Below are 55771 nucleotides of genomic sequence, written 5' to 3'. Positions count from 1 at the left end.
CAATGATTTGCCAAGCCGATGATAGGGGCGCAATGCGCTGTACTTGATACTAGTAGAGTGCGACGAGGGCTGGGGGCATGCACCTCAGTGGGGCGTGACTTAATCGGGAGATGTGGATTGTTCTAGCTGTGTTAACCAGGTAAATGCCTGGGTATTGCTGGTGCCACACATCTCAGCACTGGGTTTCAGGGAAGCGCATACGGCAGGGCGCTCAGCTTGACCGAAGATCAGGCAGCGGTTTTGCGCATCCAGTTGTATGCAGCGTTCTCCCGCTTTTTTGCCGTGAGGCATTCCGGGGATGGCGCTGCTGATAGAGGGGGCGATGCAGCATGCGCCGCAGCTTGGACGGCATTCCATTAGGCTTGATCTACAGTCTGCCAAGGGTAGCCAGCTGTCTCCAGCGCAGCCTGGAGATGTTGCATGGCGGTATGTACCTGTTCAGGCTTGCCTTTGACCCCAAGCTCAATGGTGCGGCGTGTATCCAGGCGCGGCAGGCTGAACAGTTTGATTGATGGGTATGTGCGTGTGATATCACCCATGAGGTCAAGCAACTGGCTTTCGCCCGCATCAAACACCAGGATGGAGGATTCAGTGATGTTTTGCTGGTGATGCAAATGGGCGTAATGCGTATCCAGTATCCATGCGGTCATTGGCCATGCCATTTCCGGGAAGCCGGGCATGAAATAATGCTGGGCGAGGGAAAAGCCCGGGACACGATTCACTGGGTTAGGAATGAGTGCGGCACCGGCAGGGAAGTCTGCCATCAATACTCTTTTCGGGTAAGCAGATTCGCCGAAACGGGCTTCAATTTCTGCGACCGCTCCAGGGTGGCGAGCGATGGCTAATCCCGCAGCCTCGGCGGCAGCTTGTCGCGTTTGGTCATCTGGTGTTGCCCCTATGCCGCCAAAGCAGAGCACAATATCGCTGCTTGCCATGGTGCGCTGCAGTGTGGCCACGATTTGTGCGCGCTCGTCACCGAGGTATTCAGCCCAGGACAAAGCCAGGCCTCTCTCAGCAAGCAGCGAGATCACCTTGGATAAATGCCCATCCTGGCGTTTGCCTGAGAGGATTTCATCGCCAATGATGATGGCGCCGAAGCGGGGAATATGATGGTTCATGCTGTGGTATGTCGCTTTGAGTGGCTGTTAATTTGCCTGAGATACATCATGTTCTGCAAGTTTTTGCCGTTGAATGAGTAAAATAGGCCGCTGTTATTGAAAAAACGAATCTATGACTACGCCAAAAGACAACCCCGATGATGAAGTCCTCTGTTTTTGTAGTGGCGTGAAGCGTGGAAAAATCCGCGCCTTGCACCAACAGGGCTTTGATCTCCAGGGCATTGCCGACATGACTGGTGCCATGACCGGTTGTGGTGGCTGCGAATGGGAAATCGAGTATTACCTGAAAGAGCTGGATCAGGCACAACAAGACAAGTAGCTTGTTGTGCTATCTAGCAGGCATTGCTTGGTTAATGCGCTGCTTCCCAGTTAGTGCCCACGCCCACTTCCGCCAGTAACGGTACATCCAGCTTGGCAACTCCTTGCATGAGTTGTGGCAGGGTGTGCTTCACCAGCTCCAGCTCTGCATCTGGCACTTCCAGTACCAATTCATCGTGTACTTGCATAATGAGCTTGCTTTGCAGCTTTTCCCGGTCCAGCCAACCTTGTACGGCAATCATCGCCAGCTTGATCAGATCTGCCGCTGTGCCTTGCATTGGCGCATTGATGGCAGCACGTTCTGCACCCGCACGGCGCATGCCATTGGGACTGTTGATTTCTGGTACCCATAGCCTGCGGCCAAAGAAAGTTTCCACGTAGCCCCTATCCTTGGCGGCTTCGCGCGTGGTTTGCATATAGTCACGTACACCGGGGTAGCGTGCGAAGTAACGGTCTATATAACTTTGCGCAGCGCTACGTTCTATATTCAGGTTTTGCGCCAGGCCAAATGCACTCATGCCATAGATCAGACCGAAGTTGATCACCTTGGCATAGCGGCGTTGCTCGCTAGTGACGGCATCGCGTTCCACGCCGAAAATTTCCGCTGCAGTGGCGCGGTGAATATCTTCACCCTTGGCAAACGCGCTCAACAGGCCTTCATCTTGTGAAAGGTGCGCCATGATGCGCAACTCGATTTGCGAGTAATCGGCAGAGATAATGCTGTGGCCCGGGTTGGCGATAAAGGCTTCGCGAATGCGCCGACCTTCGGCAGTGCGCACCGGGATATTCTGCAAATTGGGGTCCGAACTGGCCAAGCGGCCTGTGATGGCGACGGCCTGGCTGTAGCTGGTATGCACGCGACCCGTGTCAGGGTTGATCATGCGCGGCAGCTTGTCTGTGTAAGTGGATTTTAATTTTGCCAGGCCACGATATTCCAGCAATACCTTGGGCAGGGGGTAATCCAGTGCTAATTCCTGCAATACATCTTCATCTGTGGAAGGTGCGCCGCTCGGCGTTTTCTTCAGAGGCTTGATGCCGAGTTTGCCGAAGAGGATTTCCTGCAATTGCTTGGGTGAGCCGAGGTTGAATGGCTGCCCAGCCAATTCATAGGCCTGTTGTTCCAGCCCGATCAGTTTTTGGCCGATCTCATGGCTTTGCGCTTGCAGCATGGCTTGGTCGATCAACACACCGTTGCGTTCTATGGTGTAGAGAATATCCAGTACCGGCATTTCGATCTGGCTGTATACGTATTGCAACTTGGCGTCGTCTGCCACCTGCGGGTAAAGGTTCTGGTGCAATTGCAGCGTAATGTCGGCATCTTCGGCTGCATATTCCGCGGCTTGCTCCACGGCGACTTGGCTGAAAGGCACTTGCTTGGCGCCTTTACCAGCGATTTCTTCATAGGTAATGGTCTTCACGCCCAGGTGGCGCATGGCAAGGTCATCCATGCCGTGGGTGCGATGGCTTTCCAGCACATAGGATTGCAGCAGCGTGTCGTGGGCAATGCCATTGAGCTGAATGTCGTGATTAGCCAGCACATGCTTATCGTACTTGAGGTTTTGCCCAACCTTCTTGATGTCCGGGTTTTCCAACAATGGCTTGATGCGCGCTAACGTCGCTTCAAATGGCAATTGGTCAGGTGCGCCGGGGTAGTCATGGCGTAGCGGCAGGTAAGCGGCTTCACCAGGCGTGACGGAAAATGACATGCCGACCAGTTTTGCCGTGAGCGGGTCTAATGAGGTGGTTTCCGTGTCAAAGCACACCAGTGTGGCCTGGCTGAGTTTATCCAGCCAGCTTTGCAAGGCGGCTTCAGTGAATATGGTCTCGAAGTGTCTCGTGGTGGCGGCAGATGCTGCAAACAAATCAGTCGGCATATTGCTGATCGCTGCGGTGGCGTTAGATGCCACAGGGGTAGTATCCAGCTCGCGGCGAAGTGTCTTGAATTCAAAACGGTCAAACAATTCAATCAGGGTATCCCTGTCCTGCGGGCGAGGGGCGAGGTCAGAGAGGTTTTCCTGTATGCCAACATCGCAGCGTATGGTGATCAGTTCGCGGGCCGTGGGCAGCCAGGGCAGGGCTTTGCGCAGGTTTTCACCTACGACGCCCGTGATCTTGTCGGCATTGGCAATGATGTTGTCCAGCGAGCCATATTGGGTCAGCCATTTGACCGCAGTCTTGGGGCCAACTTTTTCCACGCCTGGCACATTGTCCGAGCTATCACCGATCAGGATCAGGTAATCCACCATCAAGCTGGGCGGTACGCCAAATTTGGCGGCTACGCCAGCTTCATCCAGCACTTCATCGGTTTTCCTGAAGGCGTCGCGCATGGTGTTGACCACGGTTACATGACTGTTCACTAACTGTGAAATGTCTTTGTCGCCTGTGGAAATGATCACCCGCATGCCTTCGCGCTCTGCCTGTTTCGCCAGGGCGCCGATCACATCGTCAGCCTCTACCCCGTCTTCTACTATCAATGGCCAGCCCATGGCTTGGATGGCGCGATGCAAAGGCTCGATTTGCAGGCGTAGGTCATCCGGCATGGAAGCACGATTGGCCTTGTATTCGGGGTAGATATCGTCGCGGAAAGTTTTGCCTTTGGCATCAAATACACAAGCGCTATAATCGGCCGGGTAGTCTTTATGCAGGCGGCGCAGCATGTTGAGTACGCCCTGAATGGCGCCGGTGGGCTCGCCAGCCTTGTTACGCAAGTCTGGCATGGCATGGAAGGCGCGATAGAGGTAGGACGAACCGTCCACTAATAACAATGTTTTCATTTTTGAGTGTGGAACCTTATGTCAGCTGCAAAAAAACTTCCCAAGATTCTTGATCCCGATTTACCCAACAAAAAGTACTCGGCGCGCGAATCATGGCGAGCTTTCGAGATTATGGCAGAATTCGTCGAGGCGACCGAGCGCATGAAGGAAATCACGCCCGCGGTTTCCATCTTCGGCAGCGCACGCACCCCGCCTGATCATCCCTATTACAAACTGACGGAAGAGATCGCCCGGCTGTTGTCAGATGCCGGATTCAGTGTCATTTCCGGCGGTGGCCCCGGCATCATGGAAGCTGCCAACAAAGGCGCATACAAGGGAAAATCGCCCAGCATTGGCCTCAATATCGAGTTGCCGCACGAGCAAAAAGGCAACCCTTACCAGGACATCAGCCAGAACTTTCAGCATTTCTTTATGCGTAAAGTCATGTTCGTGAAATATGCCTCGGCTTACGTCGTGATGCCGGGTGGTTTTGGTACGCTGGATGAGTTGATGGAGGCGCTTACTCTCATCCAGACCGCCAAGACACGCAGGATTCCACTGATTCTGGTGCACGAGCCATTCTGGCGCGGCATGTTGTCCTGGATCAAGGAAACCCTGGCTCCCGAGGGCATGATTTCGCCGGAAGACCTCGATTTGCTACAGGTGATCGACAAGCCTCATGAGATCGTGGAAGCCATCTTCAAGCATTATGAAACCAGAGGTTTTGAGCCATCACCCACAGAGCAGCAAATCATGCAGTTCTACTTGTAAGCAGGGGATGTGTTGGCAGCGGTGCTTGGTCGCGCCAATATCTTGTTGTTAATAAGCAACACCGCCCTTTTGGCAGAGGGGGGTATTTGATAGAATTGCTGCATTATTCTGAGCTGAGATTGTCATGCGTACCCATAAAATTTTGCTGATGTTGGCGTTTCTTTTGCCGCTGATGGCCTCTGCTGCTGAGATTCCAGATAACCTGGAGCCTTTGCCCGAGCCTCCGCCACCTCCTGCTGGTATGGAGGGTGAGAACCCTGAGCCAGAAGTGACGATCACCAAGAAGGGTGAAGATACCGTCGAGGAATACCGCATCAACGGTAACTTGTACATGATCAAGGTCACGCCAAAAGTCGGCGCGCCATATTACATGACCAAGGAAGACTCCAATGCAGGCTGGGCGCGTAGCGAAGGCGATATTGCCCCTACAGTCAGTATCCCCAAGTGGGTCTTGTTCCGGTTCTAACCATCGAGTTGCTGATGCCTGAGGAGGGCGTGGTTTAGCCCTCGTTTCCACTTTCCCCGGTTTTCAAAAGTTTTCTATGTCCGTATTTACCACCGTTTCATTCGAGCAGATGCAGCAATGGCTCAAGGGCTATGCCTTGGGCGAGTTGCTTGATTTGCAGGGGATTGCATCGGGTATCACCAATACCAATTACTTCGTCACTACAACAAGCGGGCGCTATGTGCTCACGTTGTTTGAAGAGCATAGTGCGGAGGAGTTGCCCAATTTTCTCAACCTGATGACGCATCTGGCTGAGCGGGGGATTCCTTGTCCGCATCCGGTCAAGGATAAGACAGGGGCTGCACTGGGTGAGCTCAATGGCAAGCCTGCCGCCCTGGTGAGTTGCCTGGCGGGCAAGTCGCTGGAGACAGCAACGCCGCAGCATTGTGCCGAAATTGGCACTGTACTGGCACGCATGCATGTGGCTGGCGCCAGTTTCAAGGCCGATATGAGTAACCTGCGCTGTCAACGCTGGCGTGTGGCAACGGCAGCCAAGGTGGCGCCATTCCTGCAAGCAGAAAACCGCCAGATGCTCGATGCCCAGCTCGCCTTTGAGCAAGCGTTTGATACCAGTGCCTTGCCGCGTGGCGTGATCCACGCTGACCTTTTCCGTGACAATGTGTTGATGGATGGCGACAAGGTCGGTGGCGTGATTGATTTCTACTATGCTTGCCAAGATGTCTTGCTATATGACATTGCGATTGCCGTGAATGACTGGTGCGTCAACCCGGATGGTAGTTTGGATGCCGTGCGGGTGCAGGCACTACTAAACGCCTATCACGCCGAACGCCCTCTGGGCGCTGATGAGCATCAGGCCTGGCCTGGCATGTTGCGGGTGGCGGCGATGCGCTTCTGGTTGTCGCGCCTTAATGACCTGCATTTCCCTCAGGCGGGTGAGTTGACGCACGCTAAAGATCCAGCGTATTTCGAGCATATCCTGCGCAACAGCATCGAAAAGCGTGAACAGTTATTGGGAAACTGGGTCAATTAACGCGCTCAGCAAGGGGCGCAGACTGATAAGGCTGGCGCAAGACGACCAGCCATTTAGGGGACAAGATGCAAGTTAAACCAACCGTTTTCGGCCAAGTGAATGCCTGGGTGCGTGATATTTTGGCCCTGTTTCGCCAGAAGCCAGGCAAGTGGATGCTACTGGGCCTTGCCCATGTGTTTTTCTTTGCGATGTTGCCAGGCCTGATTGGCCTGAAATTCATTTCATTCCTCTTGTTGCCTGCTTTCCTAGCGCTTGCCGTAGGGTTTTATCGTGATGCGGATCTTGGTCGCGAGAGTGACCTGGGTGACCTGCTGAATGAAATCAAGCCTAGCTTCAGGAAGCTGCTGGCCCTGGGGGCGATTTGTGTGGTGTATGTGCTGTTGATCAACCTGTTGACGGCGGACGATGCCATGAAGCTGGATGCACTAGCCAAGAGTGAATCCAACCCTGAGCAAGTATTGGAGCAATCCATTCCCATCCTGACCAAGCTGATGTTGTTATTGGTGCCGCTGGTCTTGGTGATCTGGTTTGCGCCAGCGTTGGTGGCTTTTCAGCAATATTCCGTGGTCCAGGCCATCAAATCCAGCCTTGCTGCGTTTATCCAGTATTTGTTGCCATTGTTGCTGACCTGGGTATCGGTGACCTTGATCATCATGTTGAGCATGACGCTGGCCGGAGTGCTGGTGGGAATGATATCTGCTGCTTCTTCATCCATGGGCGGCCTGTTGATGCTGGTGCTGGTGTTCGCCTGCATGTTGTTTGCCAGCGCCCTTATGCTGGCATTCCAGTATGTCAGCAACCGCGACATTTTCAAGATGCCGCGGCCTGACAGCGTAGAGTTGCTATAGCGTTTCCAGCTTGGCGTATTCCAGCGCCAACCATTTCAATCCCTCTTTGCCAAAGTTGACCTGAACACGCAGGTCGTTGGCGTTGCCTTCATAGTTCACCACCACACCCTGCCCAAACTTGCTGTGGGCAACGGCCTGACCGATCTTCCATGGCATATTGGCCTGAGGGCGCGCTGCAGGCGTCGGTGACGTATATTGGCTGCTGTTGCCATAGGATTTGTTCGAGACAGTGTTCAGGCGCTTGACCAAGTCTTCCGGGATTTCATCCAGGAAACGGGATGGAATGCCGTAACGCACCTGCCCATGCAGCATGCGATTCTGCGCAAAGCTGATATAAAGCCGCTGGCGTGCGCGGGTCACGGCGACATACATCAGGCGGCGTTCTTCTTCCAGGCCGTTGGATTCATAGCTGCTTTGTTCATGCGGGAACAGGCCTTCTTCCAGCCCGCTGATAAACACGGTATTAAACTCCAGTCCCTTTGCGGCATGCACGGTCATGAGTTGCAGGGCATCACGACCAACATCGGCCTGGTGCTCACCTGCCTCCAGGCTGGCATGGGCGAGAAATTGTGCGAGGATGGGCATGGCAACCTCGCCGTTTTCGTCCACCTGCATGCCGATGTCCTGATTCATGAAGGCAATGGCGGCATTGACCAGTTCATCCAGGTTGGCAAGGCGGTCTTCACCTTCCTTGTCTGCGGCATAGTGATTGCGCAGGCCTGAAAGCTCTATGGCAATTTTTACCTGCTCAGCCAGCGTCAAGCCGATGGATTCTTCCTGCATTTGCTTGATCAATGCAACAAAGCCATCCAGGCCCCGGCCTGGCTTGCCATCACCTGCCTTGGCACAGGCTGCCTGCCACAAGCTGCTGTCCTGCCGGCGTGCCAATTCCTGCAATTGTTCCAGGCTACGTGCACCGATGCCGCGAGTAGGGAAGTTGATGACGCGCAACAAAGCGGTATCATCATCGCCGCTGGCGATCAGGCGTAAATAGGCGAGCGCATGTTTGATTTCAGCGCGCTCGAAGAAGCGCAGGCCACCATAGACGCGATAAGGCAGGTTGGCTGAAAACAGTTCGTGCTCTAGGATGCGTGATTGTGCATTGGAGCGGTAGAGCAGGGCGATCTGGCTGAGCTCTGTGCCTTCCTTGTGCAAGGCCTTGATCTCATCAACGATGAAAGTGGCTTCATCCTTGTCGTTGTAGCCTTCATAGATGCGAATCGGCTCGCCCTTGCCCGCGGAGGTCCAGAGGTTCTTACCCAGCCGATTGCGGTTATGCATGATGATCGCGTTTGCTGCATCGAGGATATTGCTATGGGAGCGGTAGTTCTGCTCCAGCTTGACGATATTTTGCACGTTAAAGTCATGCTCAAAATCGCGCATATTGCCCACGCGAGCGCCGCGGAAGGCATAGATGGATTGGTCGTCGTCGCCGACGGCAAAGATACAGTTATCCGCGCCTGCGAGTAATTTCAGCCACAGGTATTGCAGACGGTTGGTATCCTGGAACTCATCGACCAGGATGTACTTGAAGCGATGCTGGTAATGCTCGCGGATACTGTTGTTGCGACTGAGCAGTTCATAGCAGCGCAGCAGTAATTCGGCAAAATCGACGACTCCTTCACGTTGGCATTGCTTGTCGTATTCCTCGAAAATCTCGCGCATGCGTTGTGAGTGGCTGTCATAAGCCTCTACCGCATAAGCACGCAGGCCTTCTTCCTTGCAGCTATTGATGTAACCCAGCACCTGCTTGGGTGGGAATTTCTCGTCATCAACATTCATTACTTTCATCACGCGCTTGATGGAAGAAAGCTGATCAGCAGTGTCCAAAATCTGGAATGTCGCTGGTAATTCGGCCTCGCGATGGTGCGCTCTCAGCAAGCGATTACACAAGCCATGGAAAGTGCCTGCCCACATGCCGCGCATATTAATCGGCAGCATCGCTCCCAATCGCGTCAACATTTCCTTGGCGGCCTTGTTGGTAAACGTCACGGACAAAATACCATGAGGAGAGACTTGCCCAGTCTGGATCAGCCAGGCAATCCGCGTTGTCAGGACGCGGGTTTTACCACTGCCAGCACCTGCAAGAATCAATGCGGATTGGTGTGGGAGGGTCACAGCTTCTAGCTGTTTATCATTGAGGCCGTCAAGCAGGGAGGTGGGGGAGGTCGAATTCATCATAGCCTGCATTATCGCAGGTGAGCGCAAGCAAGAGAACCATTAGCGCAGGTTCGCTATTGCTTCTGTTCATGGAATGGCTGGATCGGCTGGACCGTGCCATTGTATGTTGAGCAATAATTGAGATTGAAGATCGAGAACCATGCAGCACCTGGGTAGCAGGGCAAGCGCGATGAGAATTTACGATGGGTGCGGAGACTACGGGTAGGGAATGCAGTCGTTGCGCCTTTTTAGTGCGCAATTGTAAGCAGATGTAAAAGCCGCACTTTTAGTGAACTATCCGTATAAGGCCCGGTCTTATTTTCCAGACGACGCACTCGTCTCCCGCTTTCCTCCCTGAGCGGGAAGCCTTATCCCAATGAGGCTTAAATGCTTAACCCCGATTTTACTCCCCTTTAATCGGGGTTTTTTTTGTCTGTCGTTTGTAGCGAGCTTGCTGCATCTAATGCAACATTCTCGTTTAATGAATGCTACTCGTTAGCGAGTATATGCCCAAATCATTGTTTGTTGCTAATAAATATTTTGCACCTTGAGTATGACGAATTGACGGCGGCGGGTATCAATCAAATAAGCTGAATGTGATGACGAATAACAATAAAAAAGCCCTGGTACCCCAGGGCTTTTGATAGGCAAGGTTGCTGGAAAGCAACCTTTTGTGCGATAGGCTAGATTAGAAGCCCATACCGCCCATGCCACCTGCGTCAGGCATCGCTGGAGCTGCATCTTCCTTAGGCAGTTCTGCAACCAGTGCATCAGTTGTCAGAATCAAGGATGCAACAGAAGCGGCGTTTTGCAGTGCGGAACGTGTTACCTTGGCTGGATCAAGAACACCGAGTTCAACCAGGTCGCCGTAAGTGCCGTTGGAAGCGTTGTAACCATAGTTGCCAGTACCTTCCAGTACCTTGTTTACAACAACAGATGGCTCGTCACCAGCGTTGGCTACGATCTGGCGCAATGGCTCTTCAATCGCGCGCAGCACGATCTTGATACCTGCGTCTTGATCTGGGTTTTCACCCTTCAGTTCCTTGATGGAGGAACGGGCACGCAGCAGGGCAACACCACCGCCAGGCACAATGCCTTCTTCAACAGCAGCGCGAGTAGCGTGCAATGCATCTTCAACGCGCGCCTTCTTTTCCTTCATTTCGGTTTCAGTCGCAGCACCAACCTTGATCACGGCAACACCGCCAGCCAGCTTGGCTACGCGTTCTTGCAGCTTTTCACGATCGTAGTCGCTGGTGGCTTCTTCGATCTGCTTCTTGATCTGTTCGATACGCACCTTGATGTTGTTTTCGGAACCAGCGCCATCAATGATGGTGGTGTTTTCCTTGCCTACTTCGATACGCTTGGCTTGACCCAGGTTTTCCAGGGTTACCTTTTCCAGGCTCAGGCCAACTTCTTCAGCGATCACGGTACCGCCTGTCAAGATAGCGATATCTTCCAGCATGGCCTTGCGACGGTCACCAAAGCCAGGTGCCTTAACAGCAACAGTCTTCAGGATGCCACGGATGTTGTTCACTACCAGGGTAGCCAATGCTTCGCCTTCTACATCTTCAGCGATGATCAGCAGAGGACGACCAGCCTTTGCTACTTGCTCCAGTGTTGGCAACAGGTCACGGATGTTGGAAATCTTCTTGTCGAACAGCAGAACGAAAGGATTATCCAGCAGGGCGATTTGACGCTCTGGGTTGTTGATGAAGTAAGGGGACAGGTAGCCACGGTCAAATTGCATACCTTCAACAACGTCGAGTTCGTTTTCCAGGCCGGAACCGTCTTCAACAGTGATCACGCCTTCCTTGCCTACCTTGTCCATCGCGTCGGCGATGATCTGGCCGATGTCGGAGTCGGAGTTAGCGGAGATAGAACCAACCTGTGCAATTTCCTTGCTGGTGGTGGTGGGCTTGGAGATCGCCTTGATCTCGTTAACGATTTCGGCCACAGCCTTGTCGATACCACGCTTGAGGTCAGTTGGGTTGAAGCCGGCAGCAACGTATTTGAAACCTTCGCGTACGATCGCTTGTGCCAGTACGGTAGCGGTTGTTGTACCGTCACCAGCGTTGTCATTGGTCTTGGAAGCGACTTCCTTAACCAGTTGAGCACCCATGTTTTCCAGCTTGTCGCTCAGTTCGATTTCCTTGGCAACGGAAACACCGTCCTTGGTCACTGTTGGGGAGCCGAAAGAACGCTCCAGCACAACGTTACGGCCCTTAGGACCCAGGGTTACCTTAACGGCATTTGCCAGAATGTTTACGCCGTTGACGATTTTGGCACGTGCCTCATCACCGAAAATCACTTGTTTTGCAGCCATTTATATCTCCTATCGAAACTTGTTTGAGCTATGTTGTGCGAACAATTAGGCTTCAACCACACCCAGAATGTCATCTTCACGCAGTACCAGCACTTCATCACCGTTTACCTTAACGGCTTGACCTGCATACTTGCCAAACAACACTTTGTCACCCACTTTAACGTCCAGAGCGATTGCCTTGCCGTTGTCATCTTTCTTGCCAGGGCCAACAGCAATCACTTCACCTTGATCTGGCTTCTCAGTTGCAGAGTCAGGGATAACGATGCCGGATGCGGTCTTGCGCTCTTCTTCCAGGCGTTTCACGATAACGCGGTCTTGCAATGGGCGAATTGCCATGAGTTTCTCTCCTAAAATCTTGAATTGAACATAAAGGTTATTGCACGTTCGATTACTAGGGTGGTTTAGCACTCAACCCTACTGAGTGCTAATAATAGGGACGATATAAGTGTTTTTCAAGTGGAGGATTTTGTCGTTTGCAATTTATTTTCAGTTTTTGAAATGAAATCCTGAAGGTTCGTTTGTCACTCAACTCCAGAGTTTGGTAACTGCATCGTCCCTGCTATCCCTGCATTGAACTATCACTGCTGCTACTCACGACAGCTGCCAACTCTTCAGCCAGAATGTCTAGGGCCCTGGCTTCCAGTTTCAGTATGTTTTGCGTGAGTTCCGGGTTATCCAGCGGTAAAAAAGAGGCGCCGCCCAAGTCGCTTAACACCACTTTTTCATCACTCCTCAAAATATTATGCGCGTATAAATCGCCGTGCATGAGGCCATTGGCATGCAGGTGTTCGGCGGCTTGCGTGATGCCTTTTAAAATAAATTGGACTTGTTGTGGCGTGAGCCTGCAATCATCTGCATACACATCTCGCGAGCAGCTTTCATAGCTGGGTGGCCTTGCCAGCACTTTTAAATCGGCATCCAGCAGGGGCATGACCAAGCCTGAAACGCCTTGCGGGTGATTGTGTATCACTCCTTTGACCCCGACTAAATTGGGGTGCTCACCCGCCAGCACATTGGCGTGCATTTCGCAACGTGGCAGGCCGTCGCTGGTGAGGCCGCTCTTAAATAGTTTTACTGCTACAAGCTCCTGCGCATTGTTTTGTTGCATCAACGCCTGGTAGGTGACACCAGAGGCGCCTTCACCGAGTATTTGCTGCAGGGTGAGGGTGTGCCAATCGATGTGTTGCATATGATGCTGGCTGATGAGAGCTTGCTCAATGGCATTACAAAATGGGTTGCCAGCGTAGGCTAGCCAAGTGAGTTTAGGTAAATCGAATAAAAAATCGGGCAAGGTCTCAAACTGGTTGGCAGAAATCCGCAATAACTCCAAGGCGTGGCAATTGGCCATGCTGGCGGGTAAGCTCCTGAGCTGGTTACCTGCCAGCATGAGTTTTTGCAGCTTGCTGCACTCGCCCAAGGCATGGGGTACCGCACCCAGTGCGTTATCGGTGACGATAAACCAGCGCAAGGTGCGGGTGGGGATGGCGCCTTCCGGGATATGTGTGATCTGGTTGGCTTTAAACCCAATCATGCTTAAGTTTTCGCATTGCCCAAGCACTTCTGGCAGGTGCGTAAACTGGTTGTTTGAGCAAAACAGAATGCGCAGTTTCTTGAGGCGATGTAAATCACTGGGTAAATCAGTCAGCGCATTACCGGACAAATCTAGAATTTCCAGGGTATCGGCTAATTCGAAAATTTGCTGCGGAAACTGTGTTAACTGATGACTTAATTTGAGCTGTGTGGCCCCTTGAAGCTTACCCGCCTTGAGTTGGGCGAGCGTGTCATCTGGCGCTGGGGTGAGTGTCATAACAATCAATGCGGTTGATGGATGCGCTATGTTACTGCAATCCGTTTGCTACTCTGCAGATTCTCTTTGTGGCAGGTGGTGATGAGACCAAGCACCACTCCATAGGGTAGATGCTTGATCTGCATTCATGCTGAGCCTGTGCTGACGCGCTTTAGCGTTGTTTAGGGTCGTGGTAGCGTGCCAGCCAATGTGCGTAAGGCGGAGGTAGTACCCAGGCAGGGTTCTCCTGATGTAGCTCTTTGGCTGCCTGATAAGTCCAGTTTGGGTTCTCGAGATGTGCGCGGCCTATCATGGCGAGGTCGAGTTGCTCATGACGAATGGCTTGATCTGCGAGATCAGGAGCGCCAAATCCCCAGGCAGATGACACCGGGAGCTGGGTTTCGTTGCGCACTCTTTGTGCAATCGGGGCAAGGAATGCCGGGCCCCAGGGAATCTGTGCTGCGGGTGTGCTAAAGCCAATGCTCACACTGAGCATATCTAGGCCTAGCTGTTTCCAATCATTCACCAGCTGGATGGATTCACTTAATGTCTGTTCGTCTTGCCCATCATATTCCAATACACCGAATCGTGCAGTCAGTGGCAGGTGTTCTGGCCAGACATTGCGTACAGCGGCCAGGGTTTCGCGTGTGAAGCGGCCCCTGTTCTCAAGATTGCCACCATATTCATCCGTGCGCAGGTTGGAGTGGACTGAGGTGAAGCTTTGTGCCAGATAGCCATGAGCGAAGTGCAATTCCAGCCATTCGAAGCCTGCATCCAAGGCGCGGCGTGCAGCGGCGACAAAATCCTGTTGTACGCGTTGAATGTCGGCAATGGTCATGGCAGTGGGAGTGCGAGGCAGCAAGCCGCCAAATGCTAGGGCTGAAGGCGCGATAGGTTGCCAGCCGCGTGTATCGCCCTCTGGGATATGGTCATCGCCTTCCCATGGGATATTCGCACTGGCCTTGCGACCAGCATGGGCAATCTGGATGCCTGGTACCGCTCCTGATGCCTTGATGGCGGCGGCAATCGCCCGGAGTTGTTCTGCCTGCGTATCGTTCCAAATGCCAAGGCAGTGCGGGGTGATGCGGCCTTCGGGGGCAACGGCTGTGGCCTCGACGATGATCAGCCCGCTTCCACCCCGTGCTAGCGAGGTGTAATGCACTTGGTGCCAGTCATTGGCAGCGCCATCAATGGCCATGTATTGGCACATTGGTGGTATGGCGATGCGGTTCTTTAATGCAACATCTTTTAGTTGAAATGGAGAAAATAAGTTTGCCATTGTGATTCCCTCGCTACTGACGATTGGTGGATATGGTGCAAGCATTTCCCTGATCTTATTAGGGATGTTTCCATAGTTCTAATATATTCGAACTATGGAAACATATTAATGGCTATGATAAATTTTGTCCATGAGGCAAATTAAACATCCACCGATTGAACAGATAGAGCTGACCGAACTTATGTATGCGCTATCTGATCCCGCTCGTCTGGAGATCGTTGCATGTCTGGCGCAGGCTGGGCGGCAGATGACTTGTGGTGAGTTGGATATGAACCGGCCAAAATCCAGTATGTCCCATCATTTTAAAATATTGCGTGCTGCGGGTTTGGTAGAAACCATGATCGATGGCAAGGAGCATTTGAATTCGCTGCGACTTGCCGAGATCGAGCAGAAGTTTCCTGGTGTCCTGAGTGCAGTGTTGCAGTCTATCCAGCGTTAGGAAAGTCGCGAATTGAGGTGCCGCGAGTGGTGGCTGACGGCTTTATTGATACCACATCACTACAAAAAAATAGCCCGACCTGATAACAAGCCGGGCCAAGTGTGCAGAGTTTTCGAGCTTTTTTACAGTCGCCCTTGAATCATTTGCTTAGCCTACGTAGCGCTTGACCTGGAAGCCATTCTTGGGGTGTGTGACGTAAACGAAGTGCTTGCCCAGATTGCGATCTGCACGCTCAGCGGAGGTGTTGATGCGATTCATGTTGAAGCCGTACTTTGGATGAGGGCGGTTGTTGGTGATGACCGCAACATCCTTGGTGCTGGCAACAGCCTTGGTTTCGGCAATGCGCGCATCAAATGTGCTATTGAGCGGGCTGATATTGGCAGCGGCCAGTACTTGGCCATTGAGTACGGCGTTGCCATCTTGTGCTTGTGCGAACATAGCGGAAGAAGCCAACAATGCGAAGGTCAGAATTGAAATTGCCTGTTTCATGGTAAATCTCCTAAAAATCATATAATTAAAATTGATTATTGCTTTGCAGTACGGTTGATAGTTTCTATTGCCAGCCACCTCCCAACGCCCTGTATAAGTTGATCATTGCGGAAATCTGCTTCTGCTTGGTCTCGATCAGGTCCATCTTGGCTTCCAGCGCATCGCGCTGCGTGAGCAGCACTTCCATGTAGTCAGCACGTGCAGATTTAAAGAGCTGATTGGAGATTTCGATAGAGCTGGTCAGGGTGTCGACCTGGTTGTTTTTCAACTGGTAGTTCTTGTCTAGGTTGTCCAGATTCGATAACTGCGTGGCTACTTCGCCATAAGCATTGATGATGGTTTGCTCATACTCGAACGCTGCCTTGATTTGCTCGGCACTGGCGTTCTTGTAAGTGGCGATAATGGCGTTGCGGTTGATCAGTGGAGCAATCAGATCGCTACCAAACGACCCGGCAATCGACTCCGGCATATTCAGCAGGTAGCGCGGATTGAATGCCTGGAATCCTAGCCCAGCCTTGAGGGAGAAGGATGGGTAGAAATTCGCCTTGGCTACCTCGATATTGAGTTTGGCGGCCTCTAGCTCCAACTGCGCTTGACGGATGTCAGGACGGTTTTCCAGCAATTGCGAAGGTATACCTGCATCGAGCATCTTGGGCTTGATATTCATGAAGCCTGCTGAAGATCGTGCGATCGGTTGCGGTGTGCGGCCCAGCAGGAAGTTGATACGGTTTTCCGTTTCAACAATCTTTTGCTTCACCTCATAACGCTGGCTCTGGTTCTTGTTCACCTCGGCCTCGAAACGCTTCACCGCAAGCGAAGTAGTGCGGGCGTATTGCTGTAGTTCCCTCACCACATCGAGAGCGTGCTGCTGAATCTCGATGTTCTTGTCGAGGTTGTCCAGCTCGTTATCCAGCGCCAGCAGTTCGTAATAGGAGTTGGCTACTTCTGCCACTAGGTTGGTGACAAGGAAGTGCTTGCCTTCAACGGTTGCCATGTATTCCATGGTGGCGACCTTGGTGGCATTGCGTAACTTCTTCCAGACATCCAGCTCCCACGAGGCGACCAGGCCAAACTGGTAGTTACCGAAATATTTGGGGAAGTGCTTGCCTTCCTTGATATCAAGGCCTTCCTCAATGGCACCGTTGCGGGTGTAGCGTGCAGTTTTCTCGGTTTCGGCAGCCGCACCTATGCCTACCGAGGGCAGGTATTCACCTTTCCTCGCCAGGATCTCGTTCTCGGCAACGCTGATGCGCTGCATGAGAATGTTGATCTCCTTGTTGTTGGCAATGGCGGTGTCTATCAGGGTCGCCAGGTGTTGATCTTCAAAGAACTCCTTCCAGTTCACGCTGGCAGCGCTGCTGGTGCTGGCATCACTGGTGCTGTAATGCTCAGGCAGCGCGACCTGCGGCTCTTTTTTCGTGATCGTTGGGATGGCGCATGCTTGCATCATCAGCGCCAAGGCTCCCAACACGGCAAGTTGAATGGCTTTATTCTTGGTCATCATCGTTTTTGCTGTAGTGATAGATTTCAGTTAAAGGCTCGAACTCTTCGTTCCTGATCATCGACTTGCCATCGGAAAGCTTGGCAAAGATGTAGTACAGGCCAGGGATGAGAATGACGCCGAAGATGGTGCCGAATAGCATGCCGCCAAGCGCAGAGCTACCGATGGTGCGGTTGCCCACCGCGCCAGCACCGGTGGCAAGTACCAGCGGAATCAACCCGGCGATAAAGGCGAACGAGGTCATCAGGATAGGACGGAACCGTACACGTGCACTCTCAATCGCAGCATCCTTGATGGACAAGCCTTGCGCATGTTTCTGCACGGCATATTCCACAATCAGCACCGCGTTCTTCCCCAGTAGGCCGACCAGCATCACCAACCCGACCTGGGCGTAGATGTCATTGGCGAGGCCTAATCCCTTCAGCAGGAAGAAGGAGCCGAATACCCCGGCAGGCAGTGACAGCACGACAACCAGCGGCAGGATGAAGCTTTCATACTGTGCGGCCAGCACCATGTAGACGAATACCAGGACGACACCAAAGATGATCATGGCTTCGTTACCACGGTTGGCCTCGTCGAATGACAAGCCTTCCCAGCCAATGTCGTAGCCGTGTGGCAGGGTGGCCTTGGCCACTTGTTCCACGGCCTTGATGGCGTCATCCGTGGTGTAGCCTGCGGCAGGCATAGCGCGGATAGTGGCTGAGTTGTACAGGTTGTAACGCGTGATTTCGTTAGGGCCCTGCATCTTCTTCAGCTTCATGAAGGCAGAGTAGGGCACCATTTCGCCTTCCTCGTTCTTCACGAAGTAGTTGAGGATATCGGTTGGGTAACGGCGGAACTCAGGGCCAGCCTGGGTGTAGACCTTGAAGAAGTTGTTGAAGCGGATAAAGCCCTGTTCGTAGGTACTGCCGATCAGGATATCCAGGTTATCCATCGCCTTGGCGATAGACACCTTCTTCTGCATGGCGAGCTTGTTGTCGATCTGGATTTCATACTGCGGGTAATTCGCGGCATAGAAAGTGAACAGGCCGGTGAGTTCTTTACGCTTGGCCAGTGCCTTCATGAAATCCTGATTGATCTTGTCGAACTCGTGATAGTCCGTGTTATCGGTCTTGTCGAGCAGACGCAACGCCAGGCCGGATGCTGCACCATAACCAGGTACTGCCGGTGGCTCGAAGAATTCGACAACGGCACCGAAGTCCTTGGTCTTTTCTTCCAGTTCCTCGATCACGTCATGGACAGAACGTGAACGCTGTGACCAATCCTTGAGGTTGATGATACAAGTACCGGCATTGGAACCACGGCCCTCGGTCAGCACTTCATAACCAGCCAGTGAAGATACCGACTGCACGCCATCCACCTTGGAAGCAACAGCCTGCAATTGCCGTGCGATCTTGTTGGTCACCTCCAGTGTGGAGCCAGGAGGTGTCTGGATAATCGCATACACCATGCCTTGGTCTTCACCAGGGATGAAGCCGGCTGGCAGTGTCTTGTTGACCAGGAAAGTACCACCTGCAAATGCCGCCAGCAGCAGGAAGGTAACGATGCGGCGTGTCACCACGAGCTCAAGCAGCTTGGTGTAACGTCCGGTCACCTTTTCAAACAGATGGTTGAATGCATTGATGAACAGGCTGATCGGGGTCTTGCGCTTGGGTTGGCCGTGGTTGTTCTTCAACAGCATGGCGCATAGCACTGGGGTCAGTGACAAGGCCACGATGCCGGAGATGATGATGGAAGCCGCCATGGTGATGGAAAACTGACGGTAGAACACACCCACAGGCCCAGTCATGAAGGCTACGGGTACGAACACAGCGGTCATCACCAGGGTAATGGCGACAATCGCACCACCGATCTCCCCCAGCACCTGTTGGGTGGCTTTATAGGGAGTCAAATGCTCAGTTTCCATCTTGGCATGGACGGCTTCCACAACCACGATGGCGTTATCCACCACGATACCGATCGCCAGCACCAACGCAAACAGCGTGATCAGGTTGATAGAAATCCCGAACATCTGCATCACGGAGAAGGTACCGATCAACGACACTGGCACCGCCAGAATCGGGATCAGGGTGGAGCGCCAGTCACCCAGGAAGATAAATACCACCAGGGCGACCAGAACAAATGCCTCGATCAGGGTGTGAATCACCTTTTCGATAGAGGCATCGAGGAACTTGGATACATCATAGTTGACTTCATAATCCATGCCTTCGGGGAAGGATGCTTTCAGTTCCTGCATTCTTTCCTTCACATGCTCAATCACTTCCGTGGCATTACTGCCATAGTTCTGTTTGAGCACGATAGCGGCAGAGGGATAACCGTCCTTGTTCGAGTAAATGTCGTAGAACTCACTGTTCAACTCGACCTTGGCGATGTCCTTGAGATGCAGGATTTCGCCTTCGGAATTGGCGCGGATGATGATGTCTTCGTACTCTTCGGGCTTGTTGTAGCGGCCCTTGTAGATCAACACATATTCCTTTGATTGCGCGCTGATACCCGAGCTCTGGCCCAAGCGGCCTGGGCGGCCAATCACGCTCTGGCTGTTGATCGCCTCCATGACTTCTTCGGTGGAGACGTTGTAGGCCCGCATACGTTCTGGGTTGAGCCAGATACGCATGGCATATTGGCGGCTACCGAGAATCTTGGCCTGGGCAATACCGTTGACGCGCTGGATTTCAGGGATGATGTTGACGTTGGCATAGTTGAAGAGGAATTTCTCGTCAGCATGCTTATCCTTGCTGAAGAGGTTGACGTACATCAGCATGCTGGGCTGTACGCGCTCGACGACCACACCTTCCATTTGCACCAATTGCGGCAAACGGCTCATCACTTGGTCAATACGGGTCTTGACGTTGATCATGGCCTGGTTGGGGTCCACGCCCAGATCAAAAATCACCTGGATCGTGGCTTCGCCGGCGCTGGTGGCGTCGGAGACGATGTATTTCATCCCCGGCACACCGTTGATCGCGCGTTCAATCGTGATCAAGGAGGATTGCACCAGCACATCGGCACTGGCGCCAGGATAGGCCAGCGACACGATCACGCGTGGTGGCGCAATGTCAGGAAACTGTGAAGTGGGCAGGGACTTGATCGACAAGAACCCCATGAATACGATCAATAGCGATAGCACAATCGCCATGACCGGTCTTTTAATAAAGATATTCAGCATTTATCTCGTCACCTGAGTGGGTTATTCAGCGTAAAGGCTGAGGTCTGACATGGCTTTGTCAGGGGCGATGAAATCGACTGCAATCTCTTGACCGTTGTGTACCTTGCGCAGGCCTTCGACCAGGATCTTGTCGCCTTCTTCCAAGCCATCCTTCACGATGTAAAGGTGAGGCAGTTCCCCGTCGATATTGACGAGTCGTTGCTCAACCTTGTTGTCCTTGCTGATGACGTAGACATAGACCTTATCGAGAATCTCGAACGTGGCTTTCTGCGGGATCAACAAGGCATCCTTGTAGGGAATGCTCATGAGGATGTTGCCGGTCTGGCCGTGACGCAGGATCTTGTTGGGGTTGGGGAAGCTGGCGCGGAAAGCGATATTGCCTGTCTTGTTGTCGAAATCGGCCTCAATGGTCTCGATCACGCCTTCCTGATCAAATACTTCACCATTCGCCATTTTCAGTTTTACCTTTTCCCGCTCTTGCGAAGGGTTCTTCTTGCTTTGCATGTAGTCGAGATATTCGGATTCAGGTACGTTGAAATACACCCACATCTTGCTGATGTCCGAGAGCGTGGTCAGCAGATCGCCTTCGTCCAGCAGGCTGCCGTTTCTCGCCTCCAGGTGATCCATGATGCCGGTGAACGGGGCGTTGATATTGGTGAAGCCAAGATGCGTGTTTGCTACATTGACCTCGGCGTTGGCCTTGTCCAGCTTGGCTTTTGCCAACGCTAGTTCATTGGGCGAGACGATGTTCTTGTCTGCCAGGGCCTTGGTGTTGTCATACTCGATCTTGGTCATGTTGGCCTCGGCCTTGGCTTTTTGCAGATCGGCCTGGTAGAGGTTGGGCATGATCCTGAACATAGGCTGGCCCTTGCTGACCTGTTGGCCTTCATCGACAAACGTATCTTGCAGATAGCCACGTTCCAGGGCGCGGACTTCAATATGCCGGATGGCATGAATCTGTGAAACGTACTCCTTCACAATGGTGGTGTCCTTGCGTAATGGCGAGGTCACCTTGAGTTTGAGTAATTCCTGGTGTTCGTTGGTTTCAACTTGATGGCAACCGCTCAAGAGCACTGCCATGATGCCTAGGGCAACAGAGATTTTTTTGATCATAGGATTCATGCTTAGCCAATGGGTGAAAATGGAGAGCTACTTTTCTTCCGGGGCGAATATCCTGCTCAGCTTGATCAGTGCGTGCCATGTGGCGAGACTGCAGAACTTGTGCGGGATAGTCTGGGATGTGCTGGTTCAGAACACAGACAGATGACTGGCCAGGAGTCTGGCGCTGGGCGCGCGAACTCGCTTAGGAAATCACGACAAGCATGTTTCTTTAGGGCGGAGCTTTAGCGTCGGGAGGATGTTTTACAGGCTTAGGCTATACCAGGCTTGTATCCTGTTGCTGGGCTGCAAACAGCCTCCATCATCAGCAAGGGTGCTGAACAAACACGGATTAAGCCTGGGTAGGCGGGTCGCGGGGTCTTGCGTGGTTGGAGAAAAGTAGACGGTAGGCATGGTCGCTGCTGACAGGTGCCCAAGAGTAAGGCAGCGTGGTGGCCAGCAACAGTGCAGTGAAAAGCAGCCCGGTGAGGGTAAGGTCCAGCGCGGTAGGTGGCTCGCCACCTCCAGCAATCGACTCAACGACAGAAACTTGGACTGGCTCAGTATCACCAATGTACCAATTGTCGGTGGAGTGGATGAGATGGTTCGTCAATCCAATCAATGCAAAGATGACTGATACGAGGAACAGTCGCATTTGCACAGCAGAAGGATTGAGTTTATTAACCATAGTGCTCAGTTAGAGAGAGGCTTTTGTGTTTTGGTTCACTAACTAATGATGAATTCATCATTTTGTAATGTGGTGGCATCCTACGCATGGGTTGATCATTTTGCAAACAGTATTTTTTGCTTGGGCTGCAGCCCTTGTCTGATCAGGAGTCTGGGAGAAATAGGAGGGTACTGTTGCAGTGGTTGATCAGGTAAAGAATGCGTGAGTACTTTATAATCACGATCTTAATGAATTGTTGTGCAGGAGTGGTTGGATGTCGGAAGAGTTCGCAGATATGGCTATTCATCAGTTGCATTTGAGCTATAGCGGCCATCAGGATCGCATGTTGCTGAAGGTTAGCTTGGGCGAAGAGTCGGAGCTTAATGCTTGGTTGACGCGTCGTATCGTGCGCGTGTTGTGGGGCTTGTTGCAGGATAGCGAGTTATCGCCTGTACCCATGCATGACACCTTGGCTGTGACGGCTGAAGAGTTGCTGGAACATTTCAACCAGGAAGTCGTGAGTATGCCGGTCATGCAAGGCTTCAACCTTTCTGGTGCCTATCATGACCTCAAGTCGGCGCATGCCGAGCCTCCGGTACTGATTACCGAATGCAAGCTGGTGCATATGGATCATACGGAATCCATGCTGGAGCTGCATAGCCAGGCTGGCGAGACGTACAGCATTGCGCTGACTGCGGAGCTGAGTCATGCCTTGATCAGCATGCTGCAGTTGGCGACACAGGAAGCGGCATGGGATTTGGGACTGTCAACAGATCGCATCGTGCTGGCAGATGAGGCGGCACCTTACGTTCTGCATTAAAGCGCATGAGCATCAGTAATACATCGCTGTTGCAACGTAGCCTGGCATCTGTCTGGCATCCTTGCACGCAGATGAAGCAGCACGAAATGCTGCCTCTGGTGCCGATCAAGCGTGGCGAAGGTGTCTGGCTGGAAGATTTTGATGGCAAGCGCTACCTGGATGGCGTGAGCTCCTGGTGGGTCAACCTGTTTGGACACAATCACCCTCATATCAAGCAAGCCATCACTGCTCAGTTGGATCAGCTTGAGCATGTCATCCTGGCTGGTTTTACTCACGAGCCAGTGGTGCGGCTTTCTGAGCAGTTATCGATCTTGACCGGCTTGGGGCATAGTTTTTATGCCTCTGATGGTGCTTCTGCGACTGAAATCGCACTGAAGATGAGCTTTCATTACTGGCGCAATCGCGGCCCGGCTGGCAAGACCCGCTTTCTTAGTTTGCAGAATGGCTATCATGGTGAAACCCTGGGTTCCTTGTCAGTCACTGATGTTGCCTTGTTCAAGGATACCTATGCGCCCTTGTTGCGGGAATCAGTGACCTTGCCGAGCCCGGATTGGCGTCTTGCCGAGGCGGGTGAAAGTGCTGAGCAATACGCCCTGCGTTGCGCGGGCTTTGCCGAGGAATATATTGCCCAGCATCATGACGAGCTTGCCGCAGTGATCTTGGAGCCCCTGGTGCAGTGTGCAACTGGCATGGCGATGTACCATCCGGCTTACCTGCAACAATTGCGTGATATATGCGACCGTTACCAGGTGCATCTGGTTGCCGATGAAATTGCCGTGGGATTTGGACGCACTGGCACTATGTTCGCGACTGAGCAGGCGGGTATCCGGCCTGATTTTATCTGCCTTTCCAAGGGCATTACTGGCGGTTACCTGCCACTTTCTGTCGTGCAGACCACGGATGAGATATACGCCGCCTTTTATGATGACAAGGTCACGCGAGGTTTCCTGCATTCGCATAGCTACACTGGTAATGCGCTGGCGTGTAGCGCGGCCTTGGCAACGCTGGAGATTTTTGCGCAGCACGACGTGCTCAACAGCAATCGCAGCAAAACTAAATACCTCAACCATCAGCTGGCTGCCTTGGCTGATCTGCCAGTGGCGCATTTACGCAATCTCGGCATGATCTGGGCGTTTGATGTTGCCCCCAGCCAACCCGGATTTCAGCAGCACTTCTATCAAGCAGCGTTGCAGCGTGGCCTATTGTTGCGCCCGGTAGGCAATACCGTGTATTTCATGCCACCCTATGTCATCAGCGAGGCAGAGATGGACTGGATGCTGGAACAAACCCTGCACGCGCTCAAGGAAACGATATGAGGTGGTGGCTGTTCAGCTTGCTGATGGTGGCTAGCATGGTGGCTCATGCTGCCTTGCCGGAACCTGTCAGTGATTTGCTGCGTAAGAATGGCATCGCCGAAGAAAACGTGGCTGTGTATGTGCAGCGTGTCGACCAGCCTGCTCCACTGCTGGATCACCATAGCACTCGGCCAATGAAGACGGCATCCACCATGAAGCTGTTGAGCACTTATGCCGGGCTGGAGCTACTCGGGCCGGCTTATCGCTGGCGTACTGAGCTTTATCATGATGGCAGGCTGGAAAATGGCGTATTGCATGGCAACCTGATCATTCAGGGGCGCGGCGACCCCTACCTGCTGGCGGCTGATATGCGTGCCATGCTGGAAGATCTGCGGCTGGCAGGTGTTGAAGAGATTCACGGCGATATTGTGCTGGATACCAACTATTTTGCCCGGCGCTTCCACGATGCTGCTGAGTTTGACGATAAGCCACATGCGCCCTACAACGCTATCCCCAATGCTTTTGCCGTCAATATCAAGTCCACTTCTTTTTATCTTCTGGCCGAGGGCGGCAAGCTCAAGGTCGAGTCTGACCCTGAGTTGCCGGAAATCCATATCCACAACCAATTAAAGCTGGTACGTGGCGAATGTGGTGACTGGAAAAACCAGGTGCAATTTATGGTGGAGCCATCAGGCGATGAGGTGAATGTCACCTTCACGGGGGACTTTCCCCAGGCTTGCCGCAGCAAGACGCTGGAGTTGAATGTGCTGGAAGACGGCCCTTACGCGTATGCGTTATTCCGCAACCACTGGCAGTCACTCGGGGGCAAGTTCAAGGGTAAATGGCGCTATGGCGTGTTGCCGGAAGGCGCAGCACACCTGCTCACGCATGATTCGCAGCCATTGTCGGAAATCATCCGCACCATCAACAAATACAGCAACAACCTCATGGTGAGGCAATTATTCCTGACCATTGCGGCAGAGCGTGTGGCCAGCCCCGCTACCGAGGTGGATGGCATTCATGCCATTCGCGCCTGGCTTGCCAGCAAAGGGCTGCATTTCCCTGAATTGATACTGGAAAATGGTTCCGGGCTTTCGCGCAATGAACAAATCAGCGCCCAGCATATGGCTGCTTTCCTGCTGGCAGCCTATGCCAGCCCGGTGATGCCGGAATATCTCTCTGCCCTGCCGATACCCTCCGTTGATGGCACCATGGCTAACCGCCTGCGTAACAGTCAGGCCCGAGGTAGTGCACACCTGAAAACAGGGACGATCAATGGTGTCAGTGCGCTGGCAGGCTATGTTCACGATAATCGGGGGCGGCGCTGGGTGGCTGTCATCATGGTCAACGATCCCAAAGCCAGTGCTTCCCGTGCGGCACAAGATGCTCTCATCGACTGGATTTACCAACAGCCTTGATCCGCACAGGCTGGAATAATCTAGGTATGATACTGGCTTCGCGCAGCGTACAAACGCCTCTTTTTGGCTGATGCGTTGTTGTTGTAAACCCGTGATCGGAGAAATCCATGAAACCAATTGCCATGCTGGCAAGTGCATTCGTGCTGGCCATGCTCGCCATGAGTGGCTGTTCAGCCGATACCAATAGTGACAAGGAAAAAATCGTAATGAGCGACAAAATCACCGAATTGCAGAAAATCGATACCCAAGTGGGCGAAGGCCGCGAAGCAGAGGCTGGCCTGAATGTCACCGTGCACTACACAGGCTGGCTCTATGACCCCAGCAAGCCTGATGGTAAGGGTGCCAAGTTCGACAGCTCCGTTGATCGTCGTGAACCTTTCGTGTTCTATCTTGGCGGTGGCCAGGTGATTCGCGGCTGGGATGAAGGCTTTGCTGGCATGAAGGTGGGTGGCAAGCGTACCCTGGTTATTCCTCCAGAATATGGCTATGGCGCACGTGGCGCTGGTGGCGTGATTCCACCGAACGCGACACTGGTGTTTGATGTAGAGCTGCTCGGCGTTAAGTAAGCTTCCTACCTGGCGCCTGTGCGGAAAGCCAGGTGCCGGATTTATCTACCATGATGAGTGGATCAAGAGTCAAAAAATGAAAGCACGTGTTAAGTGGATTGAGAATGTCTGTTTCATGGGCGAATCCGAGACTGGTCATGCCGTTGTGCTCGATGGCGCGCCAGATGCGGGAGGCCGTAATCTCGGCATGCGTCCGATGGAAATGCTGCTAATCGGTATGGGGGCTTGTACCTCTTTTGATGTGGTCACCATCCTCAAAAAGTCGCGTCAGCCGGTGACGGATTGCGAGGCTGAGATCAGCGCTGAACGTGCCGATGAGATTCCCAAGGTCTTCACCAAGATACATGTGCATTTTGTCGTGACTGGCAAGAGTTTGAATCCAGCCCAGGTTGAGCGTGCCGTGAAGCTTTCCGCTGAGAAATATTGCTCAGCTTCCATCATGCTGGGCAAGGCTTCTGAGATTACTCACGATTTTGAAATCCGTGAGGCTGAGCTTTGAGCCGACCACAAGGCATGCAGGGTCTGCGCCATGTGGCCCTGTTTGTGCAGGATATCGAGGCCTGCCTGCATTTCTATGTCGACCTCATTGGTATGCAAGTTGAGTGGCAGCCTGACCCTGACAATTACTACCTGACTTCGGGCAATGACAACCTAGCCTTGCATCGTAGCCATGATGCGCCAGAAGGCAAGCAGCGCCTTGATCACATTGGATTCATCATCAGTGATCTTGAGTTGGTCGATGAATGGCACGCTCATTTTGTTGCCCACGGCGTCAAGATACTCATGCCGCCCAAGACCCACCGCGACGGTGCGCGTAGTTTCTACTGCGCAGACCCGGCGGGTACACATGTGCAGATTATTTATCACCCGCCGATTTCAGGCAGGCTCTAACTCGCGCTAACCCATGAAAAAAGCCCCGCATTGCGGGGCTTTTTGTTGTGATCAACCTGATGAGCTGCGTTAATATTTCCAAGTCAGGGTTGCGCTAGCATTCATAGGGGCTGAGTAGAAGCTCTGGCCAAACATCAGGCTGCTGACATACTTCTCGTTGGTCAGGTTGTAGACATTGACTGCTGCTGTCCAATGCTTATCCAGCTCGTAGTCTGCCATTACATTGATCACGGCATAGCTGTCCTGTGTGTAACGTGTGCCATTTGGATAGTTGTAATGAGTGGAGTCTTGCCAGTTGACTGATGCCCCTACCTTCAACTTCTCGATGTGAGGGACCTGATAGGTTGTGCTTAGCTTGACGAGGTGCCTTGGAGTATAAGGTTTCTGGTTTTCATCATCCTTACCCTTGACGCTCATCAGTCGGGTATAGCCACCATTCACTTTTAGGCGGTCAGTGACTTCACCGGACATGTCAAATTCATAACCCCAAGTAGTTGCATCAATCGCCCTGGAAATATAGACATTCCCAATTTGCTGGTTAGTAGATTCTGCCAGATTCTCTTGTACTGTCTTGAACAGGGCAAATGAAGTATTGAGATTAGCCAGAACATCGCTTTTGATACCTAACTCATAGTTCTTGCCTTCCAGTGGTGCCAGAGGCTGCAGATTTGCGCCTAACGCCGTTTGCGGATTGTAAATGCCTGTGTAGCTGGCATAGAGGGTGTGCTGTCCGGTCAGGTTATACACAATGCCTGCGTAAGGGGTGATCTTGTCATGTGCTTGCGCATCGTTGTTGCCACCATAGTAATCGCCTTCATACTTGTATGTCAGCATGCTGGCCCCTGTCGTGAGTTTCAAATTCTCGGTCAGGTTGAATTTGGCAGCAGCATAGTGGTTGAGGCGCTTTTGTGACCTTGAGCCAAAGTTTGACCATCCTACCCAGTTGGGTTCGGGCAGGGTGGCGATGCTATCGAAGCTATTAAGCGCGATATAGCCAGTGCCAGTACCACTGGCTCGACCATAAGCGCGAGACCAACTGGAGCCGACTACTAATTCGTGCTGGCGGCCAGCCAAGGAGAACGGGCCGGACGCATAAATATCTGCGACGTACTCTTTAAATGTGTCATGGTAATTGCCGCCATAGTATTGTAATCCAGCGCCTGTGTTAGGGTTTTCACTGCCTGTAAGATAGAACAAATGGGACTGGCCGGTTTCTGTTTTACGTGAAAACTGCGTTTTTATTTTCCAGCCATTGTTAAAGAGCTGAGTCAGCTCAGCAAAGCTGGTGTTATTAAGAGTGTTCCAGTAAGTCCAGTCCGGTGCTGGCATGGTGGAACGGCTGTAATGTCGCTTGGTGCCATCTGCATATAGCAAGGGCAGCGCCCCCCAAGTTGGAGTATTGGTGTTGTTTTGCTGATACGTATGACCAAAAGCCACAGCGGTGTTGTCGGTAATATCTGCTTCAATGACCCCATAAACTAGGTTTCGCTCTTGTCCGTAGTGGTCAAGGTAAGAATTGCGTTTTTGGTGCGCCATGATCAGGCGGCCACGTACATTGCCTGCTTCATTGAGCGGGCCGGAGATATCGGCATCTACTCGGCGCCTGTCCCATGAACCCACTGTGAGGTTGATCTTGGCCTGAAAGTCACTAGTGGGACGTTTGCGTACGAAATTGATGGTGGCGGATGGATTGCCAGTAGCTGTTAATAGACCATTGGCACCGCGCAATACCTCGATGCGGTCATAGATGATGCTATCCATGTCGCCGATCAGCAATCCAGTCTGGAAAGGAACGCCTATGCCGTCGATCTGGAAGTTTGTGATGTCCGAGCCTCTGGCAGTATAGTAAGTGCGGTCAGTCTCTGCTCGTTCCACCCGGATGCCGGTAGCGAGATCCAACACATCATTGACTGAAGACAGCTTGAAGTCATTGATCAAACTATTAGTGATGACCGAGATCGACTGTGGTGTTTCCTTTAATAGTGTGTTGAGTTTTGTCGCAGTTGTACTGGCCTTGGTGGTGTAGGACTTAGTGGTTTCGGTCACTTGAGGCTCGGAGGTGCCTTCAGCTTTTACTTGGATTTCAGGCAAAGTATCTTCAGCCAAGGCTAGGTGGGCTGTCGACAGGCAAAGTAGTGCCATTACTCCTGTACGGAGTTTAAAACGAGGTTGCATTTATTCATTTCCCTGATGAATTGAAAAGTTTTGAAATGATAATGATTGTTATTAATTGTGTGAATAATTTATTAAGAAAAATAACAACTATTTACATTATTGATTACAAGTGGATATGCGACGCTGAAATAGCGGCAATAAAAAAGCCCCGCATTGCGGGGCTTGGGATGCTGTTATGAAGAGGATTAGATAACTCTTACGCTGAGTTGTTGTTCTGTCTGGATGATCTCGAATAGGCGATCAATATTGGGATGCTTGCCTGGGTTGGCTTCGGCATCGGAAGTATGTTCTGCATAAATCTCCAGCCCATCACGGGCTGCGGCAACATTAATGCTGCCGTATTTCTTGTATAAATGATGGTAAACCTTGATTGAGCCTTGGCTACCAGGTTTGTTCTCAATCGTGGCTGCAATCGCGCCTTTGGTATCAAGCAGTTCGATTTTCTGGATATGGTCGCTGGCTTCGAGGCCAGCCAGGATGGTACTGAATGTTGTCATAGATGATAGGTCGTGGTTGTCATGATGGTGGAAAGAAGTCGCATGCCGGTCTTCACCGGGAAGGGTAGAGCAGCTGCGCCTTGTGCAATCGCCTGTTGCGCATGCCCGGCTTCATCAGCTTGCATTTGGCTGACAATGGCGCGGCTTTTCTGGTCATGCGCAGGCAATGTTTCAAGATGTCGTGCCAAATGGGCAGCCACTTGATGTTCTGTTTCAGCCACAAAGCCTAGGTTCCAGCGGTCACCGAGTGCGCCTGCGAGCAGTCCTAAGCCAAAGGAGCCACCGTAGAACAGTGGGTTGAGGAGGCTGGTATGGCTGCCTAATTCCTTGATGCGTTTCTCGCACCAGGCAAGATGTTCGGTTTCTTCCTGTGCCGCAGTACGTAATACTGCGGCTGTAGCGGGATTGCGTGCCGTAATGGCCTGCCCGTTGTACAAGGCTTGTGCACAAATCTCACCGGTATGATTGACTCGCATCAAGGCAGCAGCATGCTGCTTGTCTTGCCTCTCGGTAAGGGTTTCGGGTAGTGCTTGGCCTGGATGGGCACGCTGGCTGTTGGGTGTGGCCAACAAGGTACGCAGGCTTTTGTCGAATTCGATGATTAGTCGGTCTAGCATGGTGGGGTCGGTAGTGCGAGGTTAACAGCAAAACAGGCCGCCTAGTGGCGGCCTGGGTAAGCGCTTATTTACGTTGCAGAATTTGCAGGCCCTTGAGCAGGTTGAGTGCCTGGTTGAACTGGTAGTCTGCCTTGGAACCTGGTTCAATCGGGCCAGCTGGTGTTGCTGCCTTATCTTTTTGATCCTTGCTGTCAGGTTCTGCAGGCGTCGCTGGTTTGCTGTCTTTTTCTTCAGCAGGGGCTGGTTGCACGATAGGTGCTTCTTCCGCTTCCTTGGGGTTGCTCAAGTGACGGCTTAGGTCTGCCTCGCGCAACATGGCAGCATGTTCCTGCGAGTTCACAGTGGCTTCTTCTACCAGAATGTCAGGCACGATGCCCTTGGCCTGGATGGAGCGACCCTTTGGCGTGAAATAACGCGCTGTTGTCAGCTTGATGGCCGCGCCGTTATTCATTGGCAGGATGGTTTGCACAGAGCCTTTACCAAAGGTTTGAGTGCCCAGGATGATGGCGCGCTTGTGGTCTTGCAGGGCGCCTGCCACGATTTCGGATGCGGATGCGGAACCACCATTGACCAATACCACCAATGGCAAGGTCTTGAGGTCAGCGGGCAGGTCGCGCAGGTAGTCGGCACGTGCGCCGCCACGTACGTAGTTTTCCGGATTGGCGGTCAGGCGCATCTTGGCTTCTTCACCACGGCCTTCGGTATACACCACCAGTTCGCCCTTGGGCAGGAAGGCGGCAGAAACACCGACACCAGCATTGAGCAGGCCGCCGGGGTTATTACGCAGGTCAAGGATCAGGCCCTTGAAGGCTTCTTTGTTCTGTTCGCGCAGGGTTTTGATGGCTTTGGCCAAGTCCTCACCAGTATGCTCTTGGAACTGGGTGATGCGGATATAGGCGTAGCCAGGTTCGGATAGCTTGTACTTGACGCTCTGCGTTTTGATAATAGCGCGGGTTAATACAAAGGTCAGTGGCTTGGCCTCGCCCTTGCGTAACACGGTCAGTGTAATCTTGGTATCAGGCTTGCCGCGCATGCGCTTGACGGCATCATTCAGCGATAGGCCTTTTACTGGTGTGTCATCCAGCTTCATGATGAGGTCGCCGCTCTTGAGGCCGGCCTTGTATGCGGGGGTATCCTCAATCGGGGCAACGACCTTGACGAAACCGTCTTCCATGCCGACTTCAATACCCAGGCCGCCAAACTCGCCCTGGGTTCCAGCTTGCAAGTCTTTGAATGCATCAGCATCCAGGTAGGCTGAATGAGGGTCCAAGCCGGAAAGCATGCCGTTTATGGCCTCGGTGAGGAGTTTCTTGTCTTCTACAGGTTCTACATAGTCGCTCTTGATCTTGCCGAATACTTCGGCAAATGTGCGTAGGTCATCCAGTGGCAATTGCGGCTTGGTTTCTTTGTCCGCAATGGCGGAATAGCTCAGGCTTAGCATGACACCAAGCAACGGGCCTACGACAATCAAGCCGATCTTTTTAAGTTTACGCATGTAAAACAATTCCTCGATGGAAAAACCAGAATGGTTGAATACTAACGATTATATTGTGAAGACGGGGAGCGACGAGCCCATTTTCCGATATTTATCTTGTCATTGCAAAGCGATGCAGAGTATCGCACAGTCATTTTTTGCTTTTCAATCACTTGAACGCTAAATTTCTTTAATTTTACATATGGAGTCATGCGCCGATGAGCTTGTCCAAGTTACCCGAAGTAGAAATCGAATATTGCACGCAGTGCCGTTGGTTGTTACGTGCTGCCTGGATGGCACAGGAACTGCTGACAACCTTCGATACAGACCTTGGGCGCGTCAGTCTGGTTCCTGGGACAGGTGGGATTTTTGAAGTGAGGCTGAATGGTGAACTGTTATTCTCACGCAAGGAACAGGAGCGCTTTCCGGAATCCAAGGAGTTGAAGCAATTGATCCGGGATCGTATCGACCCAGAGCGTGACCTGGGACATAGTGATCGCAAATGAATGACTCAGAATAATGATATTTGACGAGGGTAAAATAATATCCGACTAAAATAGTTGGAAATAACGCTTTAAATGTAAATTGTTCTCATTTATGATGTTTCCTGACAGGGATTTTGTGGAAGGTTCATCAACATGAATGCATTTAATCAATCCGAGATGGGGGCGTTGCTACTTGAGCGCGAGGTAGAGCCGCGCGACTTGCCTCCTCATGAATTGCTTGATGTGGTCATGGCGCGCCAGTTCGGTACGGATTACCAGCCTATCGTGGATGTGCAATCCACCGAAATGCTGGGCTACCAGGCGCATGCCCACTTCTGGGCCCGTAATGGGCGGCCACTGGATGCTCACAAATTGCAGACCAATTTGCGCAAGAATCCTCTTTTACTGTTCCATCTGGAGCTGGAATTGAAAAAGCTACAGATTGCCAAGTTTCCTGGCGAGGGCTGGCTGATGTTGAATCTCGACATGGAGAGTTTCTTTGCGGGCGGGGAGGATACGACTAATCCCTTCCTGGCATTGTTTGGGGAGCATGCCTGGTCCGAGCGTGAGATTGTCATTAATGTGATGCAACACCACAGCATGCACGATGCTTTCCGTATTCATCACATGATGGATCTGTTGCAACAATCCGGCACTTCAGTGGCACTTGAGGATGCCGGACTCTCCTGGGGTATGTTTTCCCTCAGTGCCTTTCTCGATGCCGTGATCGTCAAATTCAGCAGCCGCGCCTTGCTGGAACTGGATGGCAAGGCTGCCCAGGCCATGGTGGATTGGTTGGTGAGTGCGGCTAGGAAAATAGGCGTACAAACCTTGATGACGGATGTCGATACCTGTGCAGCCCTGGATTGGGCGCGGAAAATGCGGGTGGATTGTGTACAAGGGCGCTTGTTCTCCAAGCATAATCTGCACGTACACTCCCTGCTCAATTAATCTTAATTTTTATCTTGCTGGGTCTTGGCGGCTGATTTTCAAGTCAGGGGAGTTGTGTTGTTTATTTAAATAAATAATAATTACTCTCATTGATATTATTGATAATAGGCAGGCGCATATGAGCCCAGTCAGGCATCAAGCAACTATGTCCGGCACATCTGCCGAAGCCCATGAGAACAGGATTGCCACGTGGGAAAATGCCATGCGTGAGGGTAATCAGGCTTATTCTGCCCAGCAGGATCAGCGTGCCATGAATGAATACCAAGCTGCGCTTGAGCAGGCCAAGTTGCTGTTGAAGGAGTGCGTGCAGGCAGATAAGCCTGTTCAGGTAGCCATAGATACTGTCATGGCTGCCTATGTGGTATCCCATCATAACCTAGCCAATGTCTATGCCCGTCAGGGTGATATCAATACGGCAGCTTGTCGATTATGCGAGGCCCATCAATGCCTGTCGCGTATTTGTGCTGATCCTGCAATGAGTTGTGCACTACGGGAAGCAGCGCAGCGTCATGGGCGTCGAACTTATAGAGAGTTATTGAACTTTAGCCATCTCTATAGTCAACATCCTTTAGTGACAAGGACTTTACGTATCTGCGGTCAGTTCTGCAGCTTGCAAGATCAGCCCTTACATTAAAAATTCTGAAACCCAGTGAGATTTTCTTTGGCAAAAAGCCTAAGATGATCCAGGCAAGCACACTGTGGTAGTCAGGCTCAACAGATTCTCAATTCATTGATTCCAATACCTTAGGAGCGAAATAATGGCATACACATTACCCCCCCTTGATTATGCTTACACGGCCCTGGAGCCGCACATTGATGCGCAGACCATGGAGATCCACCATACCAAGCATCATCAGACTTACATCAATAATGTCAACGCTGCGTTAGAAGGCACACCATTTGCCGATGAGCCAGTAGAAGCGCTGGTTGCCAAGCTGGATAGCTTGCCGGAAAACCTGCGTGGCCCGGTGCGTAATAATGGTGGAGGCCATGCTAACCATAGCTTGTTCTGGAAAGTCATGTCCCCTAATGGCGGCGGCGAGCCGACAGGCGTTGTCGCCGACGCAATCAAGGCTGACATTGGCAGCTTTGATACTTTCAAGGAAGCCTTTACCAAGGCAGCCCTGACGCGCTTTGGTAGTGGCTGGGCATGGTTGTCAGTAACGCCGGAGAAGAAGCTGGTGGTAGAGAGCAGCGCCAACCAGGATAGCCCGCTTTCCCATGGTAATACGCCTATATTAGGGCTGGATGTATGGGAGCATGCCTACTACCTGCGCTACCAGAATCGCCGTCCGGAATATATTGGAGCATTCTTTAATGTTGTTAACTGGGATGAAGTGACACGTCGTTACCAGGAAGCCTTGTCTCAATAAGTACTGGAACCTGCCATGAACTTCCCTTTCATCATCGCCAACCATCGACAAAAACTCTGGCTGTGGTTGCTCGTCCTGGCCGGGATGGGTTGCGTCCTGTTGCTGGTGCAATTGTGGGGTGATTGGGGGCAGGCTGCTTGGCGTGTGCCGCAGGTACGTGATGCTTTCTGGGGCGGATCCGCCGCAGCGCTTGCCACCGCAGCTGGAACATTACCGGTTCTGTTCTGGAAACAGTTGCCTGACCGCATCATGGATACCTTGTTTGGCTTTGGGGCAGGTGTCATGCTTGCTGCCAGTGCGTTTTCCCTGATTGTGCCTGGTATTGAGGCGGCTCAGGCACAAGGGTCTAGCGCATGGGGTGCTGCCTCCATTGTAGGGGGCAGCATTATTATTGGTGCTGCATTGTTGCTTGCCTTGGAGCGATGGGTGCCGCATGAGCACTTCATCAAGGGCATGGAGCGCGAGAATACCCTGGCATTGAAACGCACTTGGTTATTTGTATTTGCGATTGCCCTGCACAATGTACCAGAAGGCTTGGCGATTGGTGTTGGCTTTGCCGGAGGTGATGTTGTGCGTGGCGGTGCCTTGGCGACCGGCATTGCCATCCAGGATATTCCTGAGGGCTTCGTGGTGGCGATGGCCTTGGCAGTTGTGGGTTATTCGCGGCGTACGGCGATCACGATAGGGATGGCAAGTGGCTTGGTTGAGCCAGTAGGTGCGGTATTGGGCGCTGCGATTGTAAGCTCTTCAGCCTCATTATTACCTTGGGGCTTGGGTGTGGCCGCAGGTGCAATGTTGTTTGTAGTAAGTCACGAGATTATTCCCGAATCGCACCGCAAAGGACATGAGGTATTTGCAACCAGTGGTTTGATTATCGGTTTCGTATTGATGATGATGTTGGATACCGCACTTGCTTAAATCCTGGAGTTCAGCGGCTTAAGCACTACAGTCCGGCAGGGCTAGGCTAGATACTAGTTAGGGGTTACTTTCCATACGGCGAGCGCCGTTGAAGCGTTTTGACCAGTAGTTATCCGTCATGTCTACGACCTGCACACCGCCGCCAGAACTGGGCGCATGAATGAATTTATGGTCGCCCAGATAAATCCCCACATGCGAGAAGGCTGATTTCAAGGTGTTGAAAAACACTAAGTCGCCAGGCTGAAGTTGCTCTTGCGAGACCGGTTGGCCGAGCTGACTAATGGCTTTGGCTCCATGTGGCAATGTCATGCTGGTGGATTGCTGGAATACATAACGCACGAAGCCGCTGCAATCAAACCCTGTTTCTGGGGATTTTCCGCCGTAACTATATTTGATGCCTGTCAAGCTCAAGGCATTGATGAGCACTTCCTGTACAGATTCCGTCCAGGTCTGAGTTGCCTCAAGCGCATCCTGTTGGAACTGCTGTATGGCGGTACGCTCGCCTGCAAGCGCAGGGGTGTTGCTGAGCAATACTAATGCAGCAAAAATGGCAGGTAGTTTCATCATCGCTCCCGATTCTATAAGTTTGTTTTCGGTTCTGTAAACCAATTCTTTAAGAAAAGTGGGAAACTCCAACACCTAAAAACCTGTCTTGCAATAAGAGAAGGCAAGCATTTGGCTTGGTGTAGAATGACTTCATTAATGTTGGAATAAGGCCTGTCATCATGAGTCCTAGCACTTATTCACTGATACATAAATTACAAACGAATCTGGACGATGCCAGACGTCGTGAATTGCTGCACCACCTCAGCCCTGAGGAAATGGAGCAAACGCTGGCAGAGTATGCCAGCCACTTCCGGCTTGGGCCGCGTGAACGTGCACGCTTGTTGGCCGAATCGGTGGCCAGGCGCATTCATGGTACCAGCCGCCGCTTGAAACGCGCTGGTAAACAAGCAGTTAAGCATGTGGGCGTTAAAGTGGCACATGCTGCCAGTCATAAACTCATGGAAGTTGCTGCCCGTATTGAGCAGCGCGCTGATCGCTTGGATCAAGACGAATAATACAAACGTAAGTTTTTCCCCGGGAACATTATGCTGCGTGAAACGATTTCGGTAATGCGTGACTTCAAGCGTGTGCGTGCGATTGCTCGCATCCTCATGCATTACGGTTGGGGCGATATTGCAGAGCGCCTTGGCAAGCGCAGTTGGCTGCGTCGTGCAGGCAATGCGCTGAATTCAGAAGCCTCACGTGAGGTGATGCAGCTGCCTTCTGAAGTTCGCGCTAGGTTGGCATTGCAAGAGTTGGGCCCAACCTTTGTCAAAATGGGGCAGGTGCTGGCTACGCGGCCAGATATTTTTCCGCCTAACTGGATAGAGGAACTATCCAAGTTACAGGATCAAGTACCCCCGGTGCCGTTTGAGGAGATGCTGCCTGGTTTGCAGGAAGCGCTTGGCAAATCGCCATTTGAGGTGTTCCGCGATTTTGATACTACCCCCGTGGCTGGTGCGTCGATTGCCCAGGTCTACCAAGCCAAGTTGCAGGATGGCACGCCGGTGATCCTCAAGCTGCGTCGGCCAGGCATACAAGAGAACATTGATGCTGACCTGCGCCTGTTGCACCATATCGCGCGCTTGATAGAGGCTGAAGTAGAAGAGGCGAAGCGATTCAACCCCACCGAGATTGTCGATCAGTTTTCCAAGTCATTGAAGCGCGAGCTGGACTTGGCGTTGGAAGGCCGCAATACCGAGCGTTTTGCCCGCAATTTCCTCAATGACAAAACCACCAGTTTTGCGAGGATTTACTGGGATTACACCAGTGAAAGCGTGCTGGTGATGGAAAAGATTGATGGCATACCGGGCAATAGCCTGCAGGAGGCACGCCAGGCAGGAATGGACTTGCCATTGCTGGCTGCTCGCGGCGCCGATGCCGTGATGAAGATGGTATTGATCGATGGCTTTTTCCACGCTGATCCGCATCCTGGCAATATTTTCTTCCTCCCGGAGAACAAGATTGCCGTGATCGATTGCGGTATGGTCGGGCGCATCAGCATAGACCGGCGCAATGAGATTGCTGATTTGCTTGCTGCCTTGGTGTCACGCGACATTGATACCCTGCGCGATATCCTCATTGCCTGGGCAGGCCATGCAGTGGTGGATGAAGATAAGCTGGGGGCGGATGTCGATGAGTTCATCTGCACCTATGACAATGCGCCGCTCAAGCATATTAGTTTTGGCATTCTCTTAAATGACCTCACGACCATCATGCGCGAGAATCACCTTTCGGTGCCGCCTGATCTCACCATGCTGTTCAAGGCATTAATTACGCTGGAGGGTCTGGGACGTCAGCTAGACCCTGATTTCCAGATCGTCAGCCATCTCACGCCTTTTGTAAAAAAGATCATCATTGAGCGCTACATGCCCAAGACCTTGTGGCGCAAGGGTACACGTGGGTTCAGCAAGACCATTGGTGCCGTGAGTGACTTGCCTGGCGATGTGTCGCAAGTGCTGAAAGAGGCTGGCAAAGGGCGACTCAAGCTCAATCTTGACCTCAAGCGTCTTGATCACTTCGGGCATCAGCTCGATCACAGTACCAACCGCCTCACCATGGCGCTGATTACCGCGTCATTGATCATTGGTTCTTCCATCGTGATGACTGTGCGCGGTGGCCCAGAGTTATTCGGCTTACCCGCATTTGGTTTCCTGGGGTTCTTTCTTGCGTTCGTCATCGGCATCATGCTGATGATCTCTATCTGGCGCTCAGGCAAGGATTAAGCCGCATAACCAGCATGGTGCTGATGTTCTGGCCATGAACACTATTTGCACTATCTTGGTGCAAATAGTGTGAGTTATTCATGATGTTGTTTTTAATGTCATGAATAACAAGGATTTTTTAACTGGCATGACCCTTGCGAGAGTAATTGCATGGATACCGCTAAGAAAAAACCTTTTGACGAGATGTTCCTGCAAGACGAAGCGGTCCGGCCTATCTATGCCGAATACGCTGCTTGGTTGCAAGGTGTGCCGCATCAGCAGCTTGAGAGCAAGCGCCAGGAAGCCGAGCTACTGTTCCGTCGCGTAGGGATTACCTTTAATGTTTATGGCGAGGATGCAGGTGCCGAGCGCCTGATCCCGTTTGATGTCGTACCGCGCATACTCTCTGCTGGTGAGTGGTCGCGCCTGTCCGACGGAGCCATACAGCGTGTCAAGGCGCTGAATATGTTCCTGCACGATATCTACCACAATCAGGACATCATCAAGGCAGGCATTGTGCCAGCCAGCATATTGGCGAATTCGCAATATCGACCAGAGATGTTTGGCGTGGATGTACCCAAGGGCATCTATGCTCACATTGCCGGGGTTGATCTAGTACGCACCAGTGAAAACGACTTTTACGTGCTAGAAGACAACCTGCGTACGCCTTCCGGGGTTTCCTACATGCTGGAAAACCGCAAGATGATGATGCGCTTGTTTCCCGAATTGTTCCGTCGTTACCCGATTGCGCCTGTTGAGCATTACCCTCAAGTATTGCTTAACAACCTGCGTGCGGTTGCGCAGGCTGGTGTGCATGAACCAACAGTAGTACTGCTCACGCCTGGGGCTTATAACAGTGCTTATTTTGAGCACGCCTTCATCGCCCAGCAGATGGGTATTGAGCTGGTGGAAGGGCAAGATCTCTTCGTGCGTAACAATGCAGTCTATATGCGCACTACCGAAGGTCCCAAGCGCGTGGATGTGATCTATCGTCGTATTGACGATGATTTCATCGACCCTCTCAGTTTCCGTCCCGACAGCATGTTGGGTGTGCCAGGCCTGCTCTCGGTTTACCGTAATGGTGGCGTGACATTGGCCAATGCCGTTGGCACTGGCGTGGCGGACGATAAAGACACCTATATCTACGTGCCCGAGATGATCCGCTTTTATCTTGGTGAGGAGCCTATCCTCTCTAACGTACCGACCTATCAGCTTAGCAAGGCCGATGATCTCAAATATGTGTTGGATCACCTAGCGGAACTGGTCGTGAAGGAGGTACAAGGCTCGGGTGGTTACGGCATGTTGGTTGGCCCGGCCGCGAGCAAGCAAGAACTGGAGGATTTCCGCCAGCGCATCCTGGCAAACCCTGCCAACTACATTGCCCAGCCGACGTTGGCGTTGTCGACTTGCCCCACTTTGGTGGAAAAAGGCATTGCACCCCGTCACGTTGATCTGCGGCCATTTGTGTTATCGGGCAAGACCGTCAGCCTGGTGCCAGGCGCATTGTGTCGTGTGGCTTTGCGCGAGGGCTCCCTGGTGGTGAATTCGTCACAGGGCGGTGGTACCAAGGACACCTGGATTTTGAAAGATTGATGCCATGCTAAGCAGAACCGCAGATCATTTGTACTGGATGGCACGCTATATCGAACGTGCAGAAAACATGGCGCGTGTACTGGACGTGACTTACAACATGTCTTTGGTGCCCAACGCCTCGCAGAGCGAAACCACCTTGTGGGAGCCTGCATTGCAAATTGCCGGTGGCGTGGAAAAGTATCGCCAGGAATATGGCGAGGTGACAGCTGCTGGCGTGGTGCGCTTCCTGGCGATGGATACGCATAATCCTTCCAGTATTTATTCCGCTTTGCGCAGCGCTCGCGAAAATGCGCGCTCCGTGCGCGTGACACTTTCTGCGGAAACCTGGGAAAACATCAATGCGCTTTGGCTAGAGTTTAGCCAGTTTGTCGGCATGGACTTGATGCAAAAAGGCCTGGGCGAGTTTTGCGATTGGGTCAAGTCGAGATCGCACCTGTTTCGTGGTGTGAGCTTCGGTACCATGCTGCGCGATGACGCCTTCCGTTTCTTACGCCTGGGCACATTTATTGAACGCGCTGACAATACCGCTCGATTGTTGGACGTGAAATACCACTTGCTACTACCTAGCGATGCCGAGGTGGGCGGAGCAGTGGATTACTACGAGTGGAGCGCGGTATTGCGTTCAGTGTCTGCTTTTCAGGCCTACCAGAAGGTATTCAATGATGCGATTGAGCCCTGGAAAGTCGCGGAGTTACTGGTGTTGCGCCAGGATATGCCGCGCTCCTTGCATGCCTGCTTCGCTGAAATTACACCGATTCTTGACCAAGTGGGTGGCTTGCACAGCAACGAATGCCGGCGTTTGGCTGGCGAGCTGCATGCGCGGCTGCGCTATGGCCGCATGAACGATATTTTCCAGGAAGGGCTGCACGAGTTCCTGACCGATTTCATCATTTCCAACAACAATCTCGGTGCCGAGATCCAGCGCACCTTCTTGAATGCGCCGATCAATGGCCTAGCCGCAGAGACTGAATGAATGGAGCATTGCCATGCAGCTGACGATCAACCACCGTACACATTATCTCTATACTGATATCGTGAATTACACCATCCAGAAGCTGCGCCTAACGCCGCAGGATGGTTTTGGACAGCGCGTCAAGCGCTGGGAGATCCGCGTCAATGGCCATTTGCAGCGACACGACGATGCTTACGGCAATGCAGCGCACTTGTTGGTACTTGATACCCCGCACGAAGAGATCAACATCTTGGCAACCGGGGAGGTGGAAACCGGCCTGGATACCCCGCCTGCGCACGATATCCTGCCGCGAGAGATTTACCTGCGGGCGACACCGTTGACTGATACGGATGTAGCCTTGCGTCAGTTTGCGGTGCAGTTCAAGGATAAGGTGCTTGATGAGAAAGTGCTGGAAGAGATGATGCATGCGATTGTCGACCAGGTGCCTTATGAGCGGGGCATGACCAATGTCGATACTACCGCGGCAGAGGCATTCCGCAGTGGGCGCGGTGTTTGCCAAGATCATGCCCATATCTTTATTGCTTGCTGCCGTTACCTTGGCATTCCTGCGCGCTATGTCAGTGGTTATCTATTCAATGATGATGGCAGTTTGCTGGAAAGCCACGCCTGGGCTGATGCCTGGTTACCTAACGGCTGGGCGAGCTATGATGTTTCCAACAGGCGCCGCGCCAATGGTGTGCATGTGCGCCTAGCCACAGGCCTGGATTATCGCGATGCCTGCCCAGTGAGTGGCATGCGCGTCGGTGGTGGATTGGAGACGATGAGTGTAGGGGTGCAAGTCGACCAGGCACAACAGTAGTCGCTTTCAAGCAAGCATCGCTAGCAGCGTTACATCTGCTTGCCGTACTTGATGTGCTGTCTGCGTGGTTACGCCTTGCCAGCTAGGCTTTCTGAGCAGCTCTTGTTCTGCGTAATCAAGGAAAATGCATGAATTCATTGCAATTCCCCCGACACGGGGATAAGGAAAACTCGCCATTTTTCGAGGAATATCTCGTCAAGCTACTGGAAGAGCGCGATGCGCTGGGCCTGACGGCGTTGGTGCACGAGATTGATGCATTGATGATCACGGTGGACCCGGGGCATTCCGTCAAGTATGTGGCTGAGTTGTGCTTCATGACGTCATACCATTATCTGGTGACGCTGGAGAGTGAAACGCACCTGACCCATGTCTTGCGCATTGACCTGAATTCGCCGGATATCCTTGTGCGCGAGGTGAAAGACCCGAACCTGCGCGGTATTTTCCGCAGCCTGAATGAAATCTACCCCGTCGGAGCCAAGAAGCCCAATAGCCGCTATATGGGCGAGATTATCCGTGTTGATAACCTGCACGATGTGGTCAAGTTGCAGCAGGAGCGCGAATTCCGCTTTTTTAGCCAGGATGAGGTGCGCAAACTTGAACTGCCAGGTAACCTCGCGGTGAGCAAGCCCTCACCTTACACGCATAACATTGTGGCTTACCTAGAACGCAAGCCCGACGAAATGCGTGTGTATGCGCTGGGCGTGAGCCGGATTGATAGTGAAGTGCAGCTTGCTTATGATGCAGCCAAGACCTTGCAGCAAAAGCTCGACTTTGGCGATTTGCTCTTGCCAATTGATCACCTTGCCACCCGTGTGTATAGCCAGAACCGCGAAGTGGCGATTCTGGAATATCTTTCCTGGTCCAGCTATTACTTCTGGGGTGCGTACAATATCTTTGACCAGAACTCCTCTACCAACGTCACCAAGAGCGCGCACGGCTTGCCGGAGTCCAAGAGCCCGGCCAAAGTGTTTACCGCCAATAACACGCCTTATTTCGTCAATCACCTGGAAAAACTGCCTTCCCCCACAGAGACTTTCGTTCGCAACTATGGCCCGCGCTTGCACCATATCGCTGTAGCGGTGAAGGATGGCGAGCGCAAAGGGATTGAACATATTGAATTTGTCGTGAACGCCATTGCTTCGCAAGGGCAGGGTTTCCTGCTCGACGTCATTGGTTCGCGCGAAGAGGGCTTGAAGCAGATATTCTCCAATGCCTCCGAGCATTCTTCCTTGATTGTCGAATACGTGCAGCGCTTCGGCGATTTCCAGGGCTTCTTTACCAAGGATAATGTGGCCGTGCTCACCGAAGCGGCGGGACGAGAGGAAGGCGTGAAGTCGGGAGCATCCTTGGGTTGATGGTGAAGTGGTTGATGTTAGCCGGTCAACCGCTGTTTACTCATTGCTCACGCCCAGCTTTTTGGCGACAGATAAGGTGAGTAATGACGCAACGAATAATGCACCCAAGGTCATGAAGCTTTTGTGGATGAAGTCTGAATCCTTGACCCAATCCCAGATCATGGCCACGCCGAGTAGCAGGCTGGCGATGATGCACAGAATACAGATGGTGAAGCAGATATTGCGGATGGTGTTCATGCGCATGGTGACTCTCCCGACAGTGTTGTTTTGACTTGTATCATATTGATGCGCTTGGGCAATCTGGCGCTATCGCTTGCGTGATTATGGTATATTGCGCATCCTTTTGCTATTCGCTTCCATCCTACACGTCATGACCCAAAGCCGTCGCCACCTTGAGCTGCTAGCCCCCGCCCGCAATGCTGATTACGGCATTGCAGCGATCAATCATGGCGCAGATGCTGTGTATATCGGTGGCCCAGCTTTCGGCGCGCGTGCCAAGGCAGAAAACTCGGTGGAAGACATCGCTCGCTTGGTCATGCATGCGCATCGCTATCATGCCGAGGTATTCGTGGCATTCAATACCATTTTCCATGATAACGAACTGGAAGCTGCGCGGCAGACGGCTTGGCAGCTTTATGACGCTGGCGTGGATGCGCTGATTGTGCAGGACATGGGGTTGTTGCAGATGGATATACCGCCGATCCAGCTGCATGCCAGTACGCAGACCGACATTCGTACCGTAGACAAAGCCGTGTTCCTTGATCAGGTCGGCTTCACACAGATTGTGCTCGCGCGCGAGATGGACCTCAACACCATTCGCCAGGTGGCCGCTGCGACGCAGTGCAACCTGGAGTTTTTTATCCATGGCGCCTTGTGTGTCGCGTTCAGCGGTCAGTGTTATATCAGTCATGCCCACACCGGGCGCAGCGCCAACCGTGGCGAGTGCTCGCAAGAGTGCCGTTTGCCTTACACGCTGGAAGACAGCCAGGGTCGTATCCTTGCCAAGGACAAGCATTTATTGTCGATGAAGGACAACGACCAGAGCGCCAACCTGCGTGCGCTCGTGGATGCAGGCGTAAGCGCCTTCAAGATAGAAGGGCGCTACAAGGATCTGGCCTATGTGAAAAATGCCACTGCGCATTACCGCCAGTTGCTTGATGAAATCCTGGAAGACACGCCTGGGTATTACCGCGCTTCTTCAGGTCGGCCCATCTACAGCTTTACCCCACAGCCGGAAAAAACCTTTAATCGCAGCACCACAGAATATTTCGTCCATGGCCGGGGTGAAGATGTGGGGGCCTTTGATACGCCCAAATTTTCTGGTGAGGAAATTGGCCGCGTGACCAAGGTAGGCAAGGACTACTTTGAGGTGGAAACCTCGTTGGAGCTGCATAACGGCGATGGCGTATGCTTCTTTGATGTGCACAAGGAGCTGGTGGGCATGCGCATCAACACCGTGCAGGGTAATCGCTTGTACCCCAATGAAATGCCGCAGGATATACGCCGTAACATGAAGGTGTACCGCAATCGCGACCAAGCTTTTATGCGCTTGCTGGAAAAAGATTCCGCCGTGCGCAAGATCGCCGTGGAGCTGGTGTTGCAGGAAACGCATGATGGTTTTGTCCTCACTGTCTCGGATGAAGACGGCTTTATGGCCCATGCCCAATGCCAGGCAGAAAAACAGCCTGCGCAACATCAGGAAAAAGCCGAGGCCAGCTTGCGGGAAAACCTTGGCAAGCTTGGTAATACCGATTTTGCGGCGACGGCTATCAGCCTGCAGTTAAGCCAGCCATGGTTTGTGCCAGCCTCAACGATCAATCAGTTGCGCCGCGAAGTGATGGAACAACTGAAGGCTACCCGCTTGATTGGATATCAGCGCCCGCAACCAGGCACTCCTGTGGAGCCACCTGCGCAATATCCGCAAGATACCTTGAGCTATTTATCCAACGTCTATAACAAACAGGCGCGGGCTTTTTACGAGAAACATGGCGTCCAGGCCATGGCCGCTGCCTATGAGTCTAACGAAGAGCTGGGCGAAGTGCCGGTGATGATCACCAAGCATTGCCTGCGCTACAGCTTTGCCATGTGCCCGAAGGAAGCCAAGGGGGTGATCGGCGTGCAAGGCACGATTACCGCCGAGCCCATGACCCTGATCAGCGGCAAGGACAGGATCAGCCTCAAGTTCGACTGCAAGCGCTGCGAAATGCACGTGATGGGCAAAGTGCGCAAGAATGTGCTGCAAATGCCGCCACCGCAGCCGGTGCAGTTTTTTGCCAAGCGTCCTGCTTAATCTTTATTTCCCGGCCATAGATTCAACACCATTTGTCCCAACGCCAGCAGGTCTTCTCGAGAGGCTCCACTGGCGGCTTGTACGCTCATACCGCGATGGATGGCCGCGACATAGCGGGCGAGGGTGGCCGCATCTGTTCCCTCTGCTAATTCCCCAGCTTCTCTGGCACGTTGCATTCTGGCAATCAATGCGCTTTCAAACCATTGCCTGCGTGCGACCAGCAAGTCTTTGATGGGCTCAGCCTGCGGCCCGCAGCTTAATGAGCCAGTATTGACCATGCAACCGTGGGGTGTGGCTGACTCGGTAAGAAAATGCGCACTATCCAGCAATAACTTTTCTACGACTCGATAGGCGGTTGGTTCTTCCAAGGCGGCGCTGACGAATGCAATCGGGCCACTGATGTATTGCTGCAGCGCCATCTCGAACAATGTCTCTTTGCTACCAAAAGCGGCATACAGGCTGGGTTTGTTGATGCCCATGGCTTCTGTCAAATCCGCAATCGATGTGCCCTCATATCCATGCGCCCAGAAAAGCTGCATGGCAATCTGCAGCGAGGCGTCTGCATCAAACTTGCTGGGGCGTCCGCGCCGTTTCTTCTGATCTGTGATATCCATACCTGAATCCTTGATAGTCGAAATATTGTACCACTTGGTAAAAAATATTTGACTGCGGAATACGTGGTGAATTACTATTTATTTACCAATTGGTACAAAATTTTAGGAGAGCAGGATGAGCAACACTCAACAGGTGGCATTGATTACGGGCGCCAATCGCGGTATCGGATTTGAAACAGCGAGAGCATTGGGCGAACAGGGCATTCACGTGATATTGGCGGTACGCGATCTCGCCGGAGGGAAGAGTGCCGCAGAAAAATTACAGGCGCTTGGCATTCAGGCGACAGTGGTGTCTTATGACGCCAGAAGACCAGGCAGCGCTGCGCAAGTTGCGGCTTTCGTCGAGCAGTATTTTGGCAAGTTGGATATCCTCGTTAACAATGCGGGCATCCTGAAAGAGGACTTGGTGGGCGGCAACAATAGTAGCTCGGTAGAGGTACAGGTGTTGCGGGACACTTTTGAAGTTAATTTCTTTGCCGTCGTCGAGTTGACCCAGGCATTGCTACCATTGATCCGGCGTTCCCCGGCAGGCAGGATCGTCAACCTCTCCAGTATCCTGGGTTCGCTGACCCTACATAGCCTGCCAGACTCTCCTATCGAGCAGGCAAAGAGCGTTGCCTACAATACTTCCAAGACGGCCTTGAATGCTTATACGGTGCATCTTGCGCATGATCTTAAACACACTGCCATCAAGGTGAATGCGGCTCATCCTGGCTGGGTTAAGACTGCTTTGGGAGGCGAGCATGCACCGATGGAGGTTGAGGGAAGCGGCAAGACCAGCGTCCAGCTGGCCACCTTGCCAGCCGAAGGGCCGAATGGCGGCTTTTTCCACGATGGCGAGGCCTTGCCTTGGTAAGAGTGTTTCGTGTGAAGGCAAGGCGCTTGCATGTGAGATACCGCAAGCCCTTGTTTGCCCTGATCATGTCGGCAAGCACTTCTTTATTGGTGTCAGCCGTGATCCTGGGATTGCGTGGTGTACCGGCCCAAGTGTTTCTGTCCCAATGGTGCCACGCTTTCATGACGGCGTGGCCAGTGGTGTTCCTAGCGATTGTTTTGATTGCGCCGCGGATAGACCGTTTGCTTGATTACGTCGTGGATAAGGATAGGGTGTTCGATGCGCGATAAGCGCGAGGAGATAAGCCAAAAGCCTGCTTGAAACTGCGACTGAAATGCGCTTGGTCGCTGAAGCCCCATTGATAGGCGATTTGCGCAATATCCTGGTGGTGTTGGGCAGGGGCTAGTAGCGCTTGTCGGCATTTTTCTAGCCGACGTTGCCAGACATGGCGCATTGGCGACATATCGTCATCGGTGAACAAGCTGGTGATGTAGCGACTGCTCAGGCCGGTGCCATCGACAATTGCTTGCATGTCCAGCCCGGTTTCATGCAGGTGGGTTTCAATGTACTGCTTGACGCGATGTAACGAGGAGGAGCGACTGCGGCCGATCTTGATATCGCCAAGGCAGGACTGGGCAAGCGAAGCCGCCAGTAATTCCAGCGTCTGGGGCGCAAGCTGGTTGAATGCTTGCTGACCGAGTCCGGTAGCATGTTGCGCGACCGAGCGAATAAACCCGGTGCTAATGGCTGGCATGCCTTCTGTACCGATGATGCGGCGTGCTGTGCAATGCTCCACACCTGCCAACTGCCCGCGTAGCAGCGGACGCGGGATAGAGACGATCAATTTGGAAAAGGCGCCGGGGCTGTGGATGCGGTGCGCACGCGTGGCATCGTATAAAGCCATGTCGCCAGGCTGCAGGAAAGCCTCCCTGCCATGTTGTTCAAGCTGGTATTGGCCTGCGAGCAGGATGACGGCGAAATAGGCATCTTGGTTGCTGTGGCTGCATTCACCTGGGCGGCGCTGGATGGTAATGCCGTTAGAGTGAATGATGGAAAGCCGCATCTGTTGCCATGGGTATATCGTCATTTCATTGAAAAGTGGCGTTTGGCGGCTGGCACGGATGGCGACATGGGTATATTCCTGGGAAATGGTCTCTTGCAGCCAGTCGTGGCGTAAGTGTGCCGGCTGCTGCTGGGTGCTGAGGAACAATGCTTCCGGGTGTGATGGCGATACGGCTTGCATGGTGAGAAACCTCCAGGATGATGCATGTATGGTAGTGAAAGCTGGTGGTGCGGTAAATCGGCAAAGTACCGTTTTGGACAACTTTTTGTACCGCGTTAGGCAAGATGAGTGACGATGAAGATTCCATAATGTGCCCCGGATGAACGAGGAGCTTATATGGAATCAACAGCAAAAAACGCAGTAAATACCAATATCGTCATGTTAAGGGGCGCTTGCCTCTGGATGATCATGGCCCTGATCCTGGCCTGGTGCATGGTGGGCTTGAATTTCGGTGTACCAGGCCTGCCGGATATTTTTCAGGGCAAGCAAACACGGGTATTGCAGGCGCATATCGATTTCCTGCTGATGTCGGCTTTGATCCTGGGGTATTACGCGACGCGGGTGCCATTTCCCTGGCATGTGCGTTGGGCCATGGTGGTGGGCGCGTTTACCAACTCCAGCCTGTTCCTGTTGATGGGAATATTCCCTTTGCTGGATAAGGCAGAGCCGCCGCAACATTTGGCGCAGCATTTGTTTCAATACTATTTGTTCGCCAGCCTGATTACTACCAGTTATGGATTTGGCAAGGGCGCGGTACTGATCTTGAAATCAACCTTCTCTCGTGGCAATTCAGCTTGAGGGTGCAGGTGTCATTTCTCGGTAAAACTCAACATAAAACCTGCCGGGGTGGCTGAATGCTACCCAGTGCACGATTTCCGGCAGGATAACGATGCTGTCACCCGCATTGGCAATAGCCGATGCATGATGTGGCGGGGCCAGGTGGTAGGTCACTTGCCCCTCCAATACATGCAGTAAACCCCAGACACCGGCTTTGGTCGAGTGTTGCGATTGCAGGGCCGCTGGCAGGTTCTCGGGAGTAAAGTCCGGTGTGCACTTGTAGGCTTGCAAGCCGTCTGGTAATTGGTGTGGGATCAAGTGCATGCTCATGCTTCCAGCCTGACCAGGTTTTGTGGCGCGCCTGTTGCCCAGTGCTCGATGTTGGCCAAGGTGGTGCTGGCAATGGCATCCAGCGCTTCACGGGTGAGGAACGCCTGATGCGCGGTGATGATGACGTTGGGGAAGGTCAGCAGGCGTGCCAATACATCGTCTTGCAACGGAAAATCCGATAAATCCTCGAAGAAGAGGTCGGCTTCTTCTTCATAAACATCCAGCCCCAGGTAACCTAGATGACCGCTTTTCAAGGCATCAATTACTGCAGGTGTATCCACCAATGCGCCGCGGCTGGTATTGATCAGCATGCTGCCACGCTGCATGTGGGCGAGTGAACTGGTATTGATCAGGTGATGCGTCGTTGGGCCCAGCGGGCAATGCAGGCTGACAATATGCGATTGTGCCAGCAGGCTATCAAGGTCGAGGTAGCGTGCACCCAGTGCGACGACGGCCTGATTGGGGTAGGGGTCGTAGGCCAGTATCTTGCAGCCAAAGCCTGCCATGATGCGGGCAAATGCTTCGCCTATCTGCCCGGTGCCAACCACGCCTACAGTCTTGTTGACGAGATCAAAGCCAGTCAGGCCGCGCAGGCTGAAGTCGCCCTCGCGCGTACGGTTGTAGGCACGTGTCAGGTGCCGGTTCAAGGCGAGGATCAGCGCCACGGTATGTTCGGCAATGGCATGTGGTGAATACGATGGTACGCGGGCAACTGCCAGCCCTAGTTTCTGCGAGGCTTCCAGGTCAATATGGTTATAGCCTGCCGAGCGAAGTGCAATCAGCTTGGTGCCGCCAGAGGCTAATTTCTCCAGCACCGGAGCAGATAAATCATCATTGATGAAAGCACAGACGACCTCTGCACCAGCGGCAAGCACCGCGGTATCTGTAGTGAGCTTGGGTTGCTGAAAAATGAATTCCGCATTCTGTGGCTTGGGAAATGCGAGAAAGCTCTCCCTGTCATAGGCCTGGGTGCTGAAAAAAACGATACGCATGGGGGTTCCTTTGCATGGGATATCTGGCTTGATTAAAGCACCAATCAATATCAGCGCCAAGTTTAAGCACTTGGGGGCAGGCGATCACAGGCCACTGGAAAAAGAAAAACCTCCCACAAGGGGAGGGTGGATACATCCAGTGTTCAGGGAAATGTGCGGCGAATAAACTTCGCTTCGAGTTGTTATGCAGGTAGCCCTAAAATTTTCAGGACTTCTACTAGTAATGACACGTGAGCGCGGAAAAAGGACACCCTGATGTGCGAGTAATTTAATAACTTATTGTTTTTAAATGATGTAATTTGTACATCAAGTTGTAACACTAGTGTGGCGAAATATGACGTCATCAAGACGGTTTCATGACACCCGTTTTAACCGGGGATTAGTCATGTCTGTTTTGCGTGATCAATACGATGAGCTTCCACACTGAGTAAAGCATGCAACTACAACATTTTAAAATTTCCACCCGCCTGATAGCTCTGAGTGTTTTCCTGCTTTGCGGCTCATTGGTCCTGGGGCTAGTCAGTTGGATGACGCTTTCCCGGGCTAATGCAATGTTCCAACATGCCCTGGAACAGGCATCACAGGTTGAAGATGCGGTAGATACTGCGCGCAAGGCCCAGGTGGTGTTCAAGATACAAATCCAGGAGTGGAAAAATACCTTGTTGCGTGGGCATGATGCCGCCGCTTTCGAGAAGTATCGCGCGGCATTCATCAAGAGTGGTGAGGAAGCCAGGGACGACTTGCACAGGCTGCAAGCCATTGTTGAGCATTTGGATATGGATGCGGCCATGGTGGTGGAGGCCGGAGAAGCCTTGGCAAAGTTGCAAGAGCAATACCTTGAGGCATTGCAACGCTTTGATCCAGCCTATGCCGATAGTGATCGGGTGGTTGATGCCTTGGTCAAGGGGATGGATCGTGAGCCTACGCAAAGGATCGACCAGATCGTGCAGGCAGTGGGTGAACATGCTGCGGCATTGCGTCAGCAAAACCAGCAGGTGGCAAGAGCGCAGCATGATATGGCTATCATGATGGTATTACTGGCGCTGATACTACTGACGGTGCTTGGTGCCAGTATGACTTACTGGATTATCACTAGCGTGACACGCCCCTTGAGCCGGGCAATCCAGATTGCCAAGACTGTTGCTGCGGGCGATTTGAGTGCCGATATCCAGGTGTCTTCCAGGGATGAAACCGGTCAATTGCTGCTGGCGCTTAAGGAAATGAATGATGGGCTGTCACGTATTGTTTCCAGCGTGCGGTTGGGCACCGATGCTATGGCGACAGGGGCTAGCGAAATCGCGGCAGGTAACCTCGATCTTTCTTCGCGCACAGAACAGCAGGCCAGTGCCTTGGAGGAAACGGCATCTTCAATGGAGGAGATTACGGCCACGGTGCGCCAGAATGCGGATAACGCCCAACAGGCTAATCAGCTTGTGGCCTCGGCATCTGAGGTGGCAATGCGTGGTGGCCATGTTGTCTCGCAAGTGATTGTGACCATGGATTCGATCAATGAGGCTTCCAGGCGCATCGTCGACATTATTGCGGTGATTGATGGCATTGCATTCCAGACCAATATCCTGGCGTTGAATGCGGCAGTGGAGGCTGCACGCGCTGGTGAGCAGGGACGTGGATTTGCCGTAGTGGCTGCAGAAGTGCGTGGGTTGGCACAGCGTTCGGCCTCTGCGGCCAAGGAAATCAAGGAGCTGATCGGTAATTCAGTAGAGCGCGTAGCTGCCGGAGGCAAGCTGGTGACTGAAGCTGGTACCACGATGGAAGAGGTGGTGCAGAGCGTGCAGCGCGTGATCGGCATCATGACCGAGATCACGGCAGCCAGCCGCGAGCAAAGCATGGGTATAGAACAGGTGAATACTGCAATTAGCCAGATGGACCAGGTGACACAACAGAATGCAGCGCTGGTTGAGCAGGCCGCAGCAGCGGCAGCCTCATTGCAATATCAGGCGGATGAATTGACGCAGGCAGTGAGCAAATTCAAATTGGCTTGAGGGTGCTTATGCGCAAAGGCCCAGGCTAGGCCGTGATGATAGCAGCTTGATTAGCTGCGTTCGGGCCAGCAAAGCCCGAACATCAAGACATCCTCATATTTTCCTCCGGATTGGTTGTGAGCGCGTAGCAAGCTTTCGCGCGCGAGCCCACATTTTTCCAGTACACGAATAGAGGCTAGATTGCTGGTCAGGCAGCGCGCTGTGATGCGGGTGATGCCCAAGGTGGCATGCGCGAAATTCAGCAGCGCTTGCAAGGCCTCTGTGCAATAACCGTTGTTCCAGTACGCGGAACCTACCCAATAACCTATCTCCGCCCGTTGATCTGCAGTGTGGATGTCGAGCAGGCTGACATTGCCGATCAGCTCGGCGTCTTCGTACCGGATGACTGCATAGATGATGCCTGTGAGCTGGTTGTGAGGCTGACCCTGAGCATCTACCGATGCTTCCTGAGCTACTGCAGGATCGGTGCGAATGACACCAGTAGAAATAGAGGTGGCACGTTGTGCATCCAGCATGGCCTCTACGGTGGGTGCATTCTGGATCACATACGGGCGCAGCAATAGCCGCGCCGTTGGCAGATCAGGTAGCTTCATTGCTGGCTTGTCGAGATGAGGCTGGGCTTACGGTGCTGGGTTCATGTAGCGCAAATGAATATTCTCGATTTCCTGCAAGATATCCTCAGATAGCGGCTTGTGCCATGCGCTCATGTTTTCTTCAAGCTGGACGAGGCTGGTGGCACCGATAATGGTGCTGGTGACGAACCAGCGATGATAGACGAACGATAGGGCGAGTTCTGCCGGGCTGAGGCCATGCTTGCGCGCAAGTTCGGCATATGCAGCACTGGCTGGGATGACGTTGGGCTTGGTGTAGCGCTGGGCGTAGCCGGGGAACAGGGTGACGCGACCCTTGGCCTGCGGATCATCGATATATTTGCCTGTGAGGTGACCAAAGGCAAGCGGCGAATAAGGCAACAGGCTGACTTGCTCGCGATAGACGATCTCGGTCATGCCAAACTCGAAGCCGCGGTTGAGCAGGCTGTAGCTGTTTTGTATCGAGGCAATGCGCGGCAGGTCGTATTGCTCGGCGATGCGCAGGAACTCCATGACGCCCCAGGGTTGCTCGTTGGAAACGCCGATGTATCGTACCTTGCCTTCCTTGACCAGCTCCGCCAGGGTTTCAAGTTGATTGTGGATCGATACCCAGGCCTTGGTTTCCTTGCTTGGGTCGAACTGATATTGGCCAAAAATTGGCACATTGCGTTCTGGCCAGTGGATTTGGTAGAGGTCGAGATAGTCGGTTTGCAGGCGCTTGAGCGAGCCCTCAATGGCGGTGCGTACATTGGCGCGGTCTACCGCGTCGGGTCCACCGCGTATCCAATCCAGCTTGCGGTTGCCACCTGCGACCTTGCTGGCGAGGATAATCTTGTCGCGTGGCTGGTGCTTGAGCCAGGTGCCGATGATGCTTTCGGTGCGGGTGAATGTCTCGGCTTTGGGGGGCACCGGGTACATCTCGGCGGTGTCGATGAAATTGATGCCCTGGGCCAGGGCATAATCGAGTTGGGCATGGCCTTCGGCTTCGGTATTCTGGTCACCAAATGTCATGGTGCCCAGACAGATAGCCGATACGTTGAGATCTGATTTGCCTAGCTTGCGGTATTCCATGTGCGTGCCTGAATGTTTGAGCGAAAAAACAGGTTGATAGTGTACGTCATTTTGCGTAGGTCGTTGGCGCTACTCCCCTTGCAGTATTGTCGAGCCTGGTGAGCATGGGTATGATGAATCCAACTTAAATTCAGCCCTTTCTCGCATGACTTACTGTGTAGGCTTGTTGCTCGACCAAGGCTTGGTCATGGCATCTGATACCCGAACCAATGCTGGTGTAGACCAGGTGGCGGTATTCCCCAAGATGAATGTGTTTGATGTGCCGGGGGAGCGGGTGATTACGCTCATGACGGCTGGTAATCTCGCGATTACCCAGGCGGTGATTAACCGTTTGCGGGATGCCATCAAGCTCAATGAAGGCAAGACGCTGCACAATGTTACCAATATGTTCGAGGCCGTCCAGTTGGTGGGTGAGCAGTTGCGCGTGGTGTATGAGCTGGATAACGAGCACCTGAAAAACCATAACACCGACTTCAATGCCAGCATCCTTGTTGGCGGGCAGATTCGCGGCGAGGCACCCCGGTTGTTCTCTGTCTATGCGGCGGGTAACTTCATTGAAACCAGCCAGGAAACACCGTATTTCCAGATCGGCGAAACCAAATATGGCAAGCCCATTATTGACCGCGTGATCACCCACGACAGCGACATCATGGAAGCAGTGAAATGTGTGCTGATCTCGTTTGATTCGACCATCCGTAGCAATATCTCCGTGGCCGCGCCGATAGACCTACTGATTTACCGCACAGATACCTTCCACGCGGATTGCAAGCAGCGTATCACCGAGAGCGACCCTTACTACAACACCATACGCCAAGGCTGGTCGGATGGCTTGCGCCAGGTATTTTCCGGTTTGCCCAACCCTGATTGGTGTTGAATCGGGCGTATTGCTTCGGCAAGGAATCAAGTCTTAAGTCCAGTATAATGTCAGGGTTTTTGAACTATCACCCTGAAAGTCCTGCTTGAGCGACCTAGATCACGTTTTTTCCGCGCAAGGCCCCTTGGCGGAAACCATTCCCGGCTATCGTGCGCGCCTGCAACAGCAGGAAATGGCGCATGCCATCGCCGAGGCGATCAAGCATAATCGCCAGCTGGTAGCCGAGGCTGGCACAGGCACAGGCAAGACCTTTGCCTATTTGGTGCCGGCCCTGCTTTCTGGTGGCAAGGTGATTATCTCTACCGGCACCAAGACTTTGCAGGATCAATTGTTCAACCGCGACTTGCCTGCGGTGCGCGATGCCCTCAAGGTGCCAGTCACCGTGGCCATGCTCAAGGGGCGTGCCAATTACGTCTGCCATTTTCACCTGCAACGTGCCATGAGCGAAGGCAAGTTCTATTCGCGCGAGGATGCGGCCTATGTGCATAAAATCCAGGCTTTTGCTGAAAATAGTGCTACGGGTGACAAGAGCGAACTGACTTCAGTACCAGAAAGCGCTACCGTCTGGCCTGCCGTAACTTCCACCCGCGATAACTGTGTTGGGCAGGAGTGTGCCTTCTACAAGGAGTGCTTCGTCATGGAGGCGCGCAAGCGTGCGCTGGCGGCTGATGTCGTGGTGGTGAACCATCACCTGTTTTTTGCCGATGTTATGCTGCGCGATGAAGGCGTAGCCGAGCTATTGCCTTCCGCGAATACTGTCATTTTCGACGAGGCGCACCAGTTGCCCGAGGTGGCTGGGATGTTCTTTGGCGAGGGCTATTCCACCAGTCAGCTGATGGAGCTGGCGCGTGATGCTCATAATGAATACCTCACCACGGTCAAGGATTGCACCGCCTTGCCTGAGGCAACGGCTGCACTAGAAAAAGCCGTGCGGGATTTTCGCCTGATTTTTGCCTATGAGGGCGCGCGCTTACCAGTGCAGAAAGTGCTGGCCTTGCGTAATTTCGATGGCGCATATGCCACCATGCAGGAAAAGCTGGCTGAATTGGCGAATGTGCTTGAGAGTCAGGCAGCACGAGACCCGGCGGTAGAGAACTGCTGGCAGCGTGCACTTGCCTTGCAGGTGTTGCTGCAACGCTGGATTGCGGCTACTGATACGAATTTAGTGCG

General features: G+C 52.8%; 56 protein-coding genes (1 of these 56 running past the window's edge). 30 read left to right on the top strand and 26 right to left on the bottom strand.

Annotation, left to right across the window (positions count from 1 at the left end; translation table 11 throughout):
- Positions 1-99: 99 nt before the first annotated feature.
- Entirely contained in the window at positions 100-357 is a 258-nt protein-coding gene (locus tag ACIKP9_RS08050; RefSeq protein ID WP_400881310.1) for a YkgJ family cysteine cluster protein, read from the bottom strand.
- Positions 357-1118, bottom strand: coding sequence for a competence/damage-inducible protein A (locus ACIKP9_RS08045; protein WP_400881308.1), 762 nt, complete (start codon positions 1116-1118; stop codon positions 357-359). The genes ACIKP9_RS08050 and ACIKP9_RS08045 overlap by 1 nt, the downstream gene beginning before the upstream one ends.
- Before the next feature lie 112 nt (positions 1119-1230).
- Here ACIKP9_RS08045 and ACIKP9_RS08040 point away from each other — a divergent pair, with 112 nt between their 5' ends.
- Positions 1231-1437, top strand: a complete 207-nt coding sequence (locus ACIKP9_RS08040) for a (2Fe-2S)-binding protein (protein ID WP_400881306.1) — start codon at positions 1231-1233, stop codon at positions 1435-1437.
- A gap of 31 nt (positions 1438-1468) precedes the next feature.
- Here ACIKP9_RS08040 and polA read toward each other — a convergent pair whose 3' ends face one another.
- Positions 1469-4210: a DNA polymerase I gene (gene polA / locus ACIKP9_RS08035; RefSeq protein WP_400881304.1), complete on the bottom strand. Its 2742-nt coding sequence runs from the start codon at positions 4208-4210 to the stop codon at positions 1469-1471.
- An 18-nt stretch (positions 4211-4228) separates the two neighbouring features.
- Between polA and ACIKP9_RS08030 the strand changes: the two genes are divergently transcribed.
- From ACIKP9_RS08030 to ACIKP9_RS08015, 4 genes are all read left to right on the top strand, one after another.
- Complete coding sequence (locus ACIKP9_RS08030) at positions 4229-4960, top strand: LOG family protein (RefSeq protein WP_230346547.1); 732 nt, start codon at positions 4229-4231, stop codon at positions 4958-4960.
- 124 nt (positions 4961-5084) lie between these two features.
- Positions 5085-5426 (top strand): DUF2782 domain-containing protein, encoded by a 342-nt coding sequence (locus ACIKP9_RS08025; protein ID WP_230346546.1) that lies wholly within the window; start codon positions 5085-5087, stop codon positions 5424-5426.
- 76 nt (positions 5427-5502) lie between these two features.
- Positions 5503-6456 carry a homoserine kinase gene (gene thrB / locus ACIKP9_RS08020; protein ID WP_400881301.1) on the top strand — a complete coding sequence of 318 codons (954 nt, stop codon included), beginning with the start codon at positions 5503-5505 and terminating at the stop codon, positions 6454-6456.
- Between the two features lie 65 nt (positions 6457-6521).
- Positions 6522-7304: a BPSS1780 family membrane protein gene (locus ACIKP9_RS08015; RefSeq protein ID WP_400881299.1), complete on the top strand. Its 783-nt coding sequence runs from the start codon at positions 6522-6524 to the stop codon at positions 7302-7304.
- Here the strand turns inward: ACIKP9_RS08015 and uvrD are convergent.
- The 5 genes from uvrD to ACIKP9_RS07990 all read right to left on the bottom strand — a co-directional run bounded on the left by uvrD (position 7299) and on the right by ACIKP9_RS07990 (position 14852).
- A complete protein-coding gene (gene uvrD / locus ACIKP9_RS08010) occupies positions 7299-9482 on the bottom strand; it encodes a DNA helicase II (RefSeq protein WP_400881912.1) in 2184 nt (727 codons plus the stop codon). The genes ACIKP9_RS08015 and uvrD overlap by 6 nt on opposite strands.
- Before the next feature lie 670 nt (positions 9483-10152).
- Positions 10153-11787, bottom strand: a complete 1635-nt coding sequence (gene groL / locus ACIKP9_RS08005; RefSeq protein ID WP_400881297.1) for a chaperonin GroEL — start codon at positions 11785-11787, stop codon at positions 10153-10155.
- Between the two features lie 45 nt (positions 11788-11832).
- The gene (gene groES, locus ACIKP9_RS08000) at positions 11833-12123 is read right to left on the bottom strand and encodes a co-chaperone GroES (protein ID WP_400881295.1); all 291 of its coding nucleotides are present in this window, start codon (positions 12121-12123) and stop codon (positions 11833-11835) included.
- A 223-nt stretch (positions 12124-12346) separates the two neighbouring features.
- Positions 12347-13594: a leucine-rich repeat-containing protein kinase family protein gene (locus tag ACIKP9_RS07995; RefSeq protein ID WP_400881293.1), complete on the bottom strand. Its 1248-nt coding sequence runs from the start codon at positions 13592-13594 to the stop codon at positions 12347-12349.
- Between the two features lie 151 nt (positions 13595-13745).
- Positions 13746-14852, bottom strand: coding sequence for an NADH:flavin oxidoreductase/NADH oxidase (locus tag ACIKP9_RS07990; RefSeq protein ID WP_400881291.1), 1107 nt, complete (start codon positions 14850-14852; stop codon positions 13746-13748).
- A gap of 130 nt (positions 14853-14982) precedes the next feature.
- On the opposite strand from ACIKP9_RS07990, the gene ACIKP9_RS07985 reads away from it, so the two are divergent.
- Positions 14983-15291: an ArsR/SmtB family transcription factor gene (locus tag ACIKP9_RS07985; protein ID WP_400881289.1), complete on the top strand. Its 309-nt coding sequence runs from the start codon at positions 14983-14985 to the stop codon at positions 15289-15291.
- A 147-nt stretch (positions 15292-15438) separates the two neighbouring features.
- On the opposite strand, the gene ACIKP9_RS07980 is transcribed toward ACIKP9_RS07985, so the two are convergent.
- From ACIKP9_RS07980 to ACIKP9_RS07960, 5 genes are all read right to left on the bottom strand, one after another.
- Entirely contained in the window at positions 15439-15780 is a 342-nt protein-coding gene (locus ACIKP9_RS07980; RefSeq protein WP_400881287.1) for a hypothetical protein, read from the bottom strand.
- Between the two features lie 64 nt (positions 15781-15844).
- Complete coding sequence (locus ACIKP9_RS07975) at positions 15845-17284, bottom strand: TolC family protein (RefSeq protein ID WP_400881285.1); 1440 nt, start codon at positions 17282-17284, stop codon at positions 15845-15847.
- Positions 17268-20447 (bottom strand): efflux RND transporter permease subunit, encoded by a 3180-nt coding sequence (locus ACIKP9_RS07970; protein WP_400881283.1) that lies wholly within the window; start codon positions 20445-20447, stop codon positions 17268-17270. Before ACIKP9_RS07970 ends, ACIKP9_RS07975 begins: the two co-directional genes overlap by 17 nt.
- A 21-nt stretch (positions 20448-20468) precedes the next feature.
- The gene (locus tag ACIKP9_RS07965) at positions 20469-21560 is read right to left on the bottom strand and encodes an efflux RND transporter periplasmic adaptor subunit (protein ID WP_400881281.1); all 1092 of its coding nucleotides are present in this window, start codon (positions 21558-21560) and stop codon (positions 20469-20471) included.
- A gap of 337 nt (positions 21561-21897) precedes the next feature.
- Positions 21898-22233, bottom strand: a complete 336-nt coding sequence (locus tag ACIKP9_RS07960; RefSeq protein ID WP_400881280.1) for a hypothetical protein — start codon at positions 22231-22233, stop codon at positions 21898-21900.
- A gap of 253 nt (positions 22234-22486) precedes the next feature.
- Here ACIKP9_RS07960 and ACIKP9_RS07955 point away from each other — a divergent pair, with 253 nt between their 5' ends.
- The 6 genes from ACIKP9_RS07955 to ACIKP9_RS07930 all read left to right on the top strand — a co-directional run bounded on the left by ACIKP9_RS07955 (position 22487) and on the right by ACIKP9_RS07930 (position 27202).
- Positions 22487-23032 carry a hypothetical protein gene (locus ACIKP9_RS07955; RefSeq protein WP_400881278.1) on the top strand — a complete coding sequence of 182 codons (546 nt, stop codon included), beginning with the start codon at positions 22487-22489 and terminating at the stop codon, positions 23030-23032.
- A gap of 5 nt (positions 23033-23037) precedes the next feature.
- On the top strand, positions 23038-24348 hold the full coding sequence (locus ACIKP9_RS07950; protein WP_400881276.1) for an adenosylmethionine--8-amino-7-oxononanoate transaminase: 1311 nt from the start codon (positions 23038-23040) through the stop codon (positions 24346-24348).
- A complete protein-coding gene (dacB, locus tag ACIKP9_RS07945) occupies positions 24345-25745 on the top strand; it encodes a D-alanyl-D-alanine carboxypeptidase/D-alanyl-D-alanine endopeptidase (RefSeq protein WP_400881274.1) in 1401 nt (466 codons plus the stop codon). Before ACIKP9_RS07950 ends, dacB begins: the two co-directional genes overlap by 4 nt.
- A 107-nt stretch (positions 25746-25852) precedes the next feature.
- Positions 25853-26311: an FKBP-type peptidyl-prolyl cis-trans isomerase gene (locus ACIKP9_RS07940; protein WP_230346530.1), complete on the top strand. Its 459-nt coding sequence runs from the start codon at positions 25853-25855 to the stop codon at positions 26309-26311.
- 76 nt (positions 26312-26387) lie between these two features.
- Positions 26388-26810 carry an OsmC family protein gene (locus ACIKP9_RS07935; RefSeq protein WP_400881272.1) on the top strand — a complete coding sequence of 141 codons (423 nt, stop codon included), beginning with the start codon at positions 26388-26390 and terminating at the stop codon, positions 26808-26810.
- Positions 26811-26824: 14 nt separating this feature from the next.
- Positions 26825-27202, top strand: a complete 378-nt coding sequence (locus tag ACIKP9_RS07930) for a VOC family protein (RefSeq protein WP_400881910.1) — start codon at positions 26825-26827, stop codon at positions 27200-27202.
- Between the two features lie 69 nt (positions 27203-27271).
- Here the strand turns inward: ACIKP9_RS07930 and ACIKP9_RS07925 are convergent, their stop codons facing one another.
- The 4 genes from ACIKP9_RS07925 to ACIKP9_RS07910 form a co-directional block, all read right to left on the bottom strand.
- Positions 27272-29377: a TonB-dependent siderophore receptor gene (locus ACIKP9_RS07925; RefSeq protein ID WP_400881270.1), complete on the bottom strand. Its 2106-nt coding sequence runs from the start codon at positions 29375-29377 to the stop codon at positions 27272-27274.
- Positions 29378-29562: 185 nt separating this feature from the next.
- Positions 29563-29874, bottom strand: coding sequence for a DUF2322 family protein (locus ACIKP9_RS07920; RefSeq protein ID WP_400881268.1), 312 nt, complete (start codon positions 29872-29874; stop codon positions 29563-29565).
- The gene (gene coq7, locus ACIKP9_RS07915) at positions 29871-30491 is read right to left on the bottom strand and encodes a 2-polyprenyl-3-methyl-6-methoxy-1,4-benzoquinone monooxygenase (RefSeq protein WP_400881266.1); all 621 of its coding nucleotides are present in this window, start codon (positions 30489-30491) and stop codon (positions 29871-29873) included. The genes ACIKP9_RS07920 and coq7 overlap by 4 nt, the downstream gene beginning before the upstream one ends.
- 64 nt (positions 30492-30555) lie before the next feature.
- The gene (locus ACIKP9_RS07910) at positions 30556-31986 is read right to left on the bottom strand and encodes a S41 family peptidase (RefSeq protein ID WP_400881264.1); all 1431 of its coding nucleotides are present in this window, start codon (positions 31984-31986) and stop codon (positions 30556-30558) included.
- Between the two features lie 197 nt (positions 31987-32183).
- Between ACIKP9_RS07910 and ACIKP9_RS07905 the strand changes: the two genes are divergently transcribed.
- The 5 genes from ACIKP9_RS07905 to ACIKP9_RS07885 all read left to right on the top strand — a co-directional run bounded on the left by ACIKP9_RS07905 (position 32184) and on the right by ACIKP9_RS07885 (position 35692).
- The gene (locus ACIKP9_RS07905; RefSeq protein WP_400881262.1) at positions 32184-32471 is read left to right on the top strand and encodes a SelT/SelW/SelH family protein; all 288 of its coding nucleotides are present in this window, start codon (positions 32184-32186) and stop codon (positions 32469-32471) included.
- A gap of 132 nt (positions 32472-32603) precedes the next feature.
- Positions 32604-33401, top strand: coding sequence for an EAL domain-containing protein (locus tag ACIKP9_RS07900; RefSeq protein WP_400881260.1), 798 nt, complete (start codon positions 32604-32606; stop codon positions 33399-33401).
- Positions 33402-33519: 118 nt separating this feature from the next.
- Positions 33520-34035 carry a hypothetical protein gene (locus tag ACIKP9_RS07895; protein WP_400881258.1) on the top strand — a complete coding sequence of 172 codons (516 nt, stop codon included), beginning with the start codon at positions 33520-33522 and terminating at the stop codon, positions 34033-34035.
- A gap of 124 nt (positions 34036-34159) precedes the next feature.
- The gene (locus tag ACIKP9_RS07890; protein ID WP_400881256.1) at positions 34160-34774 is read left to right on the top strand and encodes a superoxide dismutase; all 615 of its coding nucleotides are present in this window, start codon (positions 34160-34162) and stop codon (positions 34772-34774) included.
- Positions 34775-34789: 15 nt separating this feature from the next.
- The gene (locus ACIKP9_RS07885; RefSeq protein WP_400881254.1) at positions 34790-35692 is read left to right on the top strand and encodes a ZIP family metal transporter; all 903 of its coding nucleotides are present in this window, start codon (positions 34790-34792) and stop codon (positions 35690-35692) included.
- Between the two features lie 57 nt (positions 35693-35749).
- Here ACIKP9_RS07885 and ACIKP9_RS07880 read toward each other — a convergent pair whose 3' ends face one another.
- A complete protein-coding gene (locus tag ACIKP9_RS07880; RefSeq protein WP_400881252.1) occupies positions 35750-36259 on the bottom strand; it encodes a C40 family peptidase in 510 nt (169 codons plus the stop codon).
- A 158-nt stretch (positions 36260-36417) separates the two neighbouring features.
- Here ACIKP9_RS07880 and ACIKP9_RS07875 point away from each other — a divergent pair, with 158 nt between their 5' ends.
- The 5 genes from ACIKP9_RS07875 (at position 36418) to ACIKP9_RS07855 (ending at position 41807) form a co-directional block, all read left to right on the top strand.
- Positions 36418-36753, top strand: a complete 336-nt coding sequence (locus ACIKP9_RS07875; protein WP_400881250.1) for a hypothetical protein — start codon at positions 36418-36420, stop codon at positions 36751-36753.
- Positions 36754-36783: 30 nt separating this feature from the next.
- Positions 36784-38463, top strand: a complete 1680-nt coding sequence (locus ACIKP9_RS07870) for an ABC1 kinase family protein (RefSeq protein ID WP_400881248.1) — start codon at positions 36784-36786, stop codon at positions 38461-38463.
- A gap of 150 nt (positions 38464-38613) precedes the next feature.
- A complete protein-coding gene (locus ACIKP9_RS07865) occupies positions 38614-40035 on the top strand; it encodes a circularly permuted type 2 ATP-grasp protein (RefSeq protein ID WP_400881246.1) in 1422 nt (473 codons plus the stop codon).
- A gap of 4 nt (positions 40036-40039) precedes the next feature.
- Positions 40040-41008 carry an alpha-E domain-containing protein gene (locus ACIKP9_RS07860; protein WP_400881244.1) on the top strand — a complete coding sequence of 323 codons (969 nt, stop codon included), beginning with the start codon at positions 40040-40042 and terminating at the stop codon, positions 41006-41008.
- 13 nt (positions 41009-41021) lie between these two features.
- Positions 41022-41807, top strand: a complete 786-nt coding sequence (locus tag ACIKP9_RS07855; protein WP_400881243.1) for a transglutaminase family protein — start codon at positions 41022-41024, stop codon at positions 41805-41807.
- Between the two features lie 6 nt (positions 41808-41813).
- On the opposite strand, the gene ACIKP9_RS07850 is transcribed toward ACIKP9_RS07855, so the two are convergent.
- The gene (locus ACIKP9_RS07850) at positions 41814-41945 is read right to left on the bottom strand and encodes a hypothetical protein (protein ID WP_400881241.1); all 132 of its coding nucleotides are present in this window, start codon (positions 41943-41945) and stop codon (positions 41814-41816) included.
- Between ACIKP9_RS07850 and ACIKP9_RS07845 the strand changes: the two genes are divergently transcribed.
- Complete coding sequence (locus ACIKP9_RS07845) at positions 41936-43162, top strand: hypothetical protein (protein WP_400881239.1); 1227 nt, start codon at positions 41936-41938, stop codon at positions 43160-43162. The two genes, ACIKP9_RS07850 and ACIKP9_RS07845, sit on opposite strands and share 10 nt — an antisense overlap.
- Positions 43163-43198: 36 nt before the next feature.
- Here the strand turns inward: ACIKP9_RS07845 and ACIKP9_RS07840 are convergent, their stop codons facing one another.
- Positions 43199-43405, bottom strand: a complete 207-nt coding sequence (locus ACIKP9_RS07840) for a hypothetical protein (protein ID WP_400881237.1) — start codon at positions 43403-43405, stop codon at positions 43199-43201.
- Between the two features lie 127 nt (positions 43406-43532).
- On the opposite strand from ACIKP9_RS07840, the gene ACIKP9_RS07835 reads away from it, so the two are divergent.
- Complete coding sequence (locus tag ACIKP9_RS07835) at positions 43533-45452, top strand: peptidase U32 family protein (RefSeq protein ID WP_400881908.1); 1920 nt, start codon at positions 43533-43535, stop codon at positions 45450-45452.
- Here the strand turns inward: ACIKP9_RS07835 and ACIKP9_RS07830 are convergent.
- Positions 45449-46066 carry a TetR/AcrR family transcriptional regulator gene (locus ACIKP9_RS07830; protein WP_400881236.1) on the bottom strand — a complete coding sequence of 206 codons (618 nt, stop codon included), beginning with the start codon at positions 46064-46066 and terminating at the stop codon, positions 45449-45451. The two genes, ACIKP9_RS07835 and ACIKP9_RS07830, sit on opposite strands and share 4 nt — an antisense overlap.
- A gap of 115 nt (positions 46067-46181) precedes the next feature.
- Between ACIKP9_RS07830 and ACIKP9_RS07825 the strand changes: the two genes are divergently transcribed.
- Positions 46182-46922 (top strand): SDR family oxidoreductase, encoded by a 741-nt coding sequence (locus tag ACIKP9_RS07825; RefSeq protein WP_400881234.1) that lies wholly within the window; start codon positions 46182-46184, stop codon positions 46920-46922.
- Between the two features lie 32 nt (positions 46923-46954).
- On the top strand, positions 46955-47191 hold the full coding sequence (locus ACIKP9_RS07820) for a DUF2798 domain-containing protein (RefSeq protein ID WP_400881232.1): 237 nt from the start codon (positions 46955-46957) through the stop codon (positions 47189-47191).
- Here the strand turns inward: ACIKP9_RS07820 and ACIKP9_RS07815 are convergent.
- Entirely contained in the window at positions 47152-48144 is a 993-nt protein-coding gene (locus ACIKP9_RS07815) for a helix-turn-helix domain-containing protein (RefSeq protein ID WP_400881230.1), read from the bottom strand. The genes ACIKP9_RS07820 and ACIKP9_RS07815 overlap by 40 nt on opposite strands.
- Before the next feature lie 156 nt (positions 48145-48300).
- On the opposite strand from ACIKP9_RS07815, the gene ACIKP9_RS07810 reads away from it, so the two are divergent.
- The gene (locus ACIKP9_RS07810; protein ID WP_400881228.1) at positions 48301-48762 is read left to right on the top strand and encodes a hypothetical protein; all 462 of its coding nucleotides are present in this window, start codon (positions 48301-48303) and stop codon (positions 48760-48762) included.
- On the opposite strand, the gene ACIKP9_RS07805 is transcribed toward ACIKP9_RS07810, so the two are convergent.
- On the bottom strand, positions 48754-49065 hold the full coding sequence (locus ACIKP9_RS07805; protein WP_400881226.1) for a DUF1971 domain-containing protein: 312 nt from the start codon (positions 49063-49065) through the stop codon (positions 48754-48756). The two genes, ACIKP9_RS07810 and ACIKP9_RS07805, sit on opposite strands and share 9 nt — an antisense overlap.
- A 2-nt stretch (positions 49066-49067) precedes the next feature.
- Positions 49068-50063, bottom strand: coding sequence for a 2-hydroxyacid dehydrogenase (locus ACIKP9_RS07800; protein WP_400881224.1), 996 nt, complete (start codon positions 50061-50063; stop codon positions 49068-49070).
- Between the two features lie 551 nt (positions 50064-50614).
- Here ACIKP9_RS07800 and ACIKP9_RS07795 point away from each other — a divergent pair.
- Positions 50615-52066, top strand: coding sequence for a methyl-accepting chemotaxis protein (locus tag ACIKP9_RS07795; RefSeq protein WP_400881222.1), 1452 nt, complete (start codon positions 50615-50617; stop codon positions 52064-52066).
- Positions 52067-52116: 50 nt separating this feature from the next.
- Here the strand turns inward: ACIKP9_RS07795 and ACIKP9_RS07790 are convergent, their stop codons facing one another.
- Entirely contained in the window at positions 52117-52659 is a 543-nt protein-coding gene (locus ACIKP9_RS07790; RefSeq protein WP_400881220.1) for a GNAT family N-acetyltransferase, read from the bottom strand.
- 27 nt (positions 52660-52686) lie between these two features.
- Complete coding sequence (locus ACIKP9_RS07785) at positions 52687-53727, bottom strand: NADP(H)-dependent aldo-keto reductase (RefSeq protein WP_400881218.1); 1041 nt, start codon at positions 53725-53727, stop codon at positions 52687-52689.
- 145 nt (positions 53728-53872) lie between these two features.
- Here ACIKP9_RS07785 and ACIKP9_RS07780 point away from each other — a divergent pair, with 145 nt between their 5' ends.
- On the top strand, positions 53873-54601 hold the full coding sequence (locus ACIKP9_RS07780) for a peptidase (protein WP_400881216.1): 729 nt from the start codon (positions 53873-53875) through the stop codon (positions 54599-54601).
- An 85-nt stretch (positions 54602-54686) separates the two neighbouring features.
- Positions 54687-55771, top strand: partial view of an ATP-dependent DNA helicase gene (locus ACIKP9_RS07775; protein ID WP_400881214.1) — the 5' portion only. The gene runs 856 nt beyond the window's last position; the window shows 1085 of its 1941 coding nt (coding positions 1-1085); it begins with the start codon at positions 54687-54689; its stop codon lies off the right edge, out of view.

The organism is Methylobacillus methanolivorans (genome assembly GCF_044751345.1).
Lineage (GTDB): Bacteria > Pseudomonadota > Gammaproteobacteria > Burkholderiales > Methylophilaceae > Methylobacillus > Methylobacillus methanolivorans.
This window is presented reverse-complemented; position numbering and strand designations above follow the sequence as displayed.

Bases quoted from the DNA above. Each gene is read 5' to 3' on its own strand.
- ACIKP9_RS07970 (WP_400881283.1), bottom strand. From the start codon at position 20,447: ATGCTGAATATCTTTATTAAAAGACCGGTCATGGCGATTGTGCTATCG.
- polA (WP_400881304.1), bottom strand. From the start codon at position 4,210: ATGAAAACATTGTTATTAGTGGACGGTTCGTCCTACCTCTATCGCGCC.
- ACIKP9_RS07955 (WP_400881278.1), top strand. From the start codon at position 22,487: ATGTCGGAAGAGTTCGCAGATATGGCTATTCATCAGTTGCATTTGAGC.
- ACIKP9_RS08050 (WP_400881310.1), bottom strand. From the start codon at position 357: ATGGAATGCCGTCCAAGCTGCGGCGCATGCTGCATCGCCCCCTCTATC.
- ACIKP9_RS07950 (WP_400881276.1), top strand. From the start codon at position 23,038: ATGAGCATCAGTAATACATCGCTGTTGCAACGTAGCCTGGCATCTGTC.
- ACIKP9_RS07890 (WP_400881256.1), top strand. From the start codon at position 34,160: ATGGCATACACATTACCCCCCCTTGATTATGCTTACACGGCCCTGGAG.
- ACIKP9_RS07900 (WP_400881260.1), top strand. From the start codon at position 32,604: ATGAATGCATTTAATCAATCCGAGATGGGGGCGTTGCTACTTGAGCGC.
- coq7 (WP_400881266.1), bottom strand. From the start codon at position 30,491: ATGCTAGACCGACTAATCATCGAATTCGACAAAAGCCTGCGTACCTTG.
- ACIKP9_RS07925 (WP_400881270.1), bottom strand. From the start codon at position 29,377: ATGCAACCTCGTTTTAAACTCCGTACAGGAGTAATGGCACTACTTTGC.
- ACIKP9_RS08025 (WP_230346546.1), top strand. From the start codon at position 5,085: ATGCGTACCCATAAAATTTTGCTGATGTTGGCGTTTCTTTTGCCGCTG.
- thrB (WP_400881301.1), top strand. From the start codon at position 5,503: ATGTCCGTATTTACCACCGTTTCATTCGAGCAGATGCAGCAATGGCTC.
- ACIKP9_RS07975 (WP_400881285.1), bottom strand. From the start codon at position 17,284: ATGATGACCAAGAATAAAGCCATTCAACTTGCCGTGTTGGGAGCCTTG.
- ACIKP9_RS07800 (WP_400881224.1), bottom strand. From the start codon at position 50,063: ATGCGTATCGTTTTTTTCAGCACCCAGGCCTATGACAGGGAGAGCTTT.
- ACIKP9_RS07960 (WP_400881280.1), bottom strand. From the start codon at position 22,233: ATGGTTAATAAACTCAATCCTTCTGCTGTGCAAATGCGACTGTTCCTC.
- ACIKP9_RS07865 (WP_400881246.1), top strand. From the start codon at position 38,614: ATGGATACCGCTAAGAAAAAACCTTTTGACGAGATGTTCCTGCAAGAC.
- ACIKP9_RS07850 (WP_400881241.1), bottom strand. From the start codon at position 41,945: ATGAATTCATGCATTTTCCTTGATTACGCAGAACAAGAGCTGCTCAGA.
- ACIKP9_RS07980 (WP_400881287.1), bottom strand. From the start codon at position 15,780: ATGAAACAGGCAATTTCAATTCTGACCTTCGCATTGTTGGCTTCTTCC.
- ACIKP9_RS07825 (WP_400881234.1), top strand. From the start codon at position 46,182: ATGAGCAACACTCAACAGGTGGCATTGATTACGGGCGCCAATCGCGGT.
- ACIKP9_RS07805 (WP_400881226.1), bottom strand. From the start codon at position 49,065: ATGCACTTGATCCCACACCAATTACCAGACGGCTTGCAAGCCTACAAG.
- ACIKP9_RS07845 (WP_400881239.1), top strand. From the start codon at position 41,936: ATGAATTCATTGCAATTCCCCCGACACGGGGATAAGGAAAACTCGCCA.
- ACIKP9_RS08030 (WP_230346547.1), top strand. From the start codon at position 4,229: ATGTCAGCTGCAAAAAAACTTCCCAAGATTCTTGATCCCGATTTACCC.
- ACIKP9_RS07910 (WP_400881264.1), bottom strand. From the start codon at position 31,986: ATGCGTAAACTTAAAAAGATCGGCTTGATTGTCGTAGGCCCGTTGCTT.
- ACIKP9_RS07990 (WP_400881291.1), bottom strand. From the start codon at position 14,852: ATGGCAAACTTATTTTCTCCATTTCAACTAAAAGATGTTGCATTAAAG.
- ACIKP9_RS07835 (WP_400881908.1), top strand. From the start codon at position 43,533: ATGACCCAAAGCCGTCGCCACCTTGAGCTGCTAGCCCCCGCCCGCAAT.
- ACIKP9_RS07920 (WP_400881268.1), bottom strand. From the start codon at position 29,874: ATGACAACATTCAGTACCATCCTGGCTGGCCTCGAAGCCAGCGACCAT.
- ACIKP9_RS07880 (WP_400881252.1), bottom strand. From the start codon at position 36,259: ATGATGAAACTACCTGCCATTTTTGCTGCATTAGTATTGCTCAGCAAC.
- ACIKP9_RS07895 (WP_400881258.1), top strand. From the start codon at position 33,520: ATGAGCCCAGTCAGGCATCAAGCAACTATGTCCGGCACATCTGCCGAA.
- uvrD (WP_400881912.1), bottom strand. From the start codon at position 9,482: ATGAATTCGACCTCCCCCACCTCCCTGCTTGACGGCCTCAATGATAAA.
- ACIKP9_RS07935 (WP_400881272.1), top strand. From the start codon at position 26,388: ATGAAAGCACGTGTTAAGTGGATTGAGAATGTCTGTTTCATGGGCGAA.
- ACIKP9_RS07855 (WP_400881243.1), top strand. From the start codon at position 41,022: ATGCAGCTGACGATCAACCACCGTACACATTATCTCTATACTGATATC.
- dacB (WP_400881274.1), top strand. From the start codon at position 24,345: ATGAGGTGGTGGCTGTTCAGCTTGCTGATGGTGGCTAGCATGGTGGCT.
- ACIKP9_RS08015 (WP_400881299.1), top strand. From the start codon at position 6,522: ATGCAAGTTAAACCAACCGTTTTCGGCCAAGTGAATGCCTGGGTGCGT.
- ACIKP9_RS07885 (WP_400881254.1), top strand. From the start codon at position 34,790: ATGAACTTCCCTTTCATCATCGCCAACCATCGACAAAAACTCTGGCTG.
- ACIKP9_RS07940 (WP_230346530.1), top strand. From the start codon at position 25,853: ATGAAACCAATTGCCATGCTGGCAAGTGCATTCGTGCTGGCCATGCTC.
- ACIKP9_RS07795 (WP_400881222.1), top strand. From the start codon at position 50,615: ATGTTCCAACATGCCCTGGAACAGGCATCACAGGTTGAAGATGCGGTA.
- ACIKP9_RS07785 (WP_400881218.1), bottom strand. From the start codon at position 53,727: ATGGAATACCGCAAGCTAGGCAAATCAGATCTCAACGTATCGGCTATC.
- ACIKP9_RS07860 (WP_400881244.1), top strand. From the start codon at position 40,040: ATGCTAAGCAGAACCGCAGATCATTTGTACTGGATGGCACGCTATATC.
- ACIKP9_RS07790 (WP_400881220.1), bottom strand. From the start codon at position 52,659: ATGAAGCTACCTGATCTGCCAACGGCGCGGCTATTGCTGCGCCCGTAT.
- groL (WP_400881297.1), bottom strand. From the start codon at position 11,787: ATGGCTGCAAAACAAGTGATTTTCGGTGATGAGGCACGTGCCAAAATC.
- ACIKP9_RS08045 (WP_400881308.1), bottom strand. From the start codon at position 1,118: ATGAACCATCATATTCCCCGCTTCGGCGCCATCATCATTGGCGATGAA.
- ACIKP9_RS07870 (WP_400881248.1), top strand. From the start codon at position 36,784: ATGCTGCGTGAAACGATTTCGGTAATGCGTGACTTCAAGCGTGTGCGT.
- groES (WP_400881295.1), bottom strand. From the start codon at position 12,123: ATGGCAATTCGCCCATTGCAAGACCGCGTTATCGTGAAACGCCTGGAA.
- ACIKP9_RS07840 (WP_400881237.1), bottom strand. From the start codon at position 43,405: ATGCGCATGAACACCATCCGCAATATCTGCTTCACCATCTGTATTCTG.
- ACIKP9_RS07780 (WP_400881216.1), top strand. From the start codon at position 53,873: ATGACTTACTGTGTAGGCTTGTTGCTCGACCAAGGCTTGGTCATGGCA.
- ACIKP9_RS07995 (WP_400881293.1), bottom strand. From the start codon at position 13,594: ATGACACTCACCCCAGCGCCAGATGACACGCTCGCCCAACTCAAGGCG.
- ACIKP9_RS07875 (WP_400881250.1), top strand. From the start codon at position 36,418: ATGAGTCCTAGCACTTATTCACTGATACATAAATTACAAACGAATCTG.
- ACIKP9_RS07810 (WP_400881228.1), top strand. From the start codon at position 48,301: ATGGAATCAACAGCAAAAAACGCAGTAAATACCAATATCGTCATGTTA.
- ACIKP9_RS07930 (WP_400881910.1), top strand. From the start codon at position 26,825: ATGCAGGGTCTGCGCCATGTGGCCCTGTTTGTGCAGGATATCGAGGCC.
- ACIKP9_RS08040 (WP_400881306.1), top strand. From the start codon at position 1,231: ATGACTACGCCAAAAGACAACCCCGATGATGAAGTCCTCTGTTTTTGT.
- ACIKP9_RS07815 (WP_400881230.1), bottom strand. From the start codon at position 48,144: ATGCAAGCCGTATCGCCATCACACCCGGAAGCATTGTTCCTCAGCACC.
- ACIKP9_RS07830 (WP_400881236.1), bottom strand. From the start codon at position 46,066: ATGGATATCACAGATCAGAAGAAACGGCGCGGACGCCCCAGCAAGTTT.
- ACIKP9_RS07985 (WP_400881289.1), top strand. From the start codon at position 14,983: ATGAGGCAAATTAAACATCCACCGATTGAACAGATAGAGCTGACCGAA.
- ACIKP9_RS07965 (WP_400881281.1), bottom strand. From the start codon at position 21,560: ATGATCAAAAAAATCTCTGTTGCCCTAGGCATCATGGCAGTGCTCTTG.
- ACIKP9_RS07905 (WP_400881262.1), top strand. From the start codon at position 32,184: ATGAGCTTGTCCAAGTTACCCGAAGTAGAAATCGAATATTGCACGCAG.